Here is a 57671-nt window from a genome sequence, read left to right as displayed (position 1 = left end):
CGGCTCAATTCTGTCTATATCAGCCGGATTGTGATTTGGCATTGTCAGCAATTGATCGCTCGTTTCCTTTTCGTCTAACAAAATCAAATCGCAATCAGCTGGAAGATGCACTGCATCTGCTTTTGTTGTGATGCTGCAAACGGGTTTGGCATCTTGTATCATGTATGCCAGTCTATCTGCTGGGTAATCTGGATCAAGCGGAACATAGGCTGCGCCTGCTTTATGAACGGCTAATAAGCTTACGAGCATATCGATTGATCTAGGCAGGGCAAGTGCAACGAACTGTTCTGGTCCAACGCCTCTTTGTATTAATAAATGAGCAAGACGATTGGCTTTGTTGTTTAACTCACCATAGGTCAGCTGCCTATTGCCATACGTTACAGCCACTCGATCAGGGTATTGCTGCGCCGTTTTTTCAAATAAGGCCGGGAGACTATGTGCTTGATCTAACTGAGCGAATGTCTTTTTATCAGGGAGAAATGTTTGCTGTTCTTTATCTGATAAAATGTTCACTTGACCAATTGGCACATGTGGGCGCTCAGCTACCTCTGTTAAAAAGCGCTTCATTCTGTCAGCGATTGCTCGAATGGTGCTTTGTTTAAATACATCTGTACTGAATTCAAACAATCCTGTTAAACCTGCTGCTGACCCAGTTTCCGTTCTTTGTTCTGTTAATTCGATGGTCAGATCAAATTTAGCTGACCCTACTGGTTTCACGTAGAGGTCTGAATCAAGCTGTGTCAGCTTCATTTCCGCCTTCGGTGTATTTTGGAAGGCTAGCATGACCTGGAACAATGGATTTCTTGATCTGGACCGGGTTGGGTTTAGGATTTCGACTAGCCGTTCAAATGGCAGATCCTGATGCTCATAGGCTGCTAGGTCAATGTCTCGTACTCGCTTCAATAGCTCACTAAAGGTTGGATTACCAGCTGTATTTGTACGTAAAACTAGTGTGTTCACAAACAAGCCGACAATGTCGTCAAGTGCATCGTCATTCCGTCCAGCAATCGGACTGCCGATTGGGATATCTGAACCGGCCCCAAGGCGTGTCAGTAATGCTGCAAGTGATGCTTGAAGCACCATGAACAAACTCACCTGATGCTGCTTGGCAAGCTCAAGGAGGTTCTGATGTAAAGCGGATTCAATCGTAAAGTCTATCGTCGCACCGTTGAAGCTTCCTTCCTGTGGACGCGGGAAGTCATAAGGCAGCTCAAGTTCTTCAGGCAAGTCATGTAAGGCACTTTTCCAATAGCTGAGCTGCTTGGCAAATAGACTATCCGTCTCTTCTTCACTGCCCAACAGCTTCTGCTGCCAAATAGCATAGTCAGCATATTGAACAGGTTCTGCTGGCAAGGAGATGGATTTTCCTTGTATACGGGCTTCGTAAGCAGCAGCTAAGTCTCGTGTCAATGGTGCAAGTGACCAGCCGTCACCAGCGATGTGATGCAGCAATAGAAGCAGTACGGATCGGTTTGCATCAAGCGTGAATAATTCAGCTCGAAGTGCAGGTTCTTCTTCAATCTGAAAGCTATACCGAATGGCTTCGTTTAACTGATTCTCAATTTGTTGATCGCTTGAAGCTGTGACATGGAGTTCAGGCTGAACACTTTTCGGGTGTAAAATGACCTGTCTTGGCATGCCATTCTTATTTGGAAAAATGGTTCTAAGGGTTTCGTGTTTTTCAGTGATATCTGCCAAAGCACCAATGAGAGCTGTTTGATCTAGTGTACCTGTCAGCTGAATGACAAGTGGAATATTGTAAGTTGGACTTGGCCCTTCAAGGCAATGAAGGAACCAGAGCCGTTTTTGGGCAAAGGATAATGGAATTTCATCTGGTTTGTCTTCAACCTGAAGCGGCGGCCGAATGTCCTTCGCTTTGTCAATGTGCTGCGCAAGCTCAGCAACCCGAGGAGATTCAAAAAGGGTACTCATGCTTAGGTCTGCACCAAGTGTATCGCGTATACGTCTAAGCAGGCGAGCGGCGAGTAAGGAATGTCCTCCTAAGTCAAAGAAACTATCATCTATGCCAATTTGAGATAGGCCAAGGGTTTCTGCAAATAAACTACATAACATGTCTTCTTGTGGTGTTCTAGGTGTACGCTCAGAACTGACTAAAGACATATTTGGTGCTGGTAATGCTTTGCGGTCGATTTTGCCGTTTGGTGTAAGTGGAAGTTCTGGCAACACGACAACAGCAGAGGGCACCATGTAGTCAGGAAGTAATGAAGCCGCAAACTGTCTGAGCTCTGAAGGGTGCAGAGAAGAGCCATCTGTCAGCACAACATACGCACAAAGAAGCTGCTGCCCAGGTTGATCCTCACGAACGATAACAGATGTATGCTTTATGGCTTGATGCTGCATCATTACGGTTTCGATTTCACCTAGTTCAATACGGAAGCCGCGTATTTTAATTTGATGATCGGCACGGCTGATATAATCAATCGAACCATCTTCGCGCCATCTGGCTAAATCACCAGTACGATACATTCTCGTGCCTTTTGTGCTGAATGGATCAGCGACAAAACGTTCAGCCGTTAAATCATATCGTCCAAGATATCCTCTGGATACTCCTTCACCTGCAATATAAAGTTCACCAATTGATCCTGCTGGGACTGGGTTTAGTCCTTCATCTAAAATGTAAATGCTCGTATTCCAAATGGGTTTACCGATTGCCGGCCCGCTATTCTCCCGGTGTGCTGTGACATTTTCCATCGTAGACCAGATCGTCGTTTCTGTAGGTCCGTACAAATTAGTAATGTCGCATTGAAGAGATTGCAATGTGTGCAAAAGGGAAGCAGGGAGTGCTTCTCCTCCAACAAGAACACGCATACCTGTTATCACGTCAGGGTACTCATCTGCCAACGCATGCCACAACGTTGGCGTTGCCTGCATGATTGTGACATGATGAGAACGAATCATGTCTGAAAGCTTTGCTGGTTCTTGTATGGTTTCTTTTTTTGCCAATAAAATAGCAGCCCCATGTAAAAGCGGGAGGAACATTTCCAGCCCGGAAATATCAAAGGCAATGGTCGTTACCGCTAAAAGCTGGTCTTCTTGATCTAATAAAAATGAATCTTGCATGGACAATATAAAGTTGATGACATTTCGCTTTGTTACAACAACACCCTTTGGTTTGCCTGTCGATCCTGATGTGTACAGGATATAGGCGGGGTGATGTGGAGAGCCCTCGCTCCAAGTCGGATTGAGATGCGGACTGTCTGCTATCTCCTGATGGACAGTTGCATCATCCAGTTGAACGATGTGCGGATGGTTCAAACCGTCTGCTGTCTCTTTAATTGTGAGCAAGCACGCCGGTTTGGCATCTTCTAGCATATAGGCGACACGATCGTTAGGATAATCAGGATCTAGTGGCAGATATGCGGCTCCCGTTTTGACGACGGCTAATAGACTTACGACCATATTGATGGACCGAGGCAGAGCAATTGCGACAAATTGTTCTGGTCCAATGCCATGTTTTTTCAAATAATGAGCTAATTGATTAGCCCGCTGATTCAACTCTTCATAGGTCAAAGTAATTCCTTCAAACTGTAATGCTTTTGCTTGTGGTGTTTTGCTCACCTGTTTTTCAAATAGTTCCCGTAAAGATTCCTTTGGTAATTCTCGTTTTGTATCATTCCAGTGCTTGAGGATGTTCTCTTTCTCTTCAGACAAAAGAAGGTTGAATTGACTGATCGTCTGATCTTCCTCTAGTCCGGTTATTTCCTCCAGCAATTGCAGAAAACGCTGCTGATGAGCGTCAACTGCTTGCTCTTTGTAAACGGCAGGGTTTGCATCAAAGTCAATTTGAAATCCGTTCCCATCCGCGCGGTCGTATATGTTAATCGATATATCATCCACGGGTCCTGCTGAAAGGTTATGTGCTTGACCAATACTTTGATCAAACACGAGATCATAATCAAATGGCATGATATTGATCTGTGGGCCAAATAATCGCTGATTTCTTCCGATGAGTTTAAAGTCTCTCCGCATGTCCTCGTGACGATATCTTTGATGAGGGCGAATGGCTTTTAATTCATCAGATACTTGCCGAACAAGAGCTGAGAGTGTCATTTCTGGTTTGCATGTTAAACGAAATGGTACCAGGTTCATGACCATTCCGGGTGTTTGTAAGGCGCACGATCCAAGGCGCATCATCACAGGAAGCCCTAAAACAATATCATGTGCACCAGTCATACGATGCATATATAATGCGGATGCTGCAAGGATCATTTCATGCCACGTACCACCGAAGGCTTGAGCATTTCTTTTCATTTTGCTTACCTTTTCGGCATCGAAGCCAGCCGTTTTTCGAATAAAATGATCCGACGTTCTTGGTGCAAGCTTAGCAAGGCTGACAATTTCAGGTTGATCAGCAAAGCGATTTTTCCAAAACGCTCGATCAGCTTCATATCGATTGGACTGTCGATAAGTGGACTCCTCTTGAACTACGTCATGTAAGGCTCCAAATGTTTGAGGAGGCACAGGTGTCCCTTGCGATAAGGCTGAATAGACCTCAGCAACACGACGTGCAATGAGCGAAAAGGCGAATCCATCAATGGCAATGTGATGAATGCGCTGATACCAGATAAATCGGTCGTCAGCAAGCTGAAAAAGTACTTCACGGAATAATACATCTTTCTCTAAAGAGACTGGTGTTGAAAGATCTGCCTTCATCCATGCTTTAGCTGCATCAATCGGCTGTTTTTCATTTTGTAAATGAATCAATTGGAATGGAATTTCTTTCTTAGATGTCATCCATTGCTTTGGACCGTCAGTATCTTCAATGAAGCGCATATACAAGGAATCTGCTTCTAAGACAGTCTTTCTAATGGCGGCTTCAAAATGTATGGGATCAATAGGACCTTTAATATCTATATACTCAGCTGTATTGAAAATAGGATTAGCTGGATCAAGCTGCTGCGCGTACCAAATGCCTGATTGGGCACCGGTTAGTGGGAATGAATCGACTGACTGGATCGACAAGGGTATACCTCCTTTACAAGTAATCGATATTTGGGATAGATGGCTGCTTTTCTGGGAAAAGAAGAGTCCGCCAATGAGCGAGCGTTGGATTTGCTGCAAGCTCAACGAAATTGACTGCCACTCCTTGCTGCCTCCACTTTTCCGCTAGGCTCATCATTCTAATAGAATCAAGCCCAAGGTAGACGAGATTCTCATCAAGCGGTATTTCATTTGGCTCCATTTGGAGATACTCAGCTACTTGGTGAACGATGGCCTCAAAGGATATATCATCACTGTTTGCTTCTTGTCCTGTTAAATGACTGATGATTTGGTTTGTCGTTGTGGTGACTGCACAGCGTTCAGCTGCATAGGTCATGGCCATTTTGTGATGTTTGAGTGAAAAGTCAGCGACGGCATCGGCGACAAAAAAGGTTTCAATATCCAGCATGAATGCTTCTGCGGCTGTCAGCATACAGCCAATATGTGCATATACGCCAGTAATGATCAGTTGATCACGCCCGCCTTCTTGAAGGATATCCAAAAAATTAGATTTCTTGAATGCGCTATAACGCCATTTTGTCAGCATTGTATCTGCTTCAGATGGAGCAAGCTGATCAATGATTTTTGTCAATGCTTCATCATCACCAAGTCCAGGTCCCCAAAAATCTGTTAATAAGGCACGATCCTTCGGGTCTTGGTCACCAGGCTGAGCTGTGTAGACGACTGGAATGCCAAGTTCATTGCATGTATTACGTAATTGTTCAATATGCTGAACTAACTCTGTGATCGGTGATGTATCTTGTTGAAATGCATTTAAAAAATATTGCTGCATGTCATGTATCAGTAGAACAGCACGTTTCGGATCAGGTATCCAGTTCACTTTATTTTCGGGTAAATCTTGTGTGCTTGGCATTGGATATGCAGGAATAGTAGGGATTGCCATGATTTTCACTCCTCATTTTTTATACGTTGGCAGTATGGGTTGCAGCTAATTCTCTTAATGCTTTTTTACTGACTTTGCCTACACCTGTTTGTGGGAACGCATCGATCCATTCAATGCGGTCAGGAATTTTATAGGCTGCGAGCCCGCGTTCTCTTAGAAATGATTTTAAGACGTGCGGTGCTGGTTTGTTGTTTCCTTTCGCAATAACAAAGGCACATGAGCGTTCGCCAAGAAATGGATCTGGCATAGACACCATGGCGGCATCATGAATGTCAGGATGCGCAAGTAAATGGTTTTCAACTTCTTCTGCGGCAACCTTTTCGCCGCCACGATTGATTTGATCCTTGTCTCTGCCTTCTACAACAACATTTCCTTCTTTGGTTAATCGCACGATGTCACCTGTTCTGTAAAAGCCATCGGGTGTAAATGCTTTTTTGTTTTGTTCATCGGCTTTATAGTAGCCGCGAATCGTATAAGGCCCTCTTGTTAAAAGATGTCCAGCCACTTCATGCGGGACGGGCTTGTCCTCATCATCTACCACTAGTACCTCATCATATTCAGACATCGGGCGTCCTTGTGTATGAATTACGATATGTTCAGGATCATCTAATCTGGTATAGTTGACCAGACCTTCTGCCATGCCAAAAACTTGCTGTAACTTACATCCAAGGGCAGGCTTTACTCGTTTTGCTGCCTCAGCACTGAATTTAGCACCACCGACTTGTAAGACTTCAAGACTCGATAAGTCATCTGATCGATGAGGAGCGGCCTCTAGCCAAATCAATGCGATAGGTGGAACGACAGCGGTAATGGTCACCCGTTCTTTTTCAATGAGTGGAAAGACGACATCAGGGCTTGATCCAGGTGCAAGAACGACTCTTCCGCCTGCGTATAACGTTCCAAGGACGCCAGGCGAGCTTAATGGATAGTTGTGCGCAACTGGAAGTGCAGCTAGATACACACTTTCTTGTGTGAGCTCGCACACCTCATTGCTTTTCCAAAGACTATAAATATAGTCATCATGTGTACGAGGAATGAGCTTTGAAAGGCCTGTGCTGCCTCCAGATAACTGAAGAAACGCAATATCGCTTGCCTCTACATGAATTTGAGGATCAAGTGCTGGGTCCTTGCGCAGATCATCCAAGCAAAGGAATTCCTCAGCTTCCCCTGCAACAATGACATGAGGTAATGAGGGAAGCTTTTCTTTCACTTGACGTGCGAGTGATCGATAATCAAAGCCGCCATCAATATCTGGTATGACATATGCATCTGCTTCGGCAAACTCAATAAAATAAGTGATTTCGCTGCTTCTATGAGATGGCAGAGAGAAGACGGGTAAAGCACCGATTCGAAATAAAGCGAAAATGACTTCAAAAAAAGCAGGAATGTTAGGAAGCTGCACGACAACTCGACTTCCTTTCTGAATTCCAAGCTGATGAAAACCGGCAGCAAGACTGCTGACGCGCTGATCAAGTTCTTGGTAGCTTATGTGTGTATCAGCGTATGTAATGGCTGTTTTATTTCCTAACGATGCGGCGCGTTCACGAAGCATACCGCCAAAGGTTTCCCCACGCCAACAGCCGTTTTCACGGTAGCGTTTTGCAAATTCTTCTGGCCATGTAGGTGGTTGAACAAACATGTTTTTGTCATCTCCTATTTATTTTTATCACTGATGGATGCCCATCGCGTGAAGCATCGTGTTGAATTTTGCAGATGTTTCAGCTAGCTCTTCTTCTGCTTTTGATCCTTTGACCACTCCTGCACCAGCAAAGAGACGGAGAGAGTGACCCTCAGCTTCTGCACAACGAATAGTGACAATCCAATCACCATCACCATTTGTATCTGCCCAACCGATCATTCCTGTGAAAAATCCTCGATCGAAGGGTTCAATCGCTTGAATGGCTTCACGTGCATCTGCTGTAGGTGTTCCGCATACTGCGGGTGTTGGATGAAGGCTAAGCGCTATATCAATTGAGGACACATTGGGATCTGCTAATTCACCTTTTACGACAGTAGATAAGTGCCACATCGTTTCTGTTTGAATGACGGATGGTGATGCAGGCACATCTAGTGTATGACAGTATGGAGTAAGCGCTTTAGTGACAGCTTCAACAACCACTGCGTGCTCGTGTAAATCCTTCGCTGAGGTAAGGAGTTCATCGCGGCGGCGCTGGTCTTCTACTGGATCTGAACTGCGCGGCCGAGAACCAGCGAGTGGATTGGAAATCACAGATGAACCAGTTTTTGAAAGAAGCAGTTCAGGGCTTGCCCCAAGAAGTGTGCGCTTTTGGGAAGATGCCGGGTCAGCTATATTTGCAGCAAACGTATAGCCAGTCGTATTATGACGAGCCAGTCGTTCGAGTATTGTTTTCGTATGAATATCTCGAGTTGCTTTGAGATGGAGAGATCGAGAGAGTACGATTTTGCTAAGCTCCCCGTTCTCAATTTTAGCTAATCCTTCGTTCACACCATTCATGTAGACCTCTGGATCGGGGACAGGTGTCACCTCATAGGATGGCGATGCCGCTTCTGACTCCTCATCACCTTGTTGAAATTCGAGTGGATCACTAAACTGTACATGGACTGGTACATTTAAACGAACGGGCTGCGCCGGATCAAACGGGACAGCACCTGCCACAATCGGTGTTTGGATACCAGCTTGTTTAGCATCGTCAAATACATGCGCTACCCTTGTGGATAGTTCATTTAGCTGATTGGTTTCAATATGCTGGAAAATCCCTTCGGCAAGTATCGTGCGTTTAGGTGAAGCAAGAAAAAAAGCGCCTGGCTGATAGTCTTGAAGCAACTGTATTTTTTCTTCTGACGACAATAATGAATGTTTCATGAAAAGGCCTCCTTTTAAATGAAATGCTAGATTCCGAGTGTGGCGCCGCCATCAATCGTGAGGTTCTGCATCGTAATATGACTGGATTGCTCAGATGCAAAGAAGATGACTGCATCAGCAATGTTTTGAGGATCAGCGATTTTTTGTAAAGGAATACCGGTTTTATACGTCTCTAATGAGCCTTTAATTACCTGATTTTCTCCTTGTTCATCAGGCCATAAAGCCCATTGCATAGGTGTTGCGGTAGAGCCAGGGGAGACAACGTTGCATCTAATGCCATAGGCAGCCAGCTCTAAACCAAGTGTTTTTGTAAAGGAAGTAGCTGCTGCTTTTGAAGCGGCATAGGCAGCCATATTCATTCTAGGAATGGCACCTGCGTTAGAGCTGACAGTCACAATGACCCCTTCTGATCTTTTCATCATGTATTTGGAGACAGCTTGAGATACGTAAAAGACACCATGTGTGTTGACTGCGAAAGTTTGTTGCCAGTCATCTGCACTAAGCTTGTCAATAGAACTGATTCGAAGAATGCCTGCTACATTGACCAGTAAATAAATGGGGCCAAGCTGCTTTTCAATTTGATCGACAATGTGCTGAACAGAAGCTTGATTGGTGATGTCACCTGGATAGGCAAAGGCACGTATGCCTTCATCCTTCATTTGCCTGACGGTGCTTTGCAGCTGCTCTTCATTTGCGTCAACTGCTGCAATAATCGCACCTTCTTCGGCTAGTCTTTTTGCGACTGCTTGTCCAATACCTTGACCTGCGCCTGTGATCAAGGCAATTTTTTGAGATAGACCATTGTGTTTCATGTGTTCACTGCCTTTCCTTCATGTCTGTGGTTGTGAAAGGATCATCATGATAGAGTGCAAAACGAAAAGCGTAATTCATCAGCACCGGTAAAACGGACGTATGTCCTTCTTCAGGGAATTCGTGATAGGACGTATGCAAGCCATATGCGGATAAAGGCAGCATACGATTTGCTAGTCCATGTGCATGATCATTCATTTGACATGGATGATGTTTTTCTAACTCACCTACACCTACAAGCAGCCTGACATTTATAGACATCTGACGTATATGGCTGGTGAATTGGTGTTCTTTTTCTAGAAATAATTCTTTGTTCCAGTGGATAGAAGGACTGCCCGCAATATATGTCTGATAAGCATCAGGGTGCTCAAATAGTGTGTGTAATACAAAAAGACCGCCAAGAGAGTGTCCAAACAGTGTTTGACGACTCTGGTTGATCGGAAAGCGCTGCTCGATATAAGGCTTTACAATCTTTTCTAAAAAAGAAAAGAACGCAGAGGCCCCGCCATATGTATGGTTGGAGAAGTCCTTTCTTTTGCCACCAATGGAAGCGTCAGGGCCGGTAAGAGTGAGATCATAATGCCTGAGCGGATGATAGGGAGCTTCTGTCTGATAGCCAATTCCAACAATGATGGCAGGTACGACACCTGTTTTTTCAGGCCTTCTTGACTGTAAACGAAGTGCTTCGACCATTGTGCCAAAAAGTGAATTTCCATCAAGCACGTACATGACTGGAAAACCAGCCGCTGGAGGAGTTGTATTCGGTTTAAATATAAAAAGTCTGTAAGGGTGTGCTGTGATATCCAGCTGCTCCGTCCCAGGTATAAAAAAAGGACGGCTTTCTCTGAAAAGAGAATCCTCAGTACCCATTCCTTCAGGGCGTTTGGACATGTGTAAAATATCCCCTTCCTCAAATTGACTCTCATATGCTGATAAAAGCAGGCTTGCGGATATAGGATGAGTGTAGAGATTGAAGAATGGTCCCTTCAAATGAAAATGATTCTCAATTATCACGCAAGCAAATCAAATGATAATGGTTATCAATTATGAAGTCAAATGTTCATTAAGTGGTGTAATTGATAATTTGATCTAAATTTTCGGAAAATAAAGGACTAAATAACTACCAAATGAATGGAAATAGGGAATGCCAGACTGAGTCATTTAAAAAGAGGAGAAATGCCAAAAGACCTTGACCGTCACGGGGTATTTACCATTTTCTTCTGTTTGATTCAGGAATATATATAGGTTTTTCTTCTTGAAATCATTTTGAGGAAAAATAAGTCTATAGACCTTCTTATATTTTTAGGAAAAAAAGGAGAATTTTCCGAAAAGCTGGTGAGCATATCTCACAACTTATTCAATCTCATGCGTAAATTCATATACAATTTTCTAAGGAAGACAAGATCGAAGGGAATGTAGGCAGAATGAAAACTTCATTAGGAAAGCTAAGGCTAAAACTGCTTGAACATCAGCTCAAACTGAAAAATACGTTTACAGTGGAAGAATATCATGAAATGAAGCAATCATTACATGATATACGGATGACATTTGCGGCCTATGAACAATGGGATTTATACCAGCGAGCCACCGATATGATCACCATCCTCCTCTTTCAACACGCCCTCAAGCAAAACCACCATTAACACTTTCACTTTTTATGAGCAGCGTATTTCTTATGAAAGCACGGTGCTGTTTTAAAGTTGGCCAAATATCAAGGCGGAAATGAAAAAAGTAAGGGATGCCCCCTTACTTTTTGATCAATCGGTGTACATGTCTGTAACCATCATTCAATTAGAATCCATCTGTGACATCATATTCGTAACGAATATCGGCTTTGACATTGCTCATAGTAGATCTCGCAGTAGCTTTTGCGTTGTACTTAAAGCTCCATTTTTGAGCCACTTTTAATTCATCTTCCAGTGAAATACGATAGGACCCACTTGTTGCAGATGAAACAAGTGATGTGTACCAAATATTACTTTCACTAGCCATCAGTTTGTGTGTGACATTTCCTTGGTTAGGCGATTGGGTACTAGTCGTTGAAATCGATTTAACGACAGCACGTTTAGGAACTGTGGAATTATTAGTTAAATCCATTGTAATGACTGAAGAATCAACTCCTAAAAAATTTAAAGAAGAATTCCCCAAGTTAGTAGCAGTCCCCGTAAAATTGAATGTCCCATTTCCAGATTTGATACGATCTTGGATGGAGACAGTAAAATACATATTTCCCGTATATGTACCACGGGTCACTTTCACAAAATAAGTTTCTGAAGTTGAAGTAACTTCCCCAGTGTTGGCAAAAATAAATGGCGTTATTGAATCAGGATTAATAACTTCGGACCCTGTCCTAGAGTTTTTCGAATTATACACTTCGATTTTCATCCCTGTATATTGCTTATTATACGAACTTCTTACATAAACCCTTTCACCTTTATTGATCGTGAACTGATAATACGCTTCATTTTCACCTTCAGGTAAGATTGTTGTATCTGAACGACTATTTTTCCAATATCCCATTGAGCTGGCTGTGTTAGGACTGTTATTCCCCGTGATAGCCGCTTCCGCTGAATGAGGTGCAAAAAAACTAGTAACAAGCACGAATGCCAATGCAGGTAATAAAAAACGTTTGAAGATAGTATTTGTCATATTTTAACCCTCCTTGTAATAATTACTATATCGGATCGAAACTAACAAATTTTAACTGAAATGCCGATATATTTAATAATCACTAATTTTTTAAAAAAGGAGAATCAAAATGAATATTAATACGTCATACACGGCAGCTTCAAACAATCAGAACCGAATAGACTCTAAAGACCAATCAACTATTAAAAGTACAAATGAGGTGATGACCGAATCTGATAGACGGATGAAAATATTAGATGAAAAATACGAAAAAATAAATGAACAAAATAAACGTTTCAATGATCCTCAAGACCATATATATAATAAGTATAGAAACCCTTACTCTTCTTATTTCAGAAGTGATCTAACAAAACCGGAAAGAGAAGCTGCTTACATTATGGAAATGAGTTGGGCAAGGAATAATAAAGGTGGACAATATGACTTTAATGATGCCATCTTCCGTAATGAAAAACGGTACGATCCAACCCAAGAAAGCGTAGAGAAAAAAATATTCAATCGTCAAAAGGTCAACGAACAATTACAAGATTTATTCTCTAAAAACGGGATATCCATTCCTAAAAATACAAATCTAACCTTTACCATTGACCCGAACAATTTTAAATTAGTGGTAAGTGGTTCAAAAGACGAATCGTTGATGAAACAGATAGAAGACCTATTAAATACAACCAACAATACAAGAGAATTATTTTTCCATATCATGAAAAGCAGAAATGATGATTCTACTCAATTCACACCGGATTCTCTGGCCAACTTCCATCTTGTTAATCAAATCAAAACGGTGACAGGCTACAATTTAAAGGATTTAAGCATTGTAAATGGTCAATTTGTAACGGATAACGGAACGAATATTTTTGATCTATACAAAGAAGAACTTCTTAAAAATCCATACACAGCAGAAAATGCGCGTATCGCTGCTTCACATTACGGTGCACAGCTATTCGATCTAGCGAAAAACGGGTTTGATTCTATTCCCGATTTGGTTTTATCTATTGGTTATCAAAACGGTTCTTTACAAGACATTGGGCAAAAAGTGAATTATGGGGTTAAGAAAACGATAGACTAGAAAAAACGCATCCGAACATGCCATGTTGGAGCGTCGATTACATGTGTGAACGGCAACAAATCGAAATTCCATTAGCGATAACGAAGGACTCTATAACAATTGTTGTTACAGAGTCTTTTCTATTGAAATGCGCTGGTTTGCACAAAATATCAACATGGTAATTTTGACTATAGTCGATGTTTTTCACTTTTTTATTGATGAAAATGTTAAAATGATGAGTAGCGTATTTTTTTATGAAAGGACGGTGCTTGGCATGACGGAACTTCTCGATGACCGGCTGCCGCCGCAAAACATAGAAGCCGAGCAGGCCGTATTAGGTGCTGTTTTTTTAGAACCATCTGCGCTAACGCTCGCTTCTGAGGTATTAATTCCAGAGGATTTCTATAGAATGTCGCATCAAAAGATTTACAATGCGATGCTTGTACTTGGCGATAGAGGAGAACCGGTCGATCTTGTCACGGTGACATCTGAGCTTGCCAATACAGATTTACTAGAAGAGGTAGGCGGGATTTCGTATTTAACCGATATTGCGAACTCTGTCCCAACTGCCGCAAACATTGAATACTATGCAAAAATTGTAGAAGAAAAATCCATTTTAAGACGTCTGATCCGTACGGCGACAACCATTGCACAAGATGGGTATACGCGTGAGGATGAAGTAGAGGACCTGCTGAGCGATGCGGAAAAGACCATTATGGAAGTGGCGCAGCGTAAAAACTCAGGAGCCTTTCAAAACATTAAGGACGTTCTTGTTCAAACATACGATAATATTGAACAGCTTCATAATCGCAAAGGCGATATCACAGGGATTCCAACGGGTTTCTCTGAGCTTGACCGGATGACAGCTGGATTCCAGCGAAATGATTTAATCATTGTAGCGGCTCGTCCATCAGTAGGGAAAACCGCCTTCGCATTGAACATTGCCCAAAATGTCGCGACCAAAACGGACGAAAGTGTTGCTATCTTTAGTTTAGAGATGGGTGCTGAGCAGCTCGTTATGCGTATGCTTTGTGCAGAGGGGAATATCAATGCACAAAACCTAAGAACCGGTAATCTGACAGAAGAGGACTGGGGCAAGCTGACAATGGCGATGGGGTCGCTGTCAAACAGCGGAATTTTCATTGACGATACACCTGGAATCAGAGTAAGTGAAATTCGCTCGAAATGCCGCCGATTGAAGCAAGAAAATGGTCTTGGCATGATCCTGATTGACTACTTGCAGCTCATTCAAGGGAGCGGGCGATCAAGCGATAACCGTCAGCAGGAGGTTTCTGAAATCTCTAGGGCATTAAAATCGCTGGCAAGGGAGCTTGAAGTTCCGGTTATTGCCTTGTCTCAGCTTTCCCGTGGGGTAGAGCAGCGTCAGGACAAACGTCCGATGATGTCTGATATTCGTGAATCAGGAAGTATCGAGCAGGATGCCGATATCGTGGCATTCCTTTATCGTGATGATTACTATGACAAAGAATCAGAGAATAAGAACATTATCGAAATCATTATTGCCAAACAGCGTAACGGTCCAGTTGGTACAGTATCACTGGCGTTCGTCAAAGAATATAACAAATTCGTCAATCTGGAAAGAAGATTTGATGATGCGGGTGTTCCGCCCGGTGCTTAAAGCCCAGCTCAAGAAGCTGGGCTTTTTTGATTGATCTACATCGAAAGAATGATTGAAAAAACAATCAAAATGAGGAGGAGAGAGAAAAAGAGAGAGCGTATACTAAAAGGAGAAAAGGAGTGAAGACTGATGAAATTTCAACAGTTTGAAGCCGCTCAATTACGTATCGCACGCCCAACCGTCAACATGAAAGAGGTTGTTTCCTTTTATGAAGAAGGCTTAGGGCTCAAACGAATAGGCTCATTTGATCAGCATGAAGGGTACGATGGTGTGATGCTCGGGCTGCCTCACCAGCATGTTCATTTAGAAATCACCAAACATGAAGAAGAAGACAGCCTGCCCGTCCCGCATCCAGAACAGCTGCTAGTTTTCTATATTCCAGATGCAGAGGAATTTCAGCAAATGAAAAAGAGATTGCTCTCATTTGGCGGACGGCAAGTCACCTCTACAAATCCATATTGGGAACGAGGAGGAGCAACCATTGAAGATCCAGATGGGTATCGAGTTGTGCTGATGAACACAGATGGTATTACACCTGTTTAAAAAAGACGCCCATTGTTGGGGGTCTTTTTTATGTTGATGAACAGCTGGAAACGATAAAAAGTTGTTTTTGCTCAAAATCTCCATTTTTAAGCACTGGAAAAGTGATTAAAGCGCTTTTCTTTATATTTAAAACGAACAAAATTTGATTTAGAGATATTAATGTTCGGATTTCGCGTTGACTTTTTCGTTGTGCATTGATAAAATAAATGTGTTTGAAAGAGATAACGTTTTGAAAGGTTAACGGAGGTGCACGATATGTCTTCAGTAGTCGTAGTAGGTACGCAGTGGGGTGACGAAGGGAAAGGGAAAATTACCGATTTCCTTTCAGAAAATGCAGAGGTGATTGCCCGTTATCAAGGGGGAAACAATGCAGGTCACACGATCAAATTTGATGGAGTGACATACAAGCTACACCTCATTCCATCCGGTATTTTTTATAAAGAGAAAACTTGTGTCATCGGTAATGGAATGGTGGTTGATCCTAAAGCGTTGGTCACTGAGCTTGCGTATCTTCACGAACGGAATGTGAGTACAGATAACCTCAGAATCAGCAATAGAGCCCATGTTATTCTGCCTTACCATTTAAAATTGGACGAGGTAGAAGAAGAGCGGAAAGGGGCTAACAAGATCGGTACGACGAAAAAAGGAATCGGACCAGCTTATATGGATAAAGCTGCCCGCGTCGGTATCCGTGTCGCAGATCTATTAGATCGTGAAGTATTTGAAGAGAAGCTTGCACGCAATCTAGAAGAGAAAAATCGTCTTTTAGAGAAAATGTACGACACAGAAGGCTTCAAGATTGAAGATATTTTAGACGAGTATTATGAATATGGCCAGCAAGTGAAAAAATATGTCGTAGACACATCTGTTGTCCTGAATGATGCACTAGATGAAGGCCGCCGCGTGCTATTTGAAGGAGCACAAGGGGTCATGCTTGATATCGATCAAGGGACATACCCATTTGTGACGTCATCTAACCCGGTAGCTGGAGGCGTGACGATTGGTTCTGGCGTAGGACCAACGAAAATTCAACATGTAGTCGGCGTGTCAAAAGCGTACACAACACGTGTTGGAGATGGCCCATTCCCAACAGAACTCCATGATGAAATTGGCGATCAAATTCGTGAGGTTGGCCGTGAATACGGTACGACAACTGGACGCCCGCGCCGTGTCGGCTGGTTTGACAGCGTTGTTGTCCGTCATGCACGACGTGTGAGCGGAATTACAGATTTATCTCTTAACTCAATTGATGTACTGACAGGGATTGAAAAATTGAAAATCTGTGTCGCTTATAAATTGAATGGAGAAATCACAGAGGAATTCCCAGCAAGCCTAAATGAATTAGCGAAATGTGAGCCTGTCTACGAAGAAATGCCAGGATGGACAGAGGATATTACAGGCGTAAAGAACTTAAGTGAACTGCCTGCAAATGCCCGCCATTATTTAGAGCGCATTTCACAATTAACAGGTATTCCACTTTCCATTTTCTCAGTCGGACCAGATCGTTCACAAACGAACGTTGTCCGCAGCGTGTACCGTCCATAAGAATAGATTGATGAAGCACCAGTAAAATCTCGCATTTTACTGGTGTTTTTTTGTTTAAATATTCCTTAATTTCAATAGAACGGACTTCCGGTCATTACCAAAATATGATAACTGTATAGGAGGAAGGAGCGTTCTAGTGAAAGAAAGAATACGATTATTAGATATTTTACGAGGTTTTGCCATACTAGGCACCTTGGGAACGAACGTCTGGTTTTTTGCGTATGCAGGGGATACCTTTGCGACAGATCAGATTGCGGATGAATATGAAAATGGCAGTTTTCTGGAAAGTCTTGTCTCCATGTTCGTTTATGGAAAAATGCTCTCGCTGCTCACGATCATGTTTGGTGTTGGATTGGAGCTGAAATACCAGCAGGCAAAAAGGAAGGACACGCCTTGGCCGGGTACTTATTTATGGATTCTTTTATTTTTATTTATCGAAGGCTTTGTCCATTTTACGCTTGTGATGGAATATGATGTGCTCATGAGCTATGCCGTTACGGGGCTGCTTGTGGCTTACATTGTACGGGGAGGAAGCAGGCGCATCAAAAAGGGCATGGTGTTCTCAGGTGTGATTCATCTGCTCATGATGTCATGTCTGATGCTGTACTCCCTCTCTGAAATGGAGTCAGCGACCGATGATCAAAGCGGTGAACCAGCGCTGGAAGAGCAGCTGCCAGAGACATGGATCTCGCAGGTTCAAGAACGGTTACAATACTTCTTCATGTACCGAGAAGAAGCGGTCTTTATTATTCCAATGAACACATTTCTGTTTTTATTAGGTGTGCGGATGATGAGAGCCGGTGTATTTTATGCAAATGAACGCGGACAGTCTCTCCGGAAAATATTGTTCCGAATCGGACTGTGGATTGGTCTGCCGCTGAATGCACTAGTTTTCGTACCGAACGATTTAGTGGAATTTGTGGTGCGCTACGCCTTTTCACCATTCCTCTCTATTTTCTATATAGCTGTCATTGCGAAGCTCCTCGCATGCACGGAGTCATGGTTCATGTGGACTTGGTTTGAATATGTAGGGAAAATGGCGCTTAGCTGCTACATCCTGCAAAATGTCATCTGCTCCATTCTTTTTTATAGCTGGGGATTGGGTCTTGGCGGTCAAATCAATGCGCCTCTTATTGTATTGGCATGGCTGTTGATTTCACTTCTGCAAATCGCGGTTTCAGCAGTTTGCCTAAAGGTTTGGAGAATTGGACCAATGGAATATATCCGTTCACGGGCACTTCGCAGGGTGACGATGAAACAAGCATCATAAAGGGGAGAGCACAATGTTTTTTAAAAAAATGACGAAAAGAGAACAAACGAATGCACATAAAGCAGCTGTGCCGGCATTTGTCTTTTATCTTCTGGCATTAGGAGGGCATGCGCTGTACATGTATTTCCAGGGTAATAAACCACCCGTCACTTTTGTCATTCTCGTGGCGGGTCTCTTTGTTTTTTTCACCGCAGATTGGCTATATAATAAAAAGCGTTCATAAAAAAAGCCCTCATCGCTAGGGCTTTTTCCTTACTTCAGGCTTTTATATTGGCCTTTTAAATTTTTACGGATGTACTGAATGATTTTGCGTAGTTCGTTGGCATGCGGTCTGCCAAACGGACTTGTTTGTCTTTGCTGATAGAGCACTTGACCTTTTTCATTTAATAAGAAATAGGCGGGTTCACCGTGCACCCCGTGGTCTTCATATGGGGCATCTTCCCCGTGATAGTGGACTTCATATGCTTTTAATGACGTAAGGTCATGGTCATACATGATCGGGAAGGACAGTCCCTCTTTATACGCAAATGCCTTCAAGTCATCAGGGTTATCCGTTGAAATCGCCATCAAGTGAATATCCTTGTCCTGAAAATATGATTGCTGCTGTTCGAGCTCTTTTAACTCTTCTACACATACCGGACACCAAGATCCTCTAAAGAAAACGATCAGGTGCCAGCTTTGATGCTCCTCTAAATGTTTGTCGAAATCAATGTGATCGCCCTGTATTGTTGGAAGTGAAAAGTTGGGCATTTTATCTCCTAATTTGAATGAACTCATACTGCTTCCTCCTTTTTCAATGACAATGTCACTTGTTTCATGTATAGCCATTTTTGAGCGGCCTGAAACGTGCCTATGTGTTTGAGTAGGCAGAGGTCACACGAAAAGGCGTATCTAATGAAGGCGGTTGCAGAAGTGGGGCTTTGATAGGAGATATTTAAATCCGACACTTTTTTTAAAAAAATGTCGAAAAACGTATTGCCATATGTAATTACTCTATGATATTATAAATCTCGTTGTTGCAAAGGTCTCTGAAACTTGTTAGGATGCGATGTTCCAGCTTTTTTAAAGCGATTGGTTTGGCGCAATACAGCTTCTTCAGATTCACTTTTCACAAACCGAGAGCCATTAGCTCAGTTGGTAGAGCATCTGACTTTTAATCAGAGGGTCGAAGGTTCGAGTCCTTCATGGCTCACCATGTATTGGCCCGTTGGTCAAGCGGTTAAGACACCGCCCTTTCACGGCGGTAACACGGGTTCGAATCCCGTACGGGTCATTGATTTACTTTAGCGTTAAGCTAATTTTTTCCTCACTTGCTTGAAGGAGCACCACGATTGCTTTTTCGGGCAAGTTACTGAGGTCCGGTAGTTCAGTTGGTTAGAATGCCTGCCTGTCACGCAGGAGGTCGCGGGTTCGAGTCCCGTCCGGACCGCCATTTATACATATTCATCTTTTTGATGATGGCTCGGTAGCTCAGTTGGTAGAGCAACGGACTGAAAATCCGTGTGTCGGCGGTTCGATTCCGTCCCGAGCCACTTCCAAACGCATCTGCAATCGCAGGTGCGTTTTTATTATGAAAAGAAGGCATAAAAAGGGAGAAGCCGGACCTAGGTAGGGCCCGGCTCCATAAGAAGAAGACGTTACAACTATATAGACGGCTGGTGATTGGAAAAGTTTCAATAAAAAAGGAAAAAGTCATCAATTTTTTTCGGGCGGCACCTTCCTATCCAACGTTTACTAGAAAAGAAAGCCGTTATTATTTTTATCTTTGCCTCGTAAAACGTTATAATAGACAGTGAGCCTTTTTTTCATAAATGGAAAAGGCGTAATGATACATGCAAAATGGAATGACATAGATGCTAAAAATGCAGGAGGAAATCACAATGGAAAAAAAGATTCTTGTCGTAGATGATGAAAAACCGATTGCTGATATATTGGAATTTAATTTAAGGAAAGAGGGCTATGAGGTTCATTGTGCATATGATGGAAACGAAGCCCTTGAAATGGTAGAAGAAATCAAGCCGGACATTATTCTGCTCGACATTATGCTGCCGAATAAAGATGGTGTTGAAGTATGCCGTGAAGTGAGAAAGAAATATGACATGCCGATTATCATGCTGACAGCAAAAGACTCTGAAATTGATAAAGTCATCGGCCTTGAGCTTGGCGCAGATGATTATGTGACGAAGCCTTTCAGCACACGTGAGCTGCTTGCCCGTGTGAAAGCGAATTTGAGAAGACAAACCGCTACTCCGCAGACGGAGGAAGAATCTGAATCAAATGATATTGAGGTTGGATCACTTGTTATTTATCCAGATGCGTATGTGGTGTCTAAGCGCGAGGAAACGATAGAATTAACGCACCGTGAGTTCGAACTGCTTCATTACTTAGCGAAACATATCGGACAAGTCATGACACGTGAGCACTTGCTGCAAACGGTATGGGGCTACGATTACTTCGGAGATGTCCGTACAGTAGACGTTACAGTCCGCCGTCTTCGTGAGAAGATTGAAGACAACCCTAGCCACCCGAGCTGGATCGTAACAAGACGAGGCGTCGGCTACTATTTAAGAAACCCAGAACAGGACTAAGATTCTTATGAGTAAAGTAGGTTTTTTTCGCTCGATTCACTTTAAACTGACCTTGATTTACGTGCTGCTGATCATCGTTGCCATGCAGATCATTGGCGTGTACTTTGTGAAGCAGCTAGAGCAGTCCTTAATTAATTCATATGATAATTCCTTGAATCAGCGAATCTACTCGTTATCGTATTACCTAGAACAAGATTCATCGAAAAGCAAGGCAGAATTAAAAGAGGATGCTCAAAAGATATTAAACGATTTTAACAACAAAGATGAGTCTAATGAAATCTCTGAAGTCAGCTATATTGATGAAAGCAGAGAGGTCATTGCCTCTGTAAATAACGGCAGCCAAGAGATTGCTGGTAAGAAAATTACTGATCAAATCATTAGCCGTATTTTCGCGGTTGGCAAAGACTATGAGAAAAAATTCTATGACCCTGAGTCAAATAAAAGGGTCCGTATTTCTGCGACAGCCGTAAAAAATGAGAACCAAGAGACCGTTGGTGTGATTTATGTTGTGTCTTCAATGGAAAGTGTGTTTAACCAAATGCGAACCATTAACACCATTTTAGCGACTGGGACACTGATTGCACTTGGGACGACTGCTCTACTTGGTATCTTCATCTTTAGAACGATCACTCATCCTATTTCAGATATGAGAAAGCAGGCGATCGAGCTTGCCAAAGGGAACTTCTCCAGAAAGGTCCGGAAGTATGGGCATGACGAGATTGGCCAGCTTGCGACAACCTTTAACCATCTGACGAGAGAGCTGGAGGAAGCTCAGCTGATGACGGAAGGGGAGCGGAAAAAGCTTTCTTCTGTTATTGCCTATATGACGGACGGTGTCATCGCAACGAATCAAAACGGTGCAATTATTCTATTAAACAGCCCTGCTTTAGAGCTGTTAAATGTTTCACGTGAAACAGCACTAGAGATGCCGATCACGTCTTTACTTGGCTTAGAGGAAACTCATACATTTGAAGATTTAGTCGAAAATCAAGATTCCATGCTGATCGAAATTGAGCGCGAAGATCAGCTGTCTGTATTGCGTGTTAATTTCTCCGTCATTCAGAAAGAGCATGGGAAAATTGATGGCTTAATTGCGGTCATTTATGACGTCACAGAGCAGGAGAAAATTGATGCTGAACGCCGTGAATTCGTAGCGAACGTATCGCATGAGCTGCGCACACCGCTGACGACGATGAGAAGCTATCTTGAGGCACTGGCTGAAGGTGCGATTGGTGATAAAGAGCTTGCGCCAAGATTTCTCAGTGTCACGCAAAATGAAACGGAGCGCATGATCCGGCTTGTCAATGACCTGCTGCAGCTGTCTAAGTTCGACAGCAAGGATTATCAATTCAACCGTGAGTGGACGAACTTTATCAGGTTTATCTCGCTCGTCATTGATCGTTTTGAAATGACGAAGGAGCAGCATGTCGATTTTATCCGCAACCTGCCGCAGCGTGAAGTATATGTAGAAATCGATCAAGATAAAATTACACAGGTGCTCGATAATATCATTTCCAATGCCATGAAATACTCACCAGAGGGTGGACACATCACGTTTACCGTTGATCTGGATGAAGAGAAAGGCCTTGTGTTATTCAGCGTGAAAGATGAAGGAATCGGTATTCCGAAGAAGGATATGGATAAAATCTTTGAACGTTTTTATCGGGTAGATAAAGCAAGAACAAGAAAGCTCGGCGGAACCGGCCTCGGTCTTGCGATTGCAAAAGAAATGGTTCAAGCTCATGGCGGAGATATTTGGGCTGACAGCATTGAAGGAAAAGGGACAACGGTGACCTTTACCCTTCCGTACAATGAAGAACAAGAGGATGATTGGGATGAAGCGTGAGACCTTTAAAACCATAATATTGACAATCCTAATTGCGATCAGTCTTGTATTTACGTGGAACATCTGGATGTTCCAGCCCGTCATGCAGGATCAGGCAGATACCGGCACACAGGTCGTGGAAACGAAGAAGATTTCAAGCGACGAGCCTAGAAGTCTCATTGATGTCGTGAAGCCGCGCGAGATGTTCATTCATTCAAATGGAGAGCATTTTAAAGTGGATCAAAAGGAACTCTTTCAAAACTTTTGGAATGATGTGAGCCTTTGGGATGTCAAAGAGATTAATGATGTGTCAGATCAATATTCCGAGCAGAAATTTAAGAATTTCTTCTATGGACGCGAAGGACAAGGGAAGACATTGGATCTTGTGTTCAATGATCCGATTCCGATTGATATTTTCCAAGCGCTCTTTAAATGGCCGAACAAGTCCATTGAATACAACTCGTTTGATCGGATGATCGTGCCGTTCGCCCAGCAGGATAAGGCGAATAAAAAAGTATATTTGGTCTCATACAGCAAGGAGACGGTGCTTGAGCTGACAATTGAGTCCGCCAATTACCGTAATCTAATGAACAGTATCGCAGCCGCTCAAAACGAGATGCCGCGCTATGATCTTTATACATTCTCGACGAATTCTAAACGAGATTTCCTTCTTCCGAGAAAGCAAAAGCAGCTTGAAGCGAAGATGTTCTTTATCGAAACGATTAAGACAAACAAGTTCAAAGACGCTTTGTTTACGGACCCGAGCCTTGTCGGTGAGGAATCTAATTTAAACCGGACGGTGTACACAGATGGCACAAGCCGCCTTGAAGCCAATCAAAAAGACCACCGCATTCAATATCAGCACCGCAATATCAATTCCAGCACTGTTTTCCAAACGGGGGATTTGATTAAGCGAAGCGTGAAATATTTCAATGATACGGGAAGCTTTACTGATGACTATCAATATTTTGGCATCAACAGCAACCAGCAGCTGTCCTTTAATATGTTTATGGACGGTCTGCCGATTGTGAACAGTACAAAGCATCCATTTGGGATGACCTCCCTTGAAGTCCAATGGGCGAATGATGACATTTTGAATTACAAGCGTCCAAACTATATTCTTGGCAATAAAGCGAGTCAAAGTGAACAGGTCAAGCTGATGAACGGGACAGAGCTGAAGGACTTGATCATCAAGCAGACGAAATATGATGACCTGGAGAAAATTGAACAGATTTTCCCTGCATATCAAGCTGCTTCAACTCCATCAGATCAAGATCAAGCAATGTTTGTCTGGCTGGAGCCTGTATGGTGCATGAAATATAACGGCAAAACCGTGATTCTATCGAATGATCTTTTGACAGAGGGGAGCGAGAATCATGGAGTGGAATAAGACCAAAACGATCTTTATCCTAGCCTTTCTCGTTCTCGATATCTTTCTAGGTTTTCAATACTTTGAAAAACGGTCAACCGATCATTTTGCGATTATCGAAAAAACGGATACGCTGGAAGAAATGAAGGCAGACGGGATCAAATATGGCAATCTATCAGATGAAGCGAAGATTGGATACCGCATTACAGCTGAAAAGAAGCAATATACGAAAAAGGATGTCGACGGATTAGCTGATCAAAAGGCGAAAAGCACATTCCCGAAAACAGAAAAAGATGATCCTGTCACGCTGCTTGAAATGACCTTCAACAAGCCAGTTGCCTTGCCGAAAAAGGATATCAAAACAGCGGCGACGAACCTTGTGAACCAGCGTTTGCTGGATGGGAAGAATTATAAGCTGTGGAATATAGATGAAGATACAGGGAAAATCGTCTTTTTCCAAACGTATAAAGGGAAATACATCTTCCAAGAAGGCCTTGATGACACCGAAACCATCGGGCAAATTACCTTAAATCTCAACGATCAAAACGAAGTCGTCTCATATCAGCAATCGATGGTGACATCGATTAATGAAGTGAGAAAAGAAACCCTTGTCCCAGCACTTGAAACCGTGAAGGACTTATATACGCAAAATATGCTGAGTCAAAACACGACCGTGAAAAAGGTAGAGCTTGGCTACTATACGCAATACCCAGGGGCAAGCACGCAAGTCATGGTTCCTGTTTGGCGGGTGGAGCTTGAAGGCTTATCAGCAGGTTCAAAGAAAAAGACAGAGGAAGAATATTTGATCAATGCCATCGATGGCTCAACACTTGATCATATAGAGAAAGATGACAAATCTTCAATGGAGTGAGAGAACATGAGCTTGCAGTTCAGTGTACTAGCGAGCGGAAGTACGGGGAACGCTTTTTATTTAGAAACAGACGAGCATGCCTTTTTGGTGGATGCTGGTTTAAGCGGCAAACAGATGGTCGAGCTGCTTGGCCAAATCGACCGCAAGCCTGAGGACTTGGACGGCATTTTTGTGACACATGAGCACTCCGATCATATTAAAGGGCTTGGTGTCATGGCAAGAAAGTACAAGCTTCCTGTCTATGCAAATGCGAAAACATGGAAGGCGATGGAATCTCATATCGGAAAAATTGATACAGAGCAGAAATTCCATTTTGATATGGAGACCGTTCAATCCTTTGGCGGCCTTGATGTCGAGTCATTTGGTGTCTCACACGATGCGGCAGAGCCTATGTTTTACGTGTTCCATTATGGAGGGCGCAAACTTGCCCTCATGACGGATACAGGCTATGTGAGTGACCGCATGAAAGGCATTATTAAGTCAGCCAATACGTTTGTGTTTGAGAGCAATCATGATGTCGGGATGCTGCAAATGGGCCGATACCCATGGAGCATTAAGCGCAGAATTCTAAGCGATATCGGACATGTATCAAATGAAGATGCTGCTCTTGCAATGACAGATGTCATTGGAGATGCCACCTCACGCATTTATTTGGCTCACTTGAGTCAAGACAACAACATGAAGGATTTAGCCCGTATGGCGGTCCAGCAGACGCTTGAAATGAAGGGCTTTGTTGTGGGGGATGGCTTTGATTTATTTGATACGGACCCGAAAAAAGCAACCCCGCTTTGCGCCGTATGATTTTTATAATCGTATGATTAAGATAAGAGCTTCTTACCAACACTATATACATCATCTATTCACTGAAAGGAAGGAAACATAGTGGATTATCGCGATGTAGAGTGGAAGCCGAGACGAAGCAGAAAAGGATATTTTCTTTCTGGTTTGATCGGTGTATTGGTAGGAGCTTTTTTAATGGGATTCTTTTTCCCCTATGTATCTGGACAGAGCGGCAGTCCCTTTGGATGGCAGCAGAACGGTGATGGGCAAGCATCACAGGGTCCTTTAAAGACGGTGAATGTAAACGTCAATGATGCTGTCACGAAAGTGGTGTCTAATATGTCAGATACGGTGGTCGGCGTCATTAATATCCAAAAGTCGAGCTTTTGGGAGGAAGGCGGAGAAGCAGGCAGCGGGTCAGGTGTGATTTATAAAAAAAAGGGTGACACGTTTTATATTGTCACAAACCATCACGTCATCAAAGGCGCCAACCAGCTTGAAGTGAGCCTCCATGACGGGACAAGAATTAGTGCCAATCTTGTCGGCAGCGATCAGCTCATGGATTTAGCAGTTCTCACTGTCAAAAGTAATAAAATTAAGAAAACGGCAGCCTTCGGTAACTCAGATCATGTGAAACCGGGTGAGCCAGTCATCGCCATTGGAAATCCATTAGGGCTTGAATTCGCAGGCTCTGTCACACAAGGAGTCATATCAGGCACAGAGCGTGCGATCCCTGTTGACTCAAATGGAGACGGACAGACGGATTGGAATGCAGAGGTACTGCAAACAGATGCTGCCATCAATCCTGGAAACAGCGGTGGTGCCTTGATCAATATGGACGGAAAGGTGATCGGCATCAACTCAATGAAGATTGCTGAATCAGAGGTAGAAGGAATCGGGCTGTCTATTCCAGCGAATCTGGTCATCCCTGTCATAGAGGATTTAGAGCGCTACGGAGAGGTAAAGCGTCCGTATCTTGGCGTCGGCATGAAATCATTAGCGGATATTGCGAGCTACCACTGGCAGGAAACGTTGAAACTGCCATCTAAGGTTACATCTGGGGTCGTTGTTATGAGTGTTGAGCCGTTATCTCCAGCAGGAAAAGCAGGACTAAAAGAGCTGGATGTCGTGACCTCCTTTGATGGCAAGAGTGTACAGAATATCGTGGATCTTCGTAAGTACTTATATCAAAGGAAGGTCGGCGACAAGGTAAAGGTGCAATTTTACCGAAGCGGGAAGAAAAAATCAGCAGAGATCAAACTTTCTCAAACCGACCGATATGGCGGCTAACCAGTTCCAGTAAGGGACTGGTTTTTTTGGCATGACTGACATATGATGAAGGAAAGGGGGGTGTAAGATTGGTTACACTACAACGGATGTCACAAACCGATTACGATGTATTGATAGAGAAGGCCATTCAGCGGTACGCGGAAGAAAAGGTACTCGCAGGAACATGGAAGAAGGAAGAATCACTTGCGAACGCAGAAGAACAATTTGACAGGCTTCTTCCAGAAGGACTTCAGACAGAGCATCATGAGCTGTGGAATTTCTTAAACGGAGATGAAGCGATTGGCTGGGTTTGGCTTTGTTATGACCCGAATCACCCGCAGCACGAAGGATTTATTTATAACTTTATTTTGTTTGAAGCTTATCGAGGAAAAGGCTTTGCAAAGCAGGCCATTGCTGCATTAGAGGAGCAGGCAAAGTCATTAGGTGTGCAAAAACTCTCGCTCCATGTCTTTGCTCACAATCAAATCGCCCGTTCGCTGTACGAGAAAACGGGATTTGCAGAAACCGGTATTTATATGAGTAAACCTTTATAAAAAAGAAGAAGTACCGTGCAGAAAGCGTACGGTACTTTTTTATGAGGACATCATGGCATCCTGAGCCGTGACTCTGTATAAATCGACTTTACACTTCACGAAAGCGCGAATGATCGCTGGAACTTGAGCTTCTGAACGAATTAACAATGAGGTCTCGTCATCACTGATCACAAGATCTGTTCCGACAGTTTGTAGGTACTGCGTGAGAACAGGTTTCACCTCATCATCAATCCATGCATGCTTGAAGGTTGCACGTATGTTTGAGGATGTGATGGTTTTCTCTTGAGGATGAGTATGTGGGGACACTAATTTTCCTTCAGAAATGAACGCCGTTTTGGTACAAATACTATTGGTGAACCTTGGGCGGTCAGCTGTTAAAAAGACGGTTTTCCCTTCATCCTTTAATGTTTCAATGACCCGCTGAATGTGCAAGATCGAATCTGCATCAATATCGGCAAAAGGTTCGTCAAGTAAAATAAATTCCGGCTGATGGGCGATGGCCTGCGCCATTCCGAGCCGTTTCTTCATACCAGGTGTGAAGGCACCGACCTTCTCCTGATGATGATGATGTAAACCGACAAATTCGAGCAGTTCTTCATAATCACTCGTTCTCTGGCGTGTTCCGGTGATTTTTGATAAATAGGCAATATGCTCAAGAGCCGTAAGACCTTCATATAAATCCGTATATTCTGGCAGAACACCGATATGCTGTCTCACTTTTTTTAGCGAAGGCATATTCATCACTGTAAACGTACCAGAGGTAGGGCGGGAGATCCCGGTAATGATATTGAAAAACGTCGTCTTACCAGATCCCTTTGGTCCAATGAGGCCGAAGATATCGCCCTGATTGACATCAAGATTAATATGATCTATTGCGACTTTTGTACGATATTTTTTTGTGAGCCCTTTTGTATGAAGCATCTACACATCCCTCCTTTGAAACAGCAGTGCAGTTCCAATGAGTAAGATAACGGTCAATGCCGTGTTCATTAGGACGTAGGTCAGCGGTTCACTCCAGCGCGCATAATAATAAGGCGTCATATATTGGAACCAATGAATCATTCGTTCTGAAGAAAGAACAGAAATCATACTGACGATTGGGAAAAGAAAGGAAAATAACATACCGACAAACATTGATTTCTGCGGTGTTGGAAAGAGCATGGACAAAAATAAAGCACATGAGATACCGACACTGATAAAGGTTAAGATTTTTAAGGCATCTGAGAACAGAAAACGGTGTGAAATCACCATATTCAGCACATATGTCGTCATAATACAGCTAAGCCAAAACAGCATCAGTCCTAGATATTTCCCGATGATAATGTTCAAACGGGTTGTTTTACTGACGAGAAAACGAATGGTTTTCAAATGAATTTCGCGGCTTAAAATATCATGAGACAATAAAAAAATAAGGAAGAAACCAAATAAAGACATCACCAGTTCATTCCCAATAGAATAAGGATCCTTTGCCAGTTCCCATTTTTCCTGATGAGCAGCGATAAACGGAAGACTTGAAACAAAAGTAGATAAAATGAAAATAATAACAATTGTTAAAATAGATTTTGTGCTTTTGAAGAGCTGCTTAAACTCATTCATACAGATGGTCCACACACGCTGTACCTCCCTTCACCTTTATTATACCCCTAGAAAAGAAAGACACCATATCTCGCTCTTTAACATTTGTTTAAATTTCATAAAAAGAAGACTCTTCCAGCACCAGTTGACTAATTTTTAAAAATGTTCAGAAAAATATCTTGATTTATCAAAAAACATCATGTATGATAGCTTTAATTCAAGATAGTTATACAGGCAATGACGAGAGAAAGTACAATCATCAATTTTTCCACAGAGAGCTTCGGTAGCTGAAAAGAAGCAAAAATAATGATTCGAAAAATGGTCTCTGAGCCTCGTGCTGAACATATCTATGATATTAGTAGGTGACGACGAGAGTTGGTACTCGTTATCAAAACCACAGTATATGAGCCAGATTGGAGCTTTGTACTTGTAGAGGCTGTTTAGCGCGAGCAAACAGTAAATAAAGGTGGTACCACGAGACAAATACCTCGTCCTTATGATTCAAAGATAAGGATGGGGTATTTTTTATTGTCCACTTTTTTTCATACAATTGTTCAAATGTTCCACGTGAAACACCACATCCATTTTTTCAAATGAAAGGGAGATTGACATGAGTGAACATGCATTGGTTTTACAATCAGATTTCGGCATTGATGATGGAGCTGTCAGTGCAATGTACGGAGTGGCAAATACGGTCAGCAGTAGCATCCGCATTTTTGATTTAACACACAATATTCCGCAGTATGACATTTGGGAGGCATCTTATCGCCTGCTTCAAACCGTCACATACTGGCCGGAAGAGACGGTATTCGTTTCCGTCGTTGATCCGGGCGTTGGATCAGAGAGAAAAAGTCTTGTCGTCAAAACGACAAGTTCACACTATATTATTACCCCAGATAACGGGACGCTCACGCACGTTGCCCAGGATATTGGCATTGTGGAAGCCCGTTATTTAGATGAAACCATTAACCGACTGCCAAAGTCGGGAAAATCACATACATTCCATGGGAGAGATATTTACGCTTATACAGGGGCGAGAATTGCATCAGGTGTGATTTCTTTTGAAGAGGTTGGGCCAAAGGCGAATATTGATGATATTATCCATCTTCCAGTCGTACAGGCTTATGCGGAAGAAGATGTGATCACAGGGACGATTGATATTTTAGATGTGAGATTCGGAAACCTATGGACAAATATTCATCACACGCTATTTGAACAGCTTTCAATTAATTATGGGGATGCAATAGAAGTTACCATTGCCAACGGGCCGAAAAATGTGTATAAAAATATCATGACCTATGGACGATCTTTTGCCGACTTAAAGGTAGGCGAACCACTCGTATATGTCAATTCACTCGACCATTTAGGCGTGGCGATCAATCAAGGGTCATTTGCAAAGGCTTATAACATCGGTACAGGCACAGGCTGGCGCCTTTCGATTCGCAAAGCTCCGCGCATTATATACGAATAAGAGGAGGATACATCATGGCAGGAAAACAACTTTCAACGAAAACTGTCGTTGCCATTGGAATTGGCGCAGCCGTCTTTGTGATTCTAGGACGATTCGTCTCCATTCCAACTGGTATTCCGAATACACAAATTGAAACCTCATACGCATTCCTTGCATTAATGGCCGTGCTATTTGGTCCTGTTGCAGGCGCACTGATTGGTTTTATTGGCCATCTCATTAAAGATGCGACCACATTTGGCCCTTGGTGGAGCTGGATTATTGTATCGGGTGTCGTTGGTTTATTGATCGGCTTTATTTCTAACCGTTTAAAAGTAGAAGAGGGAGACTTCGGTTGGAAGAAAATCACGCTCTTTAATGCCGTACAAGCAGGCGCACAGGCATTAGGCTGGTTTATCATTGCTCCTGTACTTGACATTGTGATCTATGCAGAACCGGCGAACAAAGTGTTTGTTCAAGGCATCGTGGCAGGGATTTCAAACATCATCACAGTTGGTGTACTAGGAACCATTATCATTGCAGCTTATGCGAAAACGAGAAGCAAAAGCGGCAGCCTATCGAAAGAAACATCATGAAGCAAGGTGGAACACATAAATGAAGAAACCGATGATTCAATTCGAACATTTCGGATTCAAGTATCGCAGTCAGGCAGAACCAACATTAAAGGATATCAACCTGACCATCTATGAAGGAGAAAAAATTCTCATCGCAGGCCCGTCTGGATCGGGAAAAAGCACACTAGCCCATTGTATCAATGGGCTAGTTCCTGCGTCTTATAAAGGTTCTATGGAAGGAAGTCTTCACATCGGCGGGAAAAATGCAGAGAAAGAGAACATTTTCTCCCTCTCACAGCTTGTCGGAACGGTGCTTCAGGACCCTGATGGACAATTCATCGGGCTGACCGTTGGAGAAGACATCGCATTTACACTTGAAAATGATCAAGTCACACGCGAAGAAATGAACACACGTGTCGAGGAAGCTGCCAGATTAACAGAGGTAGACGGAAAGCTGGCATCGTCCGTGCATGAGCTGTCAGGCGGGCAAAAACAACGTGTCGCCATTGCGGGTGTACTTGTCAACGATGTCGACATTTTACTGTTTGATGAACCACTTGCAAGCCTTGATCCCGCAACAGGTAAAGAAGTCATCGACCTCATTGACCGGCTGCAAAAACAAACGAAAAAAACCATCGTGATGGTTGAGCACCGATTAGAGGACGTCCTCTTCCGTCATGTGGACCGCATTATCGTTGTCAATGAAGGAACGATTGTAGCGGATATGACACCAGATGAATTGCTCGCCTCAAACGTATTAGAAGCGGCGTATTTACGTGAGCCTTTATATGTAAAGGCGATGAAATATGCAGGCATTCCGGTTGCGCCAGGAGATCAAATCGCTGATTTACAGCGTCTCACCTTAGACGACGAGGCAAAAGAGAAAATCGAGCAATGGATGGAAGCATCTGAGCCATCAGTAGAGCAGAGTGCAGCACAGGATTTACTAGAAGTGCGCGAGCTGTGCTTTGACTATCCAACAAGACCAAACACGCTGAGCAACATCTCTTTTACCGTCAAAAAAGGAGAAATGATCAGCATCGCAGGAGCCAATGGTGCAGGCAAGACGACATTATCTAAGGTGCTTTGTGCATTTGAAAAGCCAACGAAAGGGTCAATTCTTTTAAATGGTGATGACATCACAGGAGATACGATCAAACAGCGCTCCGAACGAATCGGCGTCGTCATGCAAAACCCAAATCAAATGATTTCAAAACAAATGATTTTTGACGAGGTGGCACTTGGTCTCGTTTTAAGAGGCGTAAAGGAAGACGAGATCAAGGAGCGTGTGGAGCGGGTTCTGAAGGTGTGCGGGCTGTACCCATTTCGGAAGTGGCCGATCTCAGCCCTTAGCTTTGGACAGAAAAAACGCGTCACCATCGCGTCAATTCTTGTATTAGAACCAGAAATCCTCATCTTAGATGAACCAACCGCAGGACAGGACTTTAAACATTACACAGAGATGATGACGTTTTTAGAGCAATTAAACCAGCAGGGTGTCACGATTTTCATGATCACCCATGATATGCACTTGATGCTTGAATACACAACAAGAACCATTGTCATTTCAGATGGAGAAAAAATCGCAGATGATACACCAGCCAAAGTGCTGACAGATCAGCTGCTTGTTCAAAAGGCGAGCTTAAAGGAAACATCGCTGTATGAACTGGCGCTGAAAGCTGATTGGCCGAATCCAAATGAACTCGTGGATCGCTTCATTGAGGTTGACAGAAAGGAACGAATGACATGGCTGTAGACATGCTGTCCTATATCGATCGCCCGTCGCCGATTCACCGGCTGACAGGTGCAACCAAACTCATTTGCTTTATCCTCTGGTCATCCGCAGCGATGCTCACGTATGATACAGGCGTTTTAGCCTTTATGTTAGCCGCCAGTATCGTGTTCTTTCAGCTATCGAACGTACGATTTCGTGATATTTCCTTCGTGGTGATCGTACTGGCGATTTTCCTAGTGATCAATAACATCGCCATTTACATCTTTGCGCCCCAGCAAGGTGTCGCCATCTACGGAGCAAAGCACGAGCTTTTTCATATCGCAGGCTGGTACAATGTCACGCTTGAACAGCTTTTCTATCAGTTGAACATTACGCTGAAATACGTGACCGTGATGCCAGCAGCGCTTTTATTTATTGTCACAACAAATCCAAGTGAATTCGCCTCATCTCTCAGCCGAATCGGCGTCAGCTACCGGATTTCGTATGCTGTAGCGATTGCTCTTCGCTATATACCAGATATTCAGCGGGATTTTCGCACGATCGCGATTTCTCAGCAAGCAAGAGGCATTGATTTATCGAAGAATGAAAAGTTGGGGAAACGAATCAAAAATGCGCTATCGATTGTGATGCCGTTGATTTTCTCCAGTTTGGAGCGGATTGAGACGATTAGCAATGCGATGGAGCTGCGGGGGTTTGGGAAACATAAAAAGCGCACATGGTTTACGGCAAAAGACTTTCAAAAAGCAGATTATGTGGCGTTATTGTTTGTTGGTGTGGTGCTGATCGTGTCGCTAGTGATTACATTTGTTAGAGGAACGAGATTTTATAATCCATTTTTATAGAAAGAAGCCTTCACAGGAGTGGAGGCTTCTTTGTTTGGTTTGTGGATAAAAGGTGTGAGAAATGGTAAAAGACTATTAACATGTGAATAAATCGGTTATATTGAACAATGAGCGAAACACTTGTGAATAACCAGACAACATATTGGAGGAATCAGAAACTTATGAACAAAACATTTTATGCGTGTGCAGAACACATAGAAACCGTATTAGACATGTACATAGATGATCATGAAACGCCGCCGGAATTCAGAAAAATCGAACATACACACAGTTTATCCACAACCTGTGAATTGTGCGATGAACCTGCAATATATATAGTGGGGAACGAATGATCGGACACAAAATACACAAATTTTATCCACAATTGTTGATAACTTATATGAATAACTTGTTCTTAAGGTGGGGATGACCTGTGAATATATCAATTATCACAGTAGGAAAATTAAAAGAGAAATATTTAAAGCAAGGCATAGCAGAATACACAAAGCGATTACAAGCCTATGCGAAAATCGACATCATTGAGCTCGCGGACGAAAAAGCACCCGAGAATCTCAGCGATCAAGACATGAAAATCATCAAAGACAAAGAAGGCGAACGCATCCTAAGCAAAATCAACCCAGACGCCCACGTCATCGCCCTCGCCATCGAAGGAAAAATGAAAACTTCCGAAGAATTAGCCGATACAATAGATAAGCTGGCAACATACGGAAAAAGCAAGGTATGTTTTGTTATAGGCGGATCCCTTGGATTAAGTGATGCTGTCATGCAGCGTGCAAATGAGAAGCTGTCGTTTTCGAGGATGACGTTTCCGCATCAGTTGATGAGGTTGGTGTTGGTGGAGCAGATTTATCGGGCGTTTCGGATTGTTCGGGGGGAGCCTTATCATAAATAGGGGAAAATTTCCTCCTGTTTCATTCGAGCCTATGGTGAATTAATCTATCATAGGCCATTATAGTATATATAAATTTAATATTGAAAGTGAATTTTCTAACTCAGCATATCTGAACAACTTGTATTAAGATAAAGTATTTTTACCTGCCGAGTAAATAGGAGTAAGGGAATGTTTGCTATTTGTAAAGTCACTTTGTTTATAAATTTAAGCAATGTTGGATTTTCGAAATGAAATCGGAGTAACATTTTGTTTAAATATGGTAAAATATTAGTAGTTACCTATTTTTCAAGAGATTATTGGTTGGAGGAAATGAAAATATGGCCACTAGTGAACTAATTATTTTCAAAAAAGATACAGATGCCCCTGGTTCTAACAGAGGTTTTATTTATCAGTATCTAAAAACATTGTTGCTTTGGTTAGATAATTACCAAAAAAATGAGAATATTACCATTTATTGTGAAGTTGATGATGATATCAAGGAAATTAATTTAATGGAACAGACAGTTAGGTTCACCCAATTGAAGTGTTATTCAACGGCTTTGAATATAAATAGTGAGGAGATTAAAAAGTCTCTTTATAATTATTTTCTCTTACATTTGATATACGAAGGGTATGACGGGGAATATGTATTTGAGACAAACACCCATATCTCAAAAAGAGATACTACTATTGAAAAGTGGATGGAACTACAAGGAAACTTAGGTGAAAATCAAGTATTACAAAAAACCTGTGTTTCTAAAACTAAAGAAATGTTACTTGAAATTTTTGAAGACGAAAAAAAATCTATGGAAAAGGCGATTCAAAAAAAGATAGCTACACGTAATGAGAAAACTAATAATGCACCCTTAGAAAATGAGGAAATGAGAATAGAGATTGAGAAACTCAATAAAGAACTTGAGATTATTCAGAATCTATCAAAAAACTTTAAGAGCAAAATTGATAATGATAATATTATGGAGGATTTTACAAATAGAATCAGGTGGATATTTGAAAGTATAGAAGCTGTTCAATCTATTGAAGTGTTAAAAGAAAAGGCGAATGAAGCTTTGAGAAATTTTTCAAAAGACGAGAGTAGAGTAGATTTATATTTCGGTAGATTACTTACGGAAATTAATTTTAAAGCTGTAAAAGAAAAAAGGGAGCATAGGTTTCTTGATAATCAATTATTAGGGAAGATTCTCAATGAAACAGATGATGTCATTCGCTTAGGAATTGATAAAGCAGTATTAAAAGAGTTTGACATACTTAGTTTAAAAATCGGGCAAGAATTCTCTGGACTTAATCAAAATATTTCTGATTCAGAAAATCGAATTAGAAACGATATAAATTCTTGGGGAACACGGCTTGAACATCAGTTTCAATCTACTACAAGCGATGCAGAGTATTATTTGTACGAGATGCCGAGAATCGAACCTGAAGAAGTGGAAGAATTTATAGAAAAAGAAAATAATCAGGAACAAAGTAGGCTGGAGATGAAGTTTAATAAAATCGAAGGAATTGATAAAGAGAATAGAAATAATTTGCTGCAGACAGCTACTGAATTAAGGTGTAGGTACTTGTTATATATACAAATGCTCAGTTTTCAAAATTTCCACCGAGAGTATGATGAAATTAAAAAGTTGGAGAAGAAAATAGAAGATATTTGTAACGATGCTGTTTTAGAGTTGCAAATGGATAATCAAATTACTTCAGCAAGCTTTTATCTTAGATTTAAAAAGGAACTTAAATTAGCCTTGAAAGAATTTAATTCACTAGTGAAAATTAAAAAGTTTAATGTGGATCTAGATATTGTATATGGTCAAATGTTTCATATGGCAGCGAAGTGCTTTTTAAGATGGCATAGAGAAAGGTAAGAGTGATATGGATAAAAAAGTGAATTTTACGGAGGATTTTTTTGATATATTAATTAAAAATGAAGTAATTATGGAAGCGGCACCATTAGATGAACAACAGGAATACATTCAACCGGATGATGATTTTGATTTTCATGCATATAGAATTTTACTTTTGATTAGAATATGCGGAATTATCAATGAACCATTCTTTAGTAAATCTACCATATATGGTAGAGGGAAATTTTCGTTCTTTGATTTTCTCATTCGTTACCCTTTTTATTTAAAAAGAGTGATTGATATTGAAAAAAAAACTAAGCTCTTAGACGATTTAAAACTTAAATCATTTGAATCCGAAAGAGCGCTTTCACCAATGATCAAATATATTCGAGGTCCTTGGGACCATAGGTATGATGCGATTTTAAATTATATGGTGAGCAAAGGTTTGATTAGAGTTGAATTTAATAATTTCAATAAAAATAAAAAAGCAATGTGCTTAACTTTGACGAAATTAGGAATTGAAATTTCAGAGCAAATAATAGAAGAAGAACCCGTTTGGGTAGATAGGATGGAAATTATTAATACTATCTTTCCTAAAAATTCAACTAATGAAAGAATAAATGATTATATAAGAAAGCATTTTCCATCTCTAATGCTTGGAATTGAAGGTGAGTAGAAGTGTTTATTGAAGCCATAAAAATAAGAATCTTAGCTAAAAGTGGCATCCAGTATGGCCGTTATCTTAATTTTTTAGTAGATAACGAAATAAGTGAAGTTAATATGATTTTTGGAAAGAATACTTTGGGGAAATCTACACTTATTGAAAGTATTGTATATGGCCTAAACGGTGAGGCTATCTATGGGAAGAAACAGAAAGAAATTATTAATTTTAAATTGTTACTACGAAAATTTATGGATGAAAGTCTCGAACATGCTGAAATTTATTTACAATTAAAAAGTAATGGAAATCGAATTGTTGTATTAAGAGATGCTGTTGAATATAATGAGTCAGTTATTATTTTTAAGAATGTTTCGTTAGAAGAACACGATACAGGGATGACATTAGATAGTCGAGCAAGTGAAAAGGAATTTTATAAAATTAATAAAGATAAAAATATGGTTGGGAATTTAACATATCAAGAGTTTTTGTTTTCATTTTTAGGTATAGAACCAATTCGTAAAGTAAGCCAAGATTTAGAGGTGGGTACTGAAAGACATGAGGGAAGGTTAATCTTTTATATTCAAAACATATTACCCCTTTTTGTTGTGCCACAAGAAGCTTGGACTGATATTCAAACAACAAATCCAAAATATGAAATCGCAGATATAAAAAAAACTGCGTTTGAATTTATACTGGCACTTTCTAGTACTGATGTTGCTAAATATAGACATTCATTGGAATTCTATAATTCACAATTAAGACAAAAGAGGAATTCTTTAAACGATTTACAAGAAGTAGTGCAATTATTGTCTCATGTAGAATTAGAACAAATAGATGAAGAAATTAGAGATAAAGAAAATGAAGTAAATGACCTACAAAAGAAAATTGCAGAGTTGGTAAAAGGCAACAGCGTAGTCGATAACGTCCTAAAAGAAATTCGCTCTAAATATCGTCAAATGATTATGGAGGCTAAGAAACATGAAGAATCGATAGAATTACTGGAAGCTGAAACACACCAATATCAGTATTACATAACTAAAATTGAATCAGATATTGAGAAAAATGATAAGCTTAAAACTGCAAAAAAATTAATTGGAATTTTACCTATTGAGACATGCCCAAGATGCTTAAATGACATAAATATTAAGGAAAAAGAAGAATTGTCTTCTGGATGTTGCGGTTTATGTGGTTCGGAATTAAAAAATGTAAGTAATACGGTTCAAACACTACAATACCTATTGGATGAGCTGAAAGATTTTAAAAGATTAATGAAAGAAAAGGAAGATGCAAAAAAGGGGATTGCAAACAAATTGTTCTTAGTTCGTTTGGAATTAAAAGAGTTGAGACAAACAATGGATACTTATGAAGACCAACTAAAACCGCAAAGCATGGAACAATATGATTTCTTTTCAAGAGAAGTTGGACGAATAGAAAATAGCATTAAAGAATTAAAGAAAGATAAAGAGATATTGAGGAAATATGAAAGTATTAATATTGAAAAGGATAAAATCGTTAAAAAAATCAAAAATCTAAAGAAAAGTATTAAAGAAGCAAAAGCCAGTGAGGATTTAGATAAAGGAAAACTTGATACTTTTGAAGAGAAATTCAAAGATATTCTCTTTAAATTAGATTTTCTAAAAGATGGTTTCGATACTTCTAAAGTTGATAATTTAGATAAGTCGATTAAGGGAAAAGGGAATAAGGAAGTAAGTTTAATAAATAGAATATATAAACAAATAAAGATAGACAGAGAAGATTATTATCCCAAAATTGACGGAGTTAACCTGTATAATATTACTTCAAGCAGCGGATTGATAAGAATAATTTTGGCTTATTATTTAGCTTTATTGAAGACTAGCTTAATATATTCTAATTCCACAAATCATCCATATTTATTAGTATTAGATGAACCGAGACAGCAAAATTTAGATATAGATACGTTTAACCAATTTTTAAATGAGTTGTATCTATTAAAAAATGAATATCCTAAGCAATTACAAATAATCTTGGCTTCCTCGGAAGAAGGAACTGTAAAAAAAGAAGATATTAGATTGTATTTAAACAAAACAGATAATAAATTAATTAAAGAGATTAACGAAAAGTAATTAAATATTAAGTAAATTCAATACTCTAATAATTAAAAACATAAGTTGAAAGATATTATCAAGAAAAACGTAATCTTATGTAAAAATATAATATAAGTAATATGATATTAATAAATATAAACTAGTCTACCAAAGCAGTTTTGAATAGGAAAGTCATTGTTCTTAAGCTTTTAGATAACTATGGTTAACCAGTTTAGCTTTTAATAAAAATGAATAAATATACATCTTAGACTGGGGAGAATTAGGGTATTTATTCTTCAAAATCAAATGCTACATTTTTTAATCGAACTTTATCAGGATCTCTCTAATCATCATGCGTTCATTGGTCACGAAATTGAAGTTGATGTCCATCCAGATGATTTTGCAGTTTTCATTGGAGAAGCTGATTATCAAGTGGATAGATTAGCTAATGGATGGTTTATCTGCTAAAAAAAAGATAACAGAATTAGTTCATTTATAGATCAAGCAAGCGCCATTCAATTCTATTGAATGACGCTCAGACCGTACACAAACCCCACCTTTACTTCAAATAAAAGTGGGGTTTTCGCATTTTTTGTAAAAACATAATATGTTTTACGCTGGATATGGTTTTTTCCATGTCCAATTTGTTAGCTTTCTAAGGTTCATAGCAGCGAAATTAAGCATCGCTTGCATTGAAACTTTTTTAGTCCACGAAGTTTCGTCCAACGCATACCATGCTTTTCTTTTGCATCCGCAAAAACGCGTTCAATTGTTTCTTTCCGTTGTGCAGATGCTCTTATTTATTTCAGTGAATCTCAGGTTGTCTGCTTCATCTAGGTAATCCTGCCAAATGTGCCGATGAATTTGTTTGATGTGGTTTGACTTTGTGTACAGTTATCTAAAATTGAGCAGTACTTACATACTTCTGAATCGGATGCATATTGCTTATAGCCTCCTCTAGTCGTTTTACGATAAGAGAGAATTTGCCCGTTGGGGCAAATATAAAAATCAAAATATGCATCATATAAGTATTCATTCTTTTTCAAATAACCAGCTGTTGTTCTTGGGCGAGTGTAAGGCATAACAGGCCCGATCTTTTGATTCATTAAAAATTTAGCGATGTAAGGTGTTTTATATCGAGCATCTACTGCTACTATATTTGGTTTTCCCATTTTCTCTGTCACCTTTGATACGAGTGAATCTAACATAAGAATATCATGAAGATTGCCACCTGTGACCAGTGATCCTAGAATAAACCCTTTTGAATCACAAGCTGTATGAAATGAATAAGCAAATGATTTTTCACGTTTATCCTTTACATAGTAGCCACTCTCTGCGTCAGTTGTGCTGACCTTGACTTCTTTTGTTTCTTCTTTATTCTGTAGGGGTAAAGGCTTTTTTTCATGTTATTCACGATCAATATTGATCTCTTCATGAAGCTGGTTTTGATAACTTCTCGTCTCAACTCGAACGGTTTTCTTTTCAAGTTTTTTCTTATTGGAGTTTCCTTTGACATGAGTTGAATAAATGAATGCGACAGAAGGGTCAACGAGGCCTTTTTTTCATCGCTTCTCTGAAGATTCGATAAAAAATTTGTTCGAATAAATCTGTATCGTGGAAGCGTCTCACGTAGTTTTTACCGAAAGTAAAAAAGTGCGGAATTGTCGGAACTATAATGATCTTTGACAAGATTACAAACAAAGTCAAATTCGATTGTTTAATCTATTTTCCATACAAGATGATCATCAGGCACTAATTCATCTAAAGCCACTACTTCTAATTGATTTCGTCTTTCTTCTTCACGTTTTGATAACATGTTTAGTTGATATTTTGCTGTTTCATATAACTGCAATATGGAATTGAGTGACACTGGAAAAGTATGTTATTATTTAATATTAAAGAGTCAAAAACTATTCAAAAGTATAATTATTTAAATATGCTCGATAACAGGAGATATAGCATGAATAAAAAGGAAGATATTCTAAGTGCATGGATTACAATAGAGCAGTTAGCAGAAGGTTCAATTAATAAAAATGGTAAATTATTAAAGACATTTCATCGTATTGAAAAAGATTGGCAACAATTCTTTATGAATTTTTTATATTATCAAAAACAACACAATAATATGTCAGATAAAGCCTTTAAAAAGTCTGGAATCGTATTTTACTTTGGTATTTTCAATTTCCAAGAAGTTGTTGATATTTTGAGAGAAAAATATAATATTGAGAAAACTTATGAGGAAATAAGTAATTCGGAAAAATTTACTTTCGCTTTATATTTTGATCATCAACTAAATCTGGTGGCTGATAAATTGTTTTTAACAATGAGCGGTTATATTCGCGAACATGGCCATTTACCTGATGATTTTTTAAAAGTTGAAACTTTATTTAGGGAAGAATTAGTTCGAAAATTTGAAGAGGGTTTTCATAATGTATTCTCTGAACTTATACAAAAGTATCATGTATCAATAGATAATTTCCGTTATAAATTCATACGACATCTGGATAATGAGGATATAAATCTACATTCATTCTTTATTGAAGATTTAAAAATGGCAAAGTTAATTGATACTGAAAATATAAACAGATATTTTAATGGGTTTACTGGAAATAGAAGAAATCTAGACAGTCATAAAGAGTCTGAACATTTTAACGCTTATATTTTTGAGGAAATTGCTTTAAAACCAAAATATTATCCGTTAGGACGTTTTCCATCAAACCCTGATTATGCACTCTATTTTATGCAACAAGCAGCTGTCAATTTAGCTTTAAACGACAAAAACGATATCCGAAGTATTAACGGCCCACCAGGAACAGGCAAGACAACATTGTTGAAGGATATTTTTGCTGATTTAGTCGTACAACAGGCTCTAGCTATTTCAAATCTTTCTAATAAAGTGATTCAAGGCAGTCTGGCCTATTGGCAAAATGCTAAACTTGGCGTGTTACCACGATCTATTTCTGATAAGAATATTATTGTGGCAAGTTCAAATAATGGAGCAGTCCAAAATATCGTTAATGAATTACCGGTGAAAGAAGAGATTCCAAAATGTTTTCAAGATCAATTAGAGAAAGCAAATTATTTCAAAGATATCTCTAATTCTCAACTAAAAGGAGAAGGATTTGGGAAAGATCGATACATTATAAGTGAACTGCTCAATGATAAAAATTGGGGTGTTTTTTCATTAGAAGGTGGAAATTCAATCAACATGAATAAATTGCTTCTCAATATAGAGACAATTGAAAAAGATTTAGAGGAAGATGATCAATCGAATACTGGAGTATATCAGGAATTCAAACGGCTTTATAATAAATTAAAAGTTGAAAGAGACAAAGTAGAAAAATATAGCCAAAAATTATATAAAATACGAAAACTAAAGATCAATTATATAAATCAAGTTAAAGAATTTGAAAATGAGAAAACAGAAAAACATAAAGTTTTGACTAGTAATGAAAAAGAAGCAAAAGCTGAATTAGAGAGACTTAGAGAAGAGGAATTAAAATTTCAAAAAGTTTTATCTAATGTTTCTGTTGAACTTGAAAATTTATCAAGGGCAGAAGTACAAGCTGAACGAAATTATCATGTTCTTACTTCACAAAAGCCTAGTTTTTTATGGTTTCAGAAAATATTTAATAAATCTAAAGTCGAACATTATTTCAAAAAGCTAAGCAGCGTGAATGAACACTTAAATGATCTAACTCAACAAAAAACAACACTTACAAATGATTATAGACAGCTTGAAAAGCATCTAGCTAAAAATGCTGTTAAAAAAGAGTATACTCAAAAACAAATGATGGAAAGAAAATCTACCTATGAACGATGGGTGAATGCTAAGAATAATGATTTGGGAAAAATGAAAAAAGAAATTGATGCATTTGAAAAGAACAAGTCACAAAATGAAATTAAGGAAATAGACTTTTCTTTATCATACGAAGAACTCCAAAAGTCTAATCCTTGGTTTACAAAGGAGTTTCGTATTTTACAATCAGAATTATTTATTTCGGCTTTAAAAGTTAGAAAGCAATTCCTCAATGAGAACGTAAGAAATTTAAAAGCAGCAAGGATTATCTGGAATAAACAATCAAATTACATTGCGAAAGAGAATGGCCATGAGATAATTTCAGAAGCATGGCAATGGATCAATTTCGCTGTGCCAGTTATCAGTACAACTTTTGCAAGTTTTGGTCGAATGTTTAAAAACCTCAAGGAAAATTCAATAGGCAACTTATTTATTGACGAGGCTGGTCAAGCATTACCGCAGGCTAGTGTAGGAGCCATTTTTAGAAGTAAAAAAGTAATGGTTGTTGGAGACCCCTCACAAATAAGGCCCGTATTAAATTTAGATCCAAATGTTTTAACTTTGATTGGAAGACACTATAACGTAGACGAAAAATTTGTATCTGCTAATGCATCCACTCAAACAATAGTAGATGATACTAGTCAGTATGGATTCCAAAAAAACGAAGACGAATGGATTGGAATTCCACTGTGGGTACATAGACGTTCAAACTATCCAATGTTCACGATTTCTAATGAAATTTCTTATGATGGTTTAATGGTACAAGGAAAAAATGAAGATGAGGTGCAAGGGAGATCAGAGTGGCTTCATTGTGTGGGAAAGGCGAATGACAAATATGTTAAAGAACAAGCTGAGTTATTGAAAAAACAAATTACTGAGCGGATACAAGCAAATACAGATTTAGCTAATGATATCTATGTGATATCTCCTTTTAGAAATGTTGCTTATCAAATTGCACGAGTTTTAGATGAAATAACCTTTACTAAACGAAAAGAAGGTAAACCAATAAATGTAGGTACTGTTCATACTTTTCAAGGAAAAGAAGCTAAAATTGTCTATTTTGTCCTAGGAACAGATTCAAATAGCAGTGGAGCAGCAAAGTGGGCTGTTTCAGAGCCCAATATAATGAATGTTGCGGCCACTCGAGCTAAAGAAGAATTTTATATTATTGGTGATAAGAAATTGTATGCATCTCTTGGAAGTGACGTTGCAAACAAGACTATTTCAATTATTAATGACTATAATAATGCTTGTAACCGGCTGCGTAAGTAGTACTTCAATATACAATCTAAGAAAGCAGGCAAACCATGCACACAATCAAAAAAATAGGCCGAACCTTCTCATACATCACACCAGTATCACGAACAGACCGCCCCATCCTAGGCATGGTCGTAGGCAATAACAAAAAATTAATCATCGATACCGGTAATTCAGAAGATCATGCGGCTGATACGGTGAAAGAAATATTGCGTCTTTTAGATGAGTTAGAAGCTTTTGATGCAGATACGTATATTCCTTCACACCAAAGACCGTGGACAAAATGTGGTGGAGATCACCAGAGAATCGTGAGTGAATATCAAGTACATGTGAACAGAGAATTGAAAGAAGATGAATTAGAAACCATTATTTACTTTGTGAATGGTGATTAAATAATCTCTAAAAAAAGTCTCATTTGAGTGATTTCCCTCAAACGAGACTTTTTTTGCATCACGGATTGTCACAGACTTATTTTTGGCATTGATAATAAAAACAATCCCAAGTAGGCTTAATTTTCAGGTCGTTGTTTTCGTCCAAAAAAATCAAATCGCTTCACGCAATTGATGGTTCTAAAATGACAATTTTTCATTGTTTCTCCTTTCATTATCACTTGAGAAGTGTTTCATGAGCTAATTAGAGATCTGCCAACATTAAATAATACTTTAAGAATCTTGGTAGATAATAACCTCATTTAAGGGCATCACGGTGAGCCTTATCATAAGTTAGTGAGGGGTGAGAAGGCTAAATTTAGCTGTACAAGCAGAAAAAAAGTACTCTAATCCTTTTCCATCAAACATCTCCATTGCACCAGGATAGAAGATATAACCACCCCGCAAAAAAACGCGATTAAGCCTAAAGCTGCGGGAATGAACTAGTAAAATAGAATGTTGTAAGGAATCTCAAACAACACATGTTGACATATCGTTATTTATCGATATAATGGGGTGTATGGAGCCAATAGAAGTTTTCAAAGCCTTATCCAATGAATCCAGACTGCAAATTTTACAATGGTTAAAGGAACCTGATCGTCATTTTACACCCCATGAAGGGATTGATATGAATACTACAGGGGTATGTGTTAGTCAAATAACAGATAAATTGAAAATGACGCAATCAACAGCATCTCAATATCTTTCAATTTTACTACGAGCTGGATTAATTACGACAGAGCGTATAGGTAAATACACGTATTATAAAAGAGATGAAAATGCCATAAAACAAATTGCTGAGATTCTAGAAAAAAATATTTAATAAATGAACTGAATTCATACATCAGAATTCAGTTTCATTTATTAAATACAAATCGACTTATCGTAATATGTTTTTTTGTCCATACATATTAACAATTCTAGATATGTAAATGTATTATATATAAGGAGTGATCTACATTGTCAAACACTGTAAAGATTTACATTTTAGCTATTGTAAGTTTTTTAGTTGGTACATCAGAGTATATCATCTCTGGTATTTTGGATAATATTTCTGAATCATTAGGGATTACGATAGCTGCAGCTGGCCAGTTAATTACGATTTTTTCTCTTGTGTATGCCATCTTCACCCCAGTATTAATGGCTTTAACATCGGGAATGAATAAACGCAAGTTAATGTTATTTTCACTTAGCGTTTTTATTCTAGGTAATATTCTTGCATTCGTCCTCCCTGGGTATCAATTATTTATTGTGTCAAGAATTATTATGGCTCTTGGAGCGGGGATGGTCGTAGTTACTGCATTAACAATTGCTGAAAAAATTGCACCAAAAGGTAAGCAAGGTACCGCTATTGCTACAGTAGTAATGGGATTTACAGCATCATTGATCATTGGAGTCCCACTAGGCAGAATGACTAGTGATTTCTTCGGTTGGAAAGCTGTATTTGGAGGAATTGCTTTACTCGGATTATTAGCCATGGTGATAATTTCTCTTACGATTCCAAAAATCCAAGGGGATAAACCTGTACCTTTAATTCAACAACTCGCTCTTTTTAAAAAACCAAAAGTAGTGTTGGGATTAGCCATCACCTTTTTCTGGCTTGGTGGTTATTCAATTGCCTATACCTACCTATCCCCTTACCTTTTAAATATATCAGGTGTAAGCAGCAAATTGCTGAGTGGAGTTCTCCTCGTATTCGGGATTGCTAGTCTAGTTGGGTCAAAGTTTGGTGGATTTAGTACCGATCGGTGGGGTGTGAATTTTACTCTGATTGGCGGAATGACATTACATGTCATCATGCTCATATTGCTCTCACTAGTGACGCATTCTTATGTTGGAGTATTGCTCATTTTAATATTATGGTCATTTGCTGCATGGTCTTCTGGCCCGACTCAACAATATCACTTAGCTACAATGGAGCCAAATTCATCAGGTATACTATTAGGTCTCAATCAGTCAATGATGCAATTGGCGATGGCTGCAGGTGCAGCTATTGGAGGTATCTTTGTAGAGAAAGTTTCTCTATCTTCCGTTACTTGGGCAGGTGCTTTAGGCGTTGCAATCGCGATCATTGTAACAATATTGGCTTCGCGTGCTACTTCGAGTAATGAAATTCGATATACTTAATCATATACAGCGGAACGATAAAAAATAATGACAGAAAGTAGGAAGCACCTTTGCACTCAATTAAAAAAATAGGTCAGAGTTTTTGGTACATCACACCAGTATCACTTACCGACCGCCCCATCCTAGGCATGGTCGCAGGCAATAACAAAACATTAATGATCGATGCCGGTAATTCAGAAGATCATGCGAACTATTTCATCCAAAAAACCTTAGAACACGAGAACGCCTCGCCGGATATGGTTGTCCTCACGCATTGGCATTGGGATCATATTTTTGGTCTGCCAGCGTTGCCTGATACGGTTTCAATTGCTTCTGCAAAGACAAGAAAGGAAATGGAGAAGCTTGTTCCGTTTTCGTGGTCAGATGAGGCGATTGATGAGCGAGTGAGGGAAGGAACGGAGATAGAGTTCTGCGCGAAGGCCATTAAGGAAGAATATCAGGGTCATCGAGATATTCAGGTGGTTTTACCGGATGTCACGTTTGACCGTCGGATAGAGATTGATCTTGGCGGGGTCACTTGCATCGTGCAGCATGTTGGAGGTGATCATGCGGCTGATTCCGTGATCGTGTATGTGAAAGAAGAAAAAATCCTGTTTCTTGGTGATTGTATTTATCCGAAAATGTATGCCGAAAAAGTTCATTATACGGTGAAAGAAATATTGCGTCTTTTAGATGAGTTAGAAGCTTTTGATGCCGATACGTATATTCCTTCACACCAAAGACCGTGGACAAAAGAGGAGTTTCGTCAGGAAACAGACAAACTTCGGATGATAGCGAAATTCACTGATCAATGTGGTGGAGATAAGCAAAAAATCACGAAAGAATATCAACATTACGTGAACAGAGAACTGAAAGAAGATGAATTAGAAACCATTGCTTACTTTGTAAATGGTTATTAAATAATCACTAAAAAAAGTCTCATTTGAGTGATTTCCCTCAAACGGGACTTTTTTGCATCACGTATTGTGACAGACTTATTTTTAGCATTGATCATAAAAACAATTCCCAAGTAGGCTTGAGTTTTCCTTATTAGGAGGTAAAAAAACAGGTGGACAAAATAACTGACCCTTACGACACTTTCAAAACCAAAATGTCCAAGTATCCAATCGAACAAAATCATTGGCAAGCCTTCAAAGAAGGAACAACGATTAAACAATTAAAAGCAGGTACATGCATGATCAAGGCTGGCGATCCGGTGCAGCATGCTTATTTTTGCATAACGGGGCTTTTCCGTCTCTTCTATTTGTTACCGGATGGAAGGGAGTACAACGTGGCTTTTACGTTGGAAGATGATTTTGCTACTTCTTATGCAAGTATGATCAACGGGCAGCCTTCTCCTTATTCGATTGAAGCGATGGAGGATTCGATCGTGATTGAAATTCCGTATGATCTGCTTCAAATGTTGATGGATAGAAGTCATATGTGGGAGCGGTTTGTTCGGGTTAGTGTAGAAAGGCTGTATACGAGAAAGGAAGAGCGTGAGAGGGAACTGCTATATTTGCCAGCCATTGAGCGATATCAGGCGTTTTTATTGAAATATCCCGGGTTACATCAACGTATCGCTCAATATCATATTGCCTCATATATTGGCATTTCTCCGGTTTCGCTGAGCAGGCTGCTCCATACAGCTGAACATTAACCTATGTTAATGCATACTCCCTAGATCTGACGTACAATCATCACATCATAGAAGAATCGAGGGTATGATGATGAAATATATGATGGTTGTTTTATTAGAGTTCTATCCATCTTGGCTTGCTTTACCACGAGAGGAGCGAAGAACCCATGCGGCTTCGCTGCAAGAGTTGATGCAGAAATATGAGGAACATGTGACAGTGCGCTTTTTTGATGCTGAAGCTCTTCCAGGTAAAGATTACACAGATTTTGTGATGTGTGAAACGGATGACCTGAAATTCTATCATTTTATGTGGGAAGAGATTAGAGATTCTATCCCTTACACAAGTGGTTATGTCAAAATTAAAGAAGTCATCATGGGAATGGAAAATGCTTTTCAAACATATGAAAAAGAATCTCTCAATATGGATCAGTAATCGAAAACCACCTGATAGCAGGTGGTTTTTTGTACATTCTATTTTTTGGTATAATCAGGGGTAAGGTAAGAACGGATAAATTTTTGAACTGAATCGGAGGTACATATGAAGCAGCTTTATATGAAGCAGAAAGTATTTAGTCTGAGCGGCAGGTTTACGGTAAAGGATCAGCAGGAGAATGATGTATATGTGGTCGAAGGCAGCTTTATGAAGATGCCGAAGACGTTTACCATTTTGAATACAGAACGAGATGAAATCGCTGTGATTACGAAGAAAATGTTTACCTTTTTACCGAAGTTTTTAGTAGAAGTTGGTGGTCAAGAGGTATTGACGATTAAAAAAGAGTTTACGTTCTTTAAAGCAAAATATTCAATTGATGCTGCTGGGATCGAAGTGCAAGGTAACTGGTGGGATATGAATTTCCAGGTGCTGCAGAACGGCGAAGTGATTGGTCAGGTGAAGAAGGAATGGTTTACTTGGGGTGACAGCTATAAGGTTGATATTTTGAAAGAAGAAATGGAGCCTGTGATGATTGCGCTCGTTGTTGCGATTGATTGTGTGAAAGCTGATGAAGCAGCGTCTAGGTCTTCGTCGTCGGCAACGACGAATTAATTGGAGGTTTAAAAATTGGACAACCTCACTCGCATCATAAGATTAAGAGATGCAGAATTATGGGAGTATGAATTTCTCGATAAAAAAGAAATCATTATTTATTTCTCCATTACAGATTTAAATAGAAAAGCAACGACCCATGATAACCCGCTAGCTACCCGAGAAGAATTAGATGAAAGAGATAATTACATTTCAATTGATGTCCATAGTAATCTGGATCTCAAAAAAACGCTTGAAGAAGATACATTTGATGATTTTATCACCACAATCTCATCTTTAGTAGAGCATATGCACGATTTTCACAATGCTCATGTTTTTACTAATATGCACGTTCATGAAAAAATGGACTTAACGGATTTTCAGTTGGAGAAAGATGAAGATTTGCATGGTGATGAAAAAGAACAGCTCTATACATTTAAACGTTTATGGGTTCAGCAGGCATGTTTTCAAATGATAGAACAACATTTAAATCGAAAAATCAAAGAAATATCTAAAAGTAAATTTTGCCAGGATCTAATATGAGCTTGCGAGGTGAGCACACTGATCACATTCCAATACAAAGTATTTCTAACAGTCGTCGAATGCGGCAGTTTTACAAAAGCCGGGGAGAAGCTTGGGCTGACGCAGTCTGGGGTGAGTCATAATATTGCGAAGCTTGAGTCGGAACTCGGGATTGTGCTGCTTCGGAGGAATCGAAACGGGCTTTCGTTAACGGACGCAGGTGAGCGGGTGATGCCGCATATCCGGCAAATCATGCATCATGCGGCATTGCTTGAGCAAGAGGCAGCGCTGATTCAAGGGATGGAAGTGGGGAGCATCAAGATTGGGACATTCCCCAGTTTTTCTTCAAATGTCCTTCCACGCCTTATTCATCTTTTTACGCAAAGCTATCCGCATATCAAGCTGGAGTTATATGAAGGCGGTTATGAGGAGATTGAGGAATGGATTGCTTCAGGCACGGTTGATGTTGGTTTTTTAACGCAGTCATCGAGGGAATTCGAGACCGTTCCACTTTTTCAGGATGAGTTGGTGGTGCTCATACAAGAGAATCATCGCTTTCATACGAAGAAAGTGATTGAAGTGGACTCGCTACATGATGAAGCCTTTATCATGCCGAAAGCGGGCTGTGACATACTCGTTAAGAAGCTGTTAAAAGAAAGAGGCGGCGTGAAGCCTCATGTTCTGTTTGAAATTGAAGACAACAATACGCTCATTTCTATGGTGCAAGAAGGGCTTGGGGTCACGATCATTCCCAAATTAGTGTTGCCGCCGCACATACCTCATACGAAAGTCATTCCACTGGAGACGAGCGTCTTTCGTGAGGTCAACTTGGCGCTCAAATCATTCAAAACAGCTTCCCCATCGGCCAAGAGGTGGATCGAAACGGTCAAAAATCATTTTAAATAGAATCAGCTTGAACAGGAAGTCCCCATTCAAGCTGATGTTTTATAAAGTCAACACGCCGCGGATCGTGATGACAGCTGCGCCTGCCACTTTGATCACCGGCTCTGATTCATTTGGAATGACTGTGATACGAAGCAAGCCAGGTCTGCCGATGGCATCCCCTTGGGCAATGTTCAGGTGAGTGATTTCTTGCTGAGAAATGATACCCTCCAAATAAAGATATCCAGCCAATGCTCCGTTTGCTGCCCCTGTCACAGGATCTTCAGGTATACCAATCCCAGGTGCAAAATCCCTCGTATAAAGATCGCATTCTTTTGAAGGGTGAAACGTATAAAGGTGGGTTGTCGAGATGCCATGCTCTTTATTCATTTTAGCTAAAGCCGCTAAGTTCGGTGCCGCTTGATCAATGTCCTGTTGGTCCTTCATCGGAACAAGAAGATGCCAGTTACCGGTGTTTGCTAATTTGATAGGATAGGAAGGATCAAGGCGGTCACTGCTCACACCAAGCATGTCACTAAGCACTTCTAAATCGATGACAAAATCCCGCGTCTTCGGTGTCACCTGCGTCATTTCCACATCAACGACCTTGCCGTTTTCTTCATTCCATACAACAGGAACATTGCCGATCTTTGTTTCTAACACAACCCCTGATCTCTCTTTAGCCAGTCCTAGCTCCGTCGCCAGAAGCCAAGTCAATCCAACAGTCGCATGCCCGCAGAAATTGACCTCTTCCGTCGGGGTGAAGTATTTGACGCGATAATCGGCTTCCTGATCATGGGCGGGCAGTAAGAAGACGGATTCCGGTAAATTCAACTCCTTGGCGATGCTCTGCATGTCATCCTCTGTCAAAAACTCACCATCCAACACCACCCCAGCGGCATTTCCTCCAAATTTCTCATTTGTAAACGCATCGACATGATACACTCTAATGTCTCTCATCTGACGAACCCTCCTACACATTTTTGTTATGTTTATCATAAGTTTGTTTGGTGCATTCGTAAAATGAATCTTTTTGATGGTTTAAATCGGAAGTGTTCATGTAAGGAAGGAGGGTTCACTGCACCTATTAAAATGGTATTTTGATAAGTCTTTAGTCATATTATTAACTCTTGTATCTATACTAGAAGAAATATATAATATTTGTATATAAAAACATTAATAGGAAAAGTGAGGATATATTTATGAAAATGGTCCTGAAATTAGTAGCTTCTATTCTATGTGTCATGATGTTGAGTTTTCATATACAAGAAAGTGTGAGTGCCACAGAGGGTGGAACGAAAACAACAGTGGATCGTTATCAATATGGTGATAATTATCTGACAGGTAGAACAGCGCCAAACGCAATCGTTGCCCTCGTAGATTGGGGTGTTCCGAGTAACTGGAAATCTAAATATATGCACTACGCAAAAGCAGATAGTAACGGAAACTTTAAGTTGTTTTCTTTGAACTTTAGTTCAGGTCAAACGTTGGAGTTAGATACATATGACCAAAATGGAACAATGCTTGCTTCAAACAAAGTGTATGTTTTCAAGGAATCTTTCAGCTCATTAGATCCGATATATGATACTTCTCAGGAGTTAACTGGGAAAACTGTGAAGAACACAAAAGTAGAGGTCATGAAAGATGGCGAAGTGATTGCTTCAGGTACATTCAATGATGCCATTCATTTAAAGTTACCTGCCCTAAGTGCAGGTACATTCCTAACAGTGAAAATGACGACTGGCAGCAATATCGACGTTTACAAAAAAATTGTGAATCCTAAGAAAATCTCACTTATTCCTACGACAAAATGGTCTAAATCAGTGAAAGGCCAAACGGGAATTCCTTATGCAAAGATCGTCTTTAAAAATCAAAAATCAAGTGACATCATTCAATCGATGACTGCAGATGGTGATGGCAACTTTGAATTGAGTTTGGACAAAAACTCAATAAAATCATTAAATCAAAGTAAATTTCAAGTGTTGGAACCCTCTTATGATAATGCTTTGCATGAGACCACTTTCCAACTGAGATCAACTGGTCCAACTATTGATCCATTTACCCAGCTTTCAACTTCAGTGAGTGGAACCGCAACTCCTGAAAGCATAATTAATATTTTAGATGGAGAGGGAAGAGTCATTGGGGAAGGTCAGACAGACTCTAATGGCGTCTATGATGTTCCTGTTTCAAAGTTAATCGGTGGTGACTTAATTACAGTCAAGTCGTACATGGCTGATACTCCGAGTGAAACAGATCAATCTCAGGAAGATGTACAGAAAGTTTTTGTGGAAGAAATCGATGATTCAAGTGATACCATTAATGGCATGAGTACATTTGGTAATCAAGCTATTGTAGAGGTGCAATCTGATTCAGCGAATAACACAATAAAAACAATGTCGAAACTCAGCGCTAGCACAACGAAAAAGAAATTTGGACCATTCAACATTACGCCGGGCAAAGATTTTAAATTGAAAACGGGAAAATTACAACAAGGGTCTAAAGTAACGATCACGTTGCTAAGCGGAAATAGAAAGGTCGCTCTGCCTGCCGTAACCGTCAAAAAAGTCGTCACATCTCCACTTGCAGCATCCCAAGTGAAGGTGACGAACAACAAAGGGAAAAATGATACGGTGACGATAAAAGGAATCAAAAAGCAATCAGTCATCAAAATATTTAAACAAGCCTCTGGCGGTAAAGCGATTTCCCAGCAGACTGCTTCAAGTTCGAACATGGCAATTTCCATCAAACAATTGGGCCAAACAAGTGGAACGCTTTATATCAGTATGAAAGAGCCTGGTTTAAAAGAGGGAAATCGAGTACCGATTCGTTATCAGGGTGAAAAGTCAGACGTTTTAAAAGCCAGCCAAGTCAAAATCAATAATCTTAAAAATAAAAATGACATCATTACAGTGAGTAAATTGAAGAAAAAAGATGTGATTAAAGTCTACTCAACAAGCGGGAAATTACTAGCCATATCAAAACCAGCTAACAGTTCATCCATCAAATTGTACGTCAAACAAGTAGGAACTAAGAGCGGTAAAGTGTATGTCACGCGCAGCAGCGATAAAATGCTGGAAAGCGGAAAGCAAGCCATTTCTTTTAAAGGTGAGCCGTCTGCTTCGTTAAAAAGTAATCAAATCAACATCGTGAACAACAAAAAGAAAAAAGATGTGGTCACGGTTAGTAAACTCACAAATCAAGATGTTGTCAAAATCTATCATTCTTCAGGAAAGCTTATGGGGAAGTCAACAGCTACTAAAGGCAAAGTTGTAAAAGTCACTTTCAAACAACTAGGCGCTAAGGGAGGAAAACTCTACTTCACCGTCACTGGGAAAGGCATGTCGGAAAGCAGTAAAACGGTAAAGGCGTTTAAAGCTGAAAAGTAGAGTTCAATCTTACAATTTTAAGAAAAATCGTCATTCATTTCTAGGATGACGATTTTATTTTTAATAGCCAAACGATTTAAATTTCAATGATTGGAGAGTGTTTATATTGAAAAAAGTACAGTGTTTTATCCTAATGGCTGTCATCCTTTGCAGCAGTATGTGGTCCGCGACTGTTCAGGCACAATCCGGATATTTCAACACGTATACAACGTATTCTGCAATGTCAGGTTCTGGGTTCTACACTTCTATGCAAGGGATGGCTGTAGATCGTAATAATAATATGATTTATGCTGCAAAAATAAATACGTCAAATCACTTAACGCAATTGTACGCTATTAAAATGAATGGCTCGTCAAGTAATAGAACTGTGAAGCTCCTTAAAAACTCTGACACCAACAGTACTAGCAATGACTTAGGACATGCCAATGACTTAGCTGTGAAAGCTCAAAAAGGTGATGATCAAGTTAGCTTATATGTAGCGCCTATGTCTGATGGTGTAAAGTATGTAAAAAAGATAGTGAAGTTAAGTGTGAACACGAAGAAAAATACGTACAAAGTGGCTAAATCTTATGTCCTTCCATACCAAGGGGCGAATTTATCAATTAGCGGTATCACATATTCTGTTGGAGCGGACAAGTTTATTGTAAGGTCTGGCAATCGCTTTTTTATTGGGAATTTTAATGACCAAAAAGGACAATTTGAATATGAGGCAACGTTTACATTAAATGATTCGAAAGCGATTGTAAATCAATCAGTGGTGGATGTTTCTAAGTACATTCTTCAAGGTATTTCTTTCTACCAAGGAACATTATATGTACCATTATCTAAGCCAGACTCCAATGGCGGAGCTTCTAATGTGAGTGTCATTCTCACATACCCGTTAAATATTAATCAAATGCTGAAAGAGCAAAAGGAAACACCTGCAAAAGATTTTTCAAAAGAGTTGTTTACTAGAAAAGACCTTTCATTCCGAATTACGAGCAGTGCATTTACTCTTTTTGAAATAGAAGCTGTTGATTTCGATGACGGAACGTTATATTTTAATACAAATCGCGGGAAGAACGCCACACAAGAAGATATGATCGCAACGTTCAATGATTATAATTATTACAAGTGATAGGATATTTTCAAAAGCCCCTCAGCTTATGAGGGGCTTTTTCCGTCCATCACCCATAATAATTATTCGCTTGAATAAAAAATTGTGATTGCATGTAGTTATAGGTGATTTTCGAGAAGTCGAAGGGCTGGCCGTTTGTGAGATGAAAGACCGTCTCGACGCGGAGAGCGGGATCGTCTTGTTTGAGGCCGAGGTGCTTTGCTTCGGTTTTGTTCAGTTTGCCTACTTGTAAGTACATATCGGAAAAACCGACTTTGAGTCCAAGACCTTCACTGACGAATTTAAAAACGGAATCGGCGGCAATTTCTGTGTTGAGATAGGGAATGATCGTTTTTCGGTAATAGGATTCTTCTAAACATAACGTTTGTCCATTGATGTAACGAATGCGTTTTAGATAAAAAACATCCTCGTCTTGTTCAATATTCAAATTAAGTGCAGCTTCTTCGGACGGCTTGATGGTGTCTAGCATTAAAACCTCTGATGTCAGTTGAAATTCCTCTAAATCTTTTTTGAACCCTTGGTTGGATAAAAGGCTGATGTAGCCCTTGCGCCGATGTCTTCGAACAAAGATGCCGCTGCCCCTCACTTGATAGATAATTCCTTTTTTTTCGAGTAATTCTAACGATTTGATAATGGTACTTTTGCTCACAGCAAATTGGCTCATGAGTGTTTCGAGTACAGGGAGCTTATCCCCTTGCTGCATCTCATGGGTGACAATATATTTTTCAATATCGCTCGCAATTTGTTGATACTTTAACATGGCTATTCCTCTTTGTTTTCACGATTTATTGTCTTTGTATTATAGCACATACCAAATTTCCTTTGATATGCTATTTTAAATTATATATGTATTGATAAATTGTACCGGTATAATTATAATGTACATATACTAACAGTGATAAAGGGGGGGTTTATATGTCAAAAGTGAGGGATTATCAAAAGCTTGCAGAAGACATCTTAGAGGCTATTGGCGGAGAAGAAAATGTGGTGAGTGCTGCAAGATGCGCCACGCGGCTGCGTTTGGTCTTGAAACGTTCGAATCCAAAGGCAAAGGAAGCAGTTAATGCAATGCCTGGGGTCATTACCGTGGTGGAAAACGGCGGTCAATTTCAGGTCGTCATCGGTCAGCATGTTGGTGAGGTATATGAGCATTTTTCCATCCTTGTTCAGCTGCAGCCATCTGATGATGATCAGGTAAATGAAAACAAGGGAACGGTGCTGAATCGTGTCATCGCGACCATGTCTGCTGTGTTTGCGCCATTTGTGTATATTTTGGCAGCAGCAGGTATTTTACAAGGTGCACTTATCCTCATTAATTTATTATTTCCAAGCTTCTCGAAAACCGGAACGTATGAAGTCTTTAGCTTTATTTCCTGGGCGCCGTTTACGTTCTTGCCTATCTTTATTGCCATCACAGCTGCCAAGCATTTTAAAACGAATATGTATATCGCAGTAGCGTGTACAGCAGCGCTTGTCAGTCCAGCTTGGACGGAGATTGCTGGACGCGTGGCATCAGGGGAAGGCGTTACTTTTTTAGGCATAGCGTTATCTGAAACGGTTTATACGTCATCTGTTTTGCCGCCGCTATTCTTGGTATGGATTCTTTCATATGTTGAGAGATTTTTAAACAAACGCATTCACGAGGTAGTCAAACCGTTATTTGTCCCATTTATCTGTATGGTTGTCATGGTTCCGTTAACGATTCTATTAATTGGTCCACTTTCGACAGCCGGTGCAAATGGGATTGCAAACGGATACAATTTCTTAGCAGAACATGTCCCAGCTTTAGCAGGTGCCATTATCGGAGGATTCTGGCAAGTGCTTGTCATTTTCGGTGTTCACTGGGGCATCACGCCAATGGTGCTCGCCAACTTTGAACAATATGGACGTGACTCCTTCCAGGCATATCAAACCATCGCTGTTATCGCTCAGGTCGGCGCAGTGTTAGGGGTTATTTTAAAAGCAAGAAACCGCGAAACACGAAAAGTCGGGGTTTCAGCGGGAATCACTGGTCTCTTTGGAATTACTGAGCCTGCGATTTATGGGGTCACCCTCCGTTTCAAGAAACCATTTATTTTCGGATGTATATCTGGAGCGGTCGGTGCCATTGCTGCCAGCTTCTTTACGCCTTATTACTTTGCGTATGCAGGGTTGCCTGGTCCACTGACGATTGTAAACGGAATTAGTTCAGATTATCCAACATCGATCATCGGCATATTGATTGGTATCGCAATTGCGCTGATCTTACCAGTTGTGCTCATTCAAATGTTTGGTTATGGGGAAGATACAGTGGAACAGACAGCTGGTGAAACGTCTGATAAAGATCAAGTTGGAGAAAAAATGAATGCTTCGATGAATAATGAAGAAACAATCCCTGCACCT

47 protein-coding genes, 4 tRNA genes, 2 pseudogenes and 1 other annotated feature (2 of these 54 only partly in view) are annotated in these 57671 nt (G+C 40.2%); of the genes and pseudogenes, 40 read left to right on the top strand and 13 right to left on the bottom strand.

The window, feature by feature from the left end:
• The 6 genes in view from MHH61_RS08655 to MHH61_RS08630 are tightly spaced (at most 27 nt apart) and all read right to left on the bottom strand, a layout consistent with a single transcriptional unit that may run on beyond the window.
• On the bottom strand, positions 1 to 4983 hold the 5' portion of the coding sequence (locus tag MHH61_RS08655; RefSeq protein ID WP_125587008.1) for a non-ribosomal peptide synthetase. It extends 2166 nt beyond the left edge of the window; only the first 4983 of its 7149 coding nucleotides appear in the window; it begins with the start codon at positions 4981 to 4983; its stop codon lies beyond the left edge, outside the window.
• 13 nt (positions 4984 to 4996) lie between these two features.
• Complete coding sequence (locus tag MHH61_RS08650; RefSeq protein WP_125587007.1) at positions 4997 to 5905, bottom strand: isochorismatase family protein; 909 nt, start codon at positions 5903 to 5905, stop codon at positions 4997 to 4999.
• Between the two features lie 19 nt (positions 5906 to 5924).
• A complete protein-coding gene (locus tag MHH61_RS08645; RefSeq protein ID WP_125587006.1) occupies positions 5925 to 7544 on the bottom strand; it encodes a (2,3-dihydroxybenzoyl)adenylate synthase in 1620 nt (539 codons plus the stop codon).
• A gap of 27 nt (positions 7545 to 7571) precedes the next feature.
• Positions 7572 to 8750, bottom strand: coding sequence for an isochorismate synthase DhbC (gene dhbC / locus MHH61_RS08640; RefSeq protein WP_125587005.1), 1179 nt, complete (start codon positions 8748 to 8750; stop codon positions 7572 to 7574).
• 26 nt (positions 8751 to 8776) lie between these two features.
• Complete coding sequence (locus tag MHH61_RS08635) at positions 8777 to 9562, bottom strand: 2,3-dihydro-2,3-dihydroxybenzoate dehydrogenase (protein WP_125587004.1); 786 nt, start codon at positions 9560 to 9562, stop codon at positions 8777 to 8779.
• A 4-nt stretch (positions 9563 to 9566) separates the two neighbouring features.
• A complete protein-coding gene (locus MHH61_RS08630) occupies positions 9567 to 10451 on the bottom strand; it encodes an alpha/beta hydrolase (protein ID WP_125587003.1) in 885 nt (294 codons plus the stop codon).
• 533 nt (positions 10452 to 10984) lie between these two features.
• On the opposite strand from MHH61_RS08630, the gene MHH61_RS08625 reads away from it, so the two are divergent.
• Entirely contained in the window at positions 10985 to 11203 is a 219-nt protein-coding gene (locus MHH61_RS08625) for a hypothetical protein (protein ID WP_125587002.1), read from the top strand.
• Between the two features lie 148 nt (positions 11204 to 11351).
• On the opposite strand, the gene MHH61_RS08620 is transcribed toward MHH61_RS08625, so the two are convergent.
• On the bottom strand, positions 11352 to 12209 hold the full coding sequence (locus tag MHH61_RS08620) for a hypothetical protein (RefSeq protein ID WP_042968152.1): 858 nt from the start codon (positions 12207 to 12209) through the stop codon (positions 11352 to 11354).
• A 109-nt stretch (positions 12210 to 12318) separates the two neighbouring features.
• Here MHH61_RS08620 and MHH61_RS08615 point away from each other — a divergent pair, with 109 nt between their 5' ends.
• The 6 genes from MHH61_RS08615 (at position 12319) to MHH61_RS08590 (ending at position 18471) form a co-directional block, all read left to right on the top strand.
• Positions 12319 to 13272 (top strand): DUF4885 family protein, encoded by a 954-nt coding sequence (locus MHH61_RS08615; protein ID WP_125587001.1) that lies wholly within the window; start codon positions 12319 to 12321, stop codon positions 13270 to 13272.
• A 253-nt stretch (positions 13273 to 13525) separates the two neighbouring features.
• Positions 13526 to 14890 (top strand): replicative DNA helicase, encoded by a 1365-nt coding sequence (gene dnaB, locus MHH61_RS08610; RefSeq protein WP_003214779.1) that lies wholly within the window; start codon positions 13526 to 13528, stop codon positions 14888 to 14890.
• A 129-nt stretch (positions 14891 to 15019) separates the two neighbouring features.
• Positions 15020 to 15433: a VOC family protein gene (locus MHH61_RS08605; RefSeq protein ID WP_024424033.1), complete on the top strand. Its 414-nt coding sequence runs from the start codon at positions 15020 to 15022 to the stop codon at positions 15431 to 15433.
• A 255-nt stretch (positions 15434 to 15688) separates the two neighbouring features.
• Positions 15689 to 16978: an adenylosuccinate synthase gene (locus MHH61_RS08600; RefSeq protein WP_024424032.1), complete on the top strand. Its 1290-nt coding sequence runs from the start codon at positions 15689 to 15691 to the stop codon at positions 16976 to 16978.
• A 136-nt stretch (positions 16979 to 17114) separates the two neighbouring features.
• Positions 17115 to 18248 (top strand): DUF418 domain-containing protein, encoded by a 1134-nt coding sequence (locus MHH61_RS08595; protein ID WP_125587000.1) that lies wholly within the window; start codon positions 17115 to 17117, stop codon positions 18246 to 18248.
• Between the two features lie 13 nt (positions 18249 to 18261).
• Complete coding sequence (locus MHH61_RS08590; RefSeq protein ID WP_034622249.1) at positions 18262 to 18471, top strand: hypothetical protein; 210 nt, start codon at positions 18262 to 18264, stop codon at positions 18469 to 18471.
• 29 nt (positions 18472 to 18500) lie between these two features.
• Here the strand turns inward: MHH61_RS08590 and MHH61_RS08585 are convergent, their stop codons facing one another.
• A complete protein-coding gene (locus MHH61_RS08585) occupies positions 18501 to 19025 on the bottom strand; it encodes a peroxiredoxin (RefSeq protein WP_034622246.1) in 525 nt (174 codons plus the stop codon).
• 342 nt (positions 19026 to 19367) lie between these two features.
• Here MHH61_RS08585 and MHH61_RS08580 point away from each other — a divergent pair.
• From MHH61_RS08580 to MHH61_RS08530, 11 genes are all read left to right on the top strand, one after another.
• Positions 19368 to 19443 (top strand) — tRNA-Lys (locus tag MHH61_RS08580).
• 6 nt (positions 19444 to 19449) lie between these two features.
• A tRNA-Glu gene (locus MHH61_RS08575) sits at positions 19450 to 19521 on the top strand.
• An 82-nt stretch (positions 19522 to 19603) separates the two neighbouring features.
• Positions 19604 to 19680 (top strand) — tRNA-Asp (locus MHH61_RS08570).
• Positions 19681 to 19707: 27 nt separating this feature from the next.
• A tRNA-Phe gene (locus MHH61_RS08565) sits at positions 19708 to 19780 on the top strand.
• 348 nt (positions 19781 to 20128) lie between these two features.
• Entirely contained in the window at positions 20129 to 20836 is a 708-nt protein-coding gene (gene yycF / locus MHH61_RS08560; protein WP_060698917.1) for a response regulator YycF, read from the top strand.
• Positions 20837 to 20843: 7 nt separating this feature from the next.
• On the top strand, positions 20844 to 22682 hold the full coding sequence (gene walK, locus MHH61_RS08555; RefSeq protein ID WP_024424029.1) for a cell wall metabolism sensor histidine kinase WalK: 1839 nt from the start codon (positions 20844 to 20846) through the stop codon (positions 22680 to 22682).
• Positions 22672 to 24051, top strand: coding sequence for a two-component system activity regulator YycH (gene yycH / locus MHH61_RS08550; protein ID WP_041118417.1), 1380 nt, complete (start codon positions 22672 to 22674; stop codon positions 24049 to 24051). The genes walK and yycH overlap by 11 nt, the downstream gene beginning before the upstream one ends.
• Positions 24038 to 24901, top strand: coding sequence for a two-component system regulatory protein YycI (locus MHH61_RS08545; RefSeq protein WP_125586999.1), 864 nt, complete (start codon positions 24038 to 24040; stop codon positions 24899 to 24901). The genes yycH and MHH61_RS08545 overlap by 14 nt, the downstream gene beginning before the upstream one ends.
• A 6-nt stretch (positions 24902 to 24907) precedes the next feature.
• A complete protein-coding gene (locus tag MHH61_RS08540) occupies positions 24908 to 25702 on the top strand; it encodes an MBL fold metallo-hydrolase (protein WP_125586998.1) in 795 nt (264 codons plus the stop codon).
• 81 nt (positions 25703 to 25783) lie between these two features.
• Positions 25784 to 26971: a S1C family serine protease gene (locus MHH61_RS08535; protein ID WP_024427620.1), complete on the top strand. Its 1188-nt coding sequence runs from the start codon at positions 25784 to 25786 to the stop codon at positions 26969 to 26971.
• A gap of 68 nt (positions 26972 to 27039) precedes the next feature.
• Entirely contained in the window at positions 27040 to 27504 is a 465-nt protein-coding gene (locus tag MHH61_RS08530) for a GNAT family N-acetyltransferase (protein ID WP_041106743.1), read from the top strand.
• Between the two features lie 39 nt (positions 27505 to 27543).
• Here MHH61_RS08530 and MHH61_RS08525 read toward each other — a convergent pair whose 3' ends face one another.
• Both MHH61_RS08525 and MHH61_RS08520 read right to left on the bottom strand, forming a co-directional pair.
• The gene (locus MHH61_RS08525) at positions 27544 to 28425 is read right to left on the bottom strand and encodes an ABC transporter ATP-binding protein (protein WP_125586997.1); all 882 of its coding nucleotides are present in this window, start codon (positions 28423 to 28425) and stop codon (positions 27544 to 27546) included.
• The gene (locus tag MHH61_RS08520) at positions 28426 to 29115 is read right to left on the bottom strand and encodes an ABC transporter permease subunit (protein ID WP_025093692.1); all 690 of its coding nucleotides are present in this window, start codon (positions 29113 to 29115) and stop codon (positions 28426 to 28428) included.
• Between the two features lie 192 nt (positions 29116 to 29307).
• Positions 29308 to 29578: a binding site (T-box leader), on the top strand.
• Between the two features lie 111 nt (positions 29579 to 29689).
• Here MHH61_RS08520 and MHH61_RS08515 point away from each other — a divergent pair.
• The 9 genes from MHH61_RS08515 to MHH61_RS08475 all read left to right on the top strand — a co-directional run bounded on the left by MHH61_RS08515 (position 29690) and on the right by MHH61_RS08475 (position 39168).
• Positions 29690 to 30550, top strand: coding sequence for an S-adenosyl-l-methionine hydroxide adenosyltransferase family protein (locus tag MHH61_RS08515; RefSeq protein ID WP_024427616.1), 861 nt, complete (start codon positions 29690 to 29692; stop codon positions 30548 to 30550).
• A 14-nt stretch (positions 30551 to 30564) separates the two neighbouring features.
• The gene (locus tag MHH61_RS08510; protein WP_024424020.1) at positions 30565 to 31122 is read left to right on the top strand and encodes an ECF-type riboflavin transporter substrate-binding protein; all 558 of its coding nucleotides are present in this window, start codon (positions 30565 to 30567) and stop codon (positions 31120 to 31122) included.
• A 19-nt stretch (positions 31123 to 31141) separates the two neighbouring features.
• Positions 31142 to 32857, top strand: a complete 1716-nt coding sequence (locus MHH61_RS08505) for an ABC transporter ATP-binding protein (protein ID WP_125586996.1) — start codon at positions 31142 to 31144, stop codon at positions 32855 to 32857.
• Positions 32848 to 33678 carry an energy-coupling factor transporter transmembrane protein EcfT gene (locus MHH61_RS08500; RefSeq protein ID WP_125586995.1) on the top strand — a complete coding sequence of 277 codons (831 nt, stop codon included), beginning with the start codon at positions 32848 to 32850 and terminating at the stop codon, positions 33676 to 33678. Before MHH61_RS08505 ends, MHH61_RS08500 begins: the two co-directional genes overlap by 10 nt.
• 161 nt (positions 33679 to 33839) lie before the next feature.
• Positions 33840 to 34010: a CxxH/CxxC protein gene (locus MHH61_RS08495; RefSeq protein ID WP_065215011.1), complete on the top strand. Its 171-nt coding sequence runs from the start codon at positions 33840 to 33842 to the stop codon at positions 34008 to 34010.
• An 80-nt stretch (positions 34011 to 34090) separates the two neighbouring features.
• Positions 34091 to 34570, top strand: coding sequence for a 23S rRNA (pseudouridine(1915)-N(3))-methyltransferase RlmH (gene rlmH, locus MHH61_RS08490; protein WP_125586994.1), 480 nt, complete (start codon positions 34091 to 34093; stop codon positions 34568 to 34570).
• Between the two features lie 317 nt (positions 34571 to 34887).
• Positions 34888 to 36423 carry a hypothetical protein gene (locus MHH61_RS08485; protein ID WP_125586993.1) on the top strand — a complete coding sequence of 512 codons (1536 nt, stop codon included), beginning with the start codon at positions 34888 to 34890 and terminating at the stop codon, positions 36421 to 36423.
• A gap of 7 nt (positions 36424 to 36430) precedes the next feature.
• Complete coding sequence (locus MHH61_RS08480; protein WP_125586992.1) at positions 36431 to 37078, top strand: hypothetical protein; 648 nt, start codon at positions 36431 to 36433, stop codon at positions 37076 to 37078.
• Between the two features lie 2 nt (positions 37079 to 37080).
• Entirely contained in the window at positions 37081 to 39168 is a 2088-nt protein-coding gene (locus MHH61_RS08475) for an AAA family ATPase (protein WP_125586991.1), read from the top strand.
• Positions 39169 to 39741: 573 nt separating this feature from the next.
• On the opposite strand, the pseudogene MHH61_RS08470 reads toward MHH61_RS08475, so the two are convergent.
• Positions 39742 to 40945: pseudogene (locus MHH61_RS08470) on the bottom strand (IS1182 family transposase).
• Positions 40946 to 41089: 144 nt separating this feature from the next.
• On the opposite strand from MHH61_RS08470, the gene MHH61_RS08465 reads away from it, so the two are divergent.
• The 10 genes and pseudogenes from MHH61_RS08465 (at position 41090) to MHH61_RS08420 (ending at position 50810) form a co-directional block, all read left to right on the top strand.
• Positions 41090 to 44200 carry an AAA domain-containing protein gene (locus tag MHH61_RS08465; RefSeq protein WP_125586990.1) on the top strand — a complete coding sequence of 1037 codons (3111 nt, stop codon included), beginning with the start codon at positions 41090 to 41092 and terminating at the stop codon, positions 44198 to 44200.
• Between the two features lie 35 nt (positions 44201 to 44235).
• A pseudogene (locus tag MHH61_RS08460) lies at positions 44236 to 44373 on the top strand (MBL fold metallo-hydrolase); the annotation flags it as partial.
• Positions 44374 to 45133: 760 nt separating this feature from the next.
• Entirely contained in the window at positions 45134 to 45436 is a 303-nt protein-coding gene (locus tag MHH61_RS08455) for a helix-turn-helix transcriptional regulator (protein WP_039182804.1), read from the top strand.
• Between the two features lie 137 nt (positions 45437 to 45573).
• Positions 45574 to 46740 (top strand): MFS transporter, encoded by a 1167-nt coding sequence (locus MHH61_RS08450; RefSeq protein ID WP_125586987.1) that lies wholly within the window; start codon positions 45574 to 45576, stop codon positions 46738 to 46740.
• 50 nt (positions 46741 to 46790) lie between these two features.
• The gene (locus MHH61_RS08445; protein WP_125586985.1) at positions 46791 to 47639 is read left to right on the top strand and encodes an MBL fold metallo-hydrolase; all 849 of its coding nucleotides are present in this window, start codon (positions 46791 to 46793) and stop codon (positions 47637 to 47639) included.
• A 149-nt stretch (positions 47640 to 47788) separates the two neighbouring features.
• A complete protein-coding gene (locus MHH61_RS08440; RefSeq protein WP_125586983.1) occupies positions 47789 to 48379 on the top strand; it encodes a Crp/Fnr family transcriptional regulator in 591 nt (196 codons plus the stop codon).
• 70 nt (positions 48380 to 48449) lie between these two features.
• On the top strand, positions 48450 to 48791 hold the full coding sequence (locus MHH61_RS08435) for a darcynin family protein (RefSeq protein WP_044335738.1): 342 nt from the start codon (positions 48450 to 48452) through the stop codon (positions 48789 to 48791).
• Positions 48792 to 48896: 105 nt separating this feature from the next.
• Entirely contained in the window at positions 48897 to 49403 is a 507-nt protein-coding gene (locus MHH61_RS08430; RefSeq protein WP_024424003.1) for an LURP-one-related/scramblase family protein, read from the top strand.
• 15 nt (positions 49404 to 49418) lie between these two features.
• Positions 49419 to 49925 (top strand): hypothetical protein, encoded by a 507-nt coding sequence (locus MHH61_RS08425; protein WP_044335725.1) that lies wholly within the window; start codon positions 49419 to 49421, stop codon positions 49923 to 49925.
• Positions 49926 to 49934: 9 nt separating this feature from the next.
• Positions 49935 to 50810 (top strand): LysR family transcriptional regulator, encoded by an 876-nt coding sequence (locus MHH61_RS08420; protein ID WP_224427001.1) that lies wholly within the window; start codon positions 49935 to 49937, stop codon positions 50808 to 50810.
• Between the two features lie 39 nt (positions 50811 to 50849).
• On the opposite strand, the gene MHH61_RS08415 is transcribed toward MHH61_RS08420, so the two are convergent.
• Complete coding sequence (locus tag MHH61_RS08415) at positions 50850 to 51746, bottom strand: PhzF family phenazine biosynthesis protein (protein WP_125586981.1); 897 nt, start codon at positions 51744 to 51746, stop codon at positions 50850 to 50852.
• 242 nt (positions 51747 to 51988) lie between these two features.
• Here MHH61_RS08415 and MHH61_RS08410 point away from each other — a divergent pair, with 242 nt between their 5' ends.
• Both MHH61_RS08410 and MHH61_RS08405 read left to right on the top strand, forming a co-directional pair.
• On the top strand, positions 51989 to 54172 hold the full coding sequence (locus tag MHH61_RS08410; RefSeq protein ID WP_125586979.1) for an Ig-like domain-containing protein: 2184 nt from the start codon (positions 51989 to 51991) through the stop codon (positions 54170 to 54172).
• A gap of 106 nt (positions 54173 to 54278) precedes the next feature.
• Positions 54279 to 55289 (top strand): hypothetical protein, encoded by a 1011-nt coding sequence (locus MHH61_RS08405; RefSeq protein ID WP_169510846.1) that lies wholly within the window; start codon positions 54279 to 54281, stop codon positions 55287 to 55289.
• 49 nt (positions 55290 to 55338) lie between these two features.
• On the opposite strand, the gene MHH61_RS08400 is transcribed toward MHH61_RS08405, so the two are convergent.
• Positions 55339 to 56049, bottom strand: a complete 711-nt coding sequence (locus MHH61_RS08400) for a GntR family transcriptional regulator (RefSeq protein ID WP_125586977.1) — start codon at positions 56047 to 56049, stop codon at positions 55339 to 55341.
• Positions 56050 to 56204: 155 nt separating this feature from the next.
• Here MHH61_RS08400 and MHH61_RS08395 point away from each other — a divergent pair, with 155 nt between their 5' ends.
• Positions 56205 to 57671 carry the 5' portion of a beta-glucoside-specific PTS transporter subunit IIABC gene (locus MHH61_RS08395; protein WP_368004470.1) on the top strand. 432 nt of this gene lie beyond the right edge of the window, so only the first 1467 of its 1899 coding nucleotides appear in the window; it begins with the start codon at positions 56205 to 56207; the stop codon falls past the right edge of the window.

The organism is Bacillus sp. FSL K6-3154, from assembly GCF_040869395.1.
GTDB classification, from domain to species: domain Bacteria; phylum Bacillota; class Bacilli; order Bacillales; family Bacillaceae; genus Bacillus; species Bacillus safensis.
The sequence above is the reverse complement of the archived record's forward strand: the minus strand, read 5'-3'. Positions and strand labels throughout refer to the sequence as shown.

Excerpts from the sequence above, each read along its gene's own strand:
- MHH61_RS08650 (WP_125587007.1), bottom strand. The coding sequence starts at position 5,905 with ATGGCAATCCCTACTATTCCTGCATATCCAATGCCAAGCACACAAGAT.
- MHH61_RS08645 (WP_125587006.1), bottom strand. The coding sequence starts at position 7,544 with ATGTTTGTTCAACCACCTACATGGCCAGAAGAATTTGCAAAACGCTAC.
- dhbC (WP_125587005.1), bottom strand. The coding sequence starts at position 8,750 with ATGAAACATTCATTATTGTCGTCAGAAGAAAAAATACAGTTGCTTCAA.
- MHH61_RS08635 (WP_125587004.1), bottom strand. The coding sequence starts at position 9,562 with ATGAAACACAATGGTCTATCTCAAAAAATTGCCTTGATCACAGGCGCA.
- MHH61_RS08630 (WP_125587003.1), bottom strand. The coding sequence starts at position 10,451 with ATGTCCAAACGCCCTGAAGGAATGGGTACTGAGGATTCTCTTTTCAGA.
- MHH61_RS08625 (WP_125587002.1), top strand. The coding sequence starts at position 10,985 with ATGAAAACTTCATTAGGAAAGCTAAGGCTAAAACTGCTTGAACATCAG.
- MHH61_RS08620 (WP_042968152.1), bottom strand. The coding sequence starts at position 12,209 with ATGACAAATACTATCTTCAAACGTTTTTTATTACCTGCATTGGCATTC.
- MHH61_RS08615 (WP_125587001.1), top strand. The coding sequence starts at position 12,319 with ATGAATATTAATACGTCATACACGGCAGCTTCAAACAATCAGAACCGA.
- dnaB (WP_003214779.1), top strand. The coding sequence starts at position 13,526 with ATGACGGAACTTCTCGATGACCGGCTGCCGCCGCAAAACATAGAAGCC.
- MHH61_RS08605 (WP_024424033.1), top strand. The coding sequence starts at position 15,020 with ATGAAATTTCAACAGTTTGAAGCCGCTCAATTACGTATCGCACGCCCA.
- MHH61_RS08600 (WP_024424032.1), top strand. The coding sequence starts at position 15,689 with ATGTCTTCAGTAGTCGTAGTAGGTACGCAGTGGGGTGACGAAGGGAAA.
- MHH61_RS08590 (WP_034622249.1), top strand. The coding sequence starts at position 18,262 with ATGTTTTTTAAAAAAATGACGAAAAGAGAACAAACGAATGCACATAAA.
- MHH61_RS08585 (WP_034622246.1), bottom strand. The coding sequence starts at position 19,025 with ATGAGTTCATTCAAATTAGGAGATAAAATGCCCAACTTTTCACTTCCA.
- yycF (WP_060698917.1), top strand. The coding sequence starts at position 20,129 with ATGGAAAAAAAGATTCTTGTCGTAGATGATGAAAAACCGATTGCTGAT.
- walK (WP_024424029.1), top strand. The coding sequence starts at position 20,844 with ATGAGTAAAGTAGGTTTTTTTCGCTCGATTCACTTTAAACTGACCTTG.
- yycH (WP_041118417.1), top strand. The coding sequence starts at position 22,672 with ATGAAGCGTGAGACCTTTAAAACCATAATATTGACAATCCTAATTGCG.
- MHH61_RS08545 (WP_125586999.1), top strand. The coding sequence starts at position 24,038 with ATGGAGTGGAATAAGACCAAAACGATCTTTATCCTAGCCTTTCTCGTT.
- MHH61_RS08540 (WP_125586998.1), top strand. The coding sequence starts at position 24,908 with ATGAGCTTGCAGTTCAGTGTACTAGCGAGCGGAAGTACGGGGAACGCT.
- MHH61_RS08525 (WP_125586997.1), bottom strand. The coding sequence starts at position 28,425 with ATGCTTCATACAAAAGGGCTCACAAAAAAATATCGTACAAAAGTCGCA.
- MHH61_RS08515 (WP_024427616.1), top strand. The coding sequence starts at position 29,690 with ATGAGTGAACATGCATTGGTTTTACAATCAGATTTCGGCATTGATGAT.
- MHH61_RS08510 (WP_024424020.1), top strand. The coding sequence starts at position 30,565 with ATGGCAGGAAAACAACTTTCAACGAAAACTGTCGTTGCCATTGGAATT.
- MHH61_RS08505 (WP_125586996.1), top strand. The coding sequence starts at position 31,142 with ATGAAGAAACCGATGATTCAATTCGAACATTTCGGATTCAAGTATCGC.
- MHH61_RS08500 (WP_125586995.1), top strand. The coding sequence starts at position 32,848 with ATGGCTGTAGACATGCTGTCCTATATCGATCGCCCGTCGCCGATTCAC.
- MHH61_RS08495 (WP_065215011.1), top strand. The coding sequence starts at position 33,840 with ATGAACAAAACATTTTATGCGTGTGCAGAACACATAGAAACCGTATTA.
- MHH61_RS08485 (WP_125586993.1), top strand. The coding sequence starts at position 34,888 with ATGGCCACTAGTGAACTAATTATTTTCAAAAAAGATACAGATGCCCCT.
- MHH61_RS08480 (WP_125586992.1), top strand. The coding sequence starts at position 36,431 with ATGGATAAAAAAGTGAATTTTACGGAGGATTTTTTTGATATATTAATT.
- MHH61_RS08465 (WP_125586990.1), top strand. The coding sequence starts at position 41,090 with ATGAATAAAAAGGAAGATATTCTAAGTGCATGGATTACAATAGAGCAG.
- MHH61_RS08455 (WP_039182804.1), top strand. The coding sequence starts at position 45,134 with ATGGAGCCAATAGAAGTTTTCAAAGCCTTATCCAATGAATCCAGACTG.
- MHH61_RS08435 (WP_044335738.1), top strand. The coding sequence starts at position 48,450 with ATGAAATATATGATGGTTGTTTTATTAGAGTTCTATCCATCTTGGCTT.
- MHH61_RS08430 (WP_024424003.1), top strand. The coding sequence starts at position 48,897 with ATGAAGCAGCTTTATATGAAGCAGAAAGTATTTAGTCTGAGCGGCAGG.
- MHH61_RS08415 (WP_125586981.1), bottom strand. The coding sequence starts at position 51,746 with ATGAGAGACATTAGAGTGTATCATGTCGATGCGTTTACAAATGAGAAA.
- MHH61_RS08410 (WP_125586979.1), top strand. The coding sequence starts at position 51,989 with ATGAAAATGGTCCTGAAATTAGTAGCTTCTATTCTATGTGTCATGATG.
- MHH61_RS08400 (WP_125586977.1), bottom strand. The coding sequence starts at position 56,049 with ATGTTAAAGTATCAACAAATTGCGAGCGATATTGAAAAATATATTGTC.